Source organism: Curtobacterium sp. VKM Ac-1395, assembly GCF_015350975.1.
Taxonomy (GTDB): domain Bacteria; phylum Actinomycetota; class Actinomycetes; order Actinomycetales; family Microbacteriaceae; genus Curtobacterium.
Genome location: NZ_JADKRX010000007.1, coordinates 57130 through 113367, shown reverse-complemented (window position 1 = coordinate 113367; position 56238 = coordinate 57130). Strand labels below are relative to the sequence as shown.

Sequence of the window (56238 nt, the reverse complement as noted above, 5' to 3'; positions counted from 1 at the left end):
CCAGTACGTCAGCTACGTCCGCCGGAAGCTCGCCACGGCGGACGCGGACGTCGCGATCGTCACCGTCCGCGGCGTCGGGTACCGCCTGGAGGTCCGAGTGCCGCCCGACGAGACAGCCAGCCCGTGAGGACAATGCGGTCGCTGTCCATTCGGACCAGGATCACCCTCGGCAGCCTGCTCATCGGTGCGATCGTGCTCGCGGCCGTCGCGGTCGTGCTCCACCTGCAGATCCGCGCCCAGACCAGGAGCACCGAGGTCTCCCTCGCGACGAGCGACATCGCCCCGTTCCTCGCGGACCTCCGGAACCATCCCGACGAGCAGCCCGACGCACCCTCCGCCGGCGTGCTCGTCGCCGTGCAGAGCCCCGACGGGTCCTTCCTGGTCGACACCCTGCCGCACGACGTACGAAGGGGCCTTCCCGGCTCGTCGGACGTGGACGGGACCAGGACCGGTCCGGGGCAGCACCGTGGCGAGCCCGGCGACGGGCCCGGGACCAGGAACCGGGAGGGCGGCCCCGCGGACGGCGTCCCGGTCGGGCTGTCGACGACCGACGGCCGCACGACGTACCGGACGCAGGCGGACGGCGCCGTCTTCAGCGTCGTCGGCGAACGGCTCTCGACGGCGGACGGCACGTTCCGGGTCTGGGCCGCCAGGAACGGAGCCGCCGGCGAACTAACCCTCGCCGCGGTCGACCGGTCGCTCGTCATCGGCACCGTCCTCGCCCTCGCCGCGTTCGCCGGGACGGCATGGCTCCTGACGTCGCTCGCCCTCCGCCCGGTCGCTCGCATGCGCCGCGCGGCCGAGGACCTCAGCACCGGTGACGCCGACGGCGACCTGCCGGTGGGACGGACCGACGACGAGATCGCGGACCTCGCGACGACGCTCAACGCGTTCCTGCAGCGACAGCGTGCCAGCGCCGAGCACGAGCGCCGTATGGTGTCCGACGCCAGCCACGAGCTGCGGACCCCCCTCGCCGTGCTGACGAACCGGCTCGAACTCGCGCACCGGTCGTTCGGCGACGCCGAGGCGCTCGAGCGGGACGTCCGCAGCATCGAGACCGACGTGCACCGCCTCACGGCCCTGACCGCGACGCTCCTGGAGCTGTCACGGCTCGACGAGACCGCCCCGTCCACAGTGACGGTCGCACCGACGACCGCGTCCGACCTCGTCTCGGAGCTGATGGCCGCCATCGACCGGGGACGCGCCGGCACCGGGGACGCCGCCGTCGGTGTGGACTTCGACCTGGAGGTGTCCGACCCCGAGGCCACGTACGCCGTCTCAGCAGCCGCGTTCGGGCGGGTCCTCGACAACCTGGTGACGAACGCGACGACGTTCAGCCCCGAGGGCGGATCCGTCCGCGTACACCTGGCGCAGCGTGCCGACACCGCGCTCGTCCTGACGGTCACCGACGACGGACCCGGTGTGCCGGCGTCCTTCATCCCGGTCGCGTTCGACCGGTTCACCCGCGCCGACGAATCACGGCGACGGGTGCGCGGCGGGAGCGGGCTCGGACTCTCCCTCGTCCGGGCGATCGCGATGAGTGCCGGTGGGAGCACGGAGCTCGCCAACGCCCCGGGCGGCGGTGCCGTCGCGACGGTGATGCTCCCCCGCACCTGAGCGGTCGCGGCGGGATCGGATCACGTGAGCTCTCGAACGAAACCGCTGCCTCGTTCGAGGCTGTCCCAAAGGGCGGCTGACGATGCTGTGACTTCACTGATCGGGAGCCGAGCGCTCCGGATCTCATCCGAGAGGAGCGCGTGATGACCGACCAGATCACCCGCCCGCTGCATCGACCCCAGTCACCGGCACCGCGCCTCCCGTCCGTCCCCTCCGAGTCGCTCGAGCGCGCCGCCGCGCGCCGGCGACGCGACCACCGACGGCGGTCCGCCGCCTCGGACTCCCTCGGTGTGCTCGCCTGGGCCTCGGCCGCGATGGCGGTGGCCCTCTACCTGGCGTCCCCCGGGTCCCACACCGTCTCCGACATCGCTGGGTGGCTCACCGCCGCGGGGATCGTCGCCGGTCTCGTGGCCACGGACCTCTGCCTCGTGATGATCGTCCTCGCCGCCCGTGTGCCGCTCGTCGACCGGGTGTTCGGCAGCGACAACGCCATCGCCCAGCACCGGTCGCTCGGGAAGCCGGTGCTGTACCTGCTCCTCGCGCACGGTGCCCTCCTGACGCTCGGCTACGGCCTGTCCGACCGGACGAACCCGGTGGCGGAGACGATGTCGCTGTTCATGACCGTGCCCGACATGCCCCTCGCCTACCTGTCGCTCGGACTGTTCCTCGTCGTCGTCGTGACGAGCGTGGTGTCCGTCCGCCGGCACTTCGCCCACGAGGCCTGGCACGTGATCCACCTCCTCAGCTACGTCGCGGTCGGCGTCGCGCTCCCGCACATGCTGAGCGTCGGCAGTGTCCTCGGGGCCGGGACCTGGCAGCGCGGCTACTGGATCGCGCTGTACTCCCTGTCGCTCGGCCTGATCGCCCTGTTCCGGTTCGTGATGCCCGTCGTCGTCACCCTGCGGCACCGCATCCGGGTCCTCGCCGTCGAGCAGATCGCTCCCGGCGTCGTCTCCATCCACCTGGCCGGCACCGACCTCGATCGTCTCGGCGTCCGTGGCGGGCAGTACGGGGTCTGGCGCTTCTGGACCGCGCACACCTGGTACCACGCCCACCCCGTGTCATTCTCCGCGGTCCCGACGAACCGCGGCGCGAGGATCACGGTGCGCGACCTCGGCGCCGGGACCGCACGACTCGGGCGGATCCGCCCGGGCGCGTTCGTCTCGCTCGAGGGCCCCTACGGCTTGTTCACCACGGCGGCCAGGACCGCTCCCCACCTCGCGCTCGTGGCGTCGGGCATCGGCATCACACCGGTCCGGTCGCTCCTCGAGGACACCGACCTCCGTCCCGGTGAGGCGACGGTGCTCCTCCGCGGATCCGACGCCGACCAGCAGTACCTCTGGAACGAGGTCGCCGACCTCGCCGAGGCGACCGGGAGCGCGCTGTTCGCCATGGTCGGTCCGCGGGCACGGAGCCGGGAGAGCTGGATGACCGAGGAGGACCTCCGCCGGGGCGTCTCGCTCCGCACCGCCTTCCCGCACCTCCTCCAGTCCGACCTCTACGTCTGTGGGCCGCGCGCCTGGAGCGACCTCGTCGTCGCCGAAGCCCGCCGCTCCGGTGTCCCGGAGCACCAGATCCACCAGGAACGGTTCGAGTCATGAAGCCACGCGTCGTCGTCGGCGGGGTCCTGTCCTCCGTCGCACTGCTCACCATCGGATGGCAGCTCGGGGTGCAGCCCGCGGTCACCACGCCGTCCACGGGCGCCGGTTCCACCGGCACCTCCGGGACGGGAGGCACGGCGAGCGGTACCGGGTCGACCTCCGGATCCGGGACGTCCGGGTCCGGCACCAGCGGGTCGGCGAGCTCCGGCTCCGGCAGATCCGGGTCGGCTGCGTCCGGCGTCTCCGGGACGTACGACGGTGCCACCACACAGACCCGCTACGGCCCGGTCCAGGTCGAGATCGTGGTGACGAACGGCACGATCACCGACGTGGAGGCGCTCCAGCTCACCGACGACGGCGGACGCTCGGTCGCGATCAGCAACCAGGCGGCCCCGGTCCTCCGCCAGGAGGCGCTCACCGCACAGTCGTCGGACATCCAGGCGGTGAGCGGGGCGACCTACACCAGCGACGGCTACACGACGTCCCTGCAGTCCGCGATCGACACGGCCGGACTGTGACCGTCCACTCGTTCGGCACGATGGGCACCGTCGTCAGCCTCCGGACCCCCGAGGGGATGACCGACGCTCACCTCGGACGACTGCACCGCGTCTTCGACGAGTACGACCGCACGTACAGCCTCTGGGACGACACGAGCCCGCTGAGCGCCGTTGCCCGGGGAGACCTCCACCTGACGGACGCCGACCCCGCGATCCTTGACGTGTACGCGCTCGCGCTCGAGTGGCGGCAACGGACCGACGGCGCCTTCACACCGCACCGCCCGGACGGTGTCGTCGACCTCTCCGGGGTCGTGAAGGCCCTCGCGATGCGCGACGCCGGCGACGTCCTCGACGCGGAGGGCGCGGACTGGCTACTCACCGTGGGTGGTGACGTGCTCGGCCGCGGCTCGCACACCGGCGGCGAGCCGTGGATGGTGGGCGTCGTCGACCCGGACCGACGTGATGCACTCGCAGCGTGGCTCCAGCTCCGATCGGGACGCCGCGCTCTCGCGACCTCCGGGACCGCCGAGCGCGGCGAGCACATCTGGGTCCGTGGTTCGGCGACGTTCGCGCAGGTGACGGTCGCCGCCGACGACATCGTGACGGCCGACGTGCTCGCGACTGCGATCATGGCCGGTGACCAGGCGGATCTCGACCGCATCACCGCCAGGTTCGCGGTCGACGTGCTCGCGTTCCGCCGTGACGGATCGGCCGTGGCGACACCAGGCGCGCGCTTCTGGCTCACCCCGCTCACCCCGCTGATGTCGGTGCACAGCGGGTGATACTCACATCCGGGGGCTCGCGTCTTTTGCGCATTCGTCTGGTAAAAGCGGAAGCCGTTTCGAGCGCAATTGTGTGTGCAACCGCGCTCAGCGTCGCGTTTTGACCTGCGCTTGGTGTCATGTTGCGATTGATCTACGGGCTCGTTGGAGGTCTACCCACGTCCTGAGCACGCGGCGGTTATGCACGCGACAGATTCGGCCCCTCCATTTTGGATCGTGATCCGGTTGCGAGGGCCAACGCAGATCGCAGGCGGCTGGTCATTGCGTTTGTCTTAGCCACGTCGCATACACGCGCTCAAAGCATCATCGGCTGTTGACTTCGTTGAGTTGCGTTGCGCGGTGGTGCTGAGCTGTCCAGGCGACCGCGATGGCGATGGTGAGGACGAGAAGCGCGCTGACCAGGCCGGTGCCGGCGTCGAGGCCGCCACGGACGTGTGGGACGGCGATCCAGTCCGCGAATGACGCACCGACGGGGCGTGTGAGGACGTACGCCGTCCAGAAGGCTGCGATCGGCCCCAGCACGGCCGTCATGCGCAGGACCACGACGAGTGCCATCAGGGCGACGAAGACCAGTCCGGCTGCGAAGTAGCCGAGGTGGAAGGTGCTCGCGAGCAGGTCGCCAGCGGCCGTCCCCATCGCGAAGGTCGCGACAACGGCGGCCCAGTACCAGTACTGTCGACGCCGGCTGGTGACCGCGTGCACGTCGAGCGTGCGTTCAGTGCGACGCCACAGGACGAACACGAGGACCAGGGCGAGCAGGAACACGGGTGCGGACACCAGGTACGGAACTCCGAAGGCGACGTGGGTGACGTCGGCGATCATGGTGCCGAACACACCGACCATCGACACCGCCGTCCAGTACAGCCAGGGGACGTACCGGGTCGCTGCGAGCTGCACGGCGAGGACGGCCGCGAAGAGCGCCGCGGTGACGAGGACGGCTGGTGCCGGGTCGAACCGGGTGACGAGGAAGTCGGAGAGCGCTTCCCCCATCCCGGTGGTAAGCACCTTGATGACCCAGAACGACGGTGTCGGATCGGGCACACGGTTCACCCGGCTGTGCGCGGAGACGTTCACGGCCGCCGTTCCGGCGCCGCACGGCGTTCCTGGGCGGCGTGCTCGTCCTTCGCTGCCGCCCGGTTGTGGCGTCGACGACGGAGTGCGCCGATGAAGATCGGGAGTACCGACACGACGATGATGACGATCATGAGGACGTCGATGTTGTGGGCCACGAACGGGATCCCGCCCAGGAGCACACCGACAGCCGTCAGTCCTGCCGCCCAAGCGACGGCGCCCGTGAGGTTGAACAGCAGGAACCGGCGGTAGTGCATCTGTGCGGTTCCAGCGGCGAGGGGCACGTAGGTGCGGACGACCGGTACGAAGCGGCCGAGGATGAGGGACAGGCCGCCCCAGCGGGTGAAGAACGCTTCCGCTTCTCCGAGTCGGGCGGTGGTGAGCAGCCGTGCGTCATCGCGAAACAGCCGTCGGCCGAAGCGTTTGCCGAGCCAGTAGCCGACCTGGTCGCCGGCGATCGCGGCGAGGGACGCGACGAGGGCGACCTGCCACGGGGTGATGCCGAGTGCGCTGCTGATGATCGCGGCGGTCACGAGGAGTGAGTCGCCGGGCAGGAACGGGAAGAGCACGCCGGATTCGATGAAGATCAGGACGGCGATGCCTGCGAGGACGTATGGGCCGAACGCGTGGAGCACGGATGCGGCGTCGAGCAGGTGCACGGCGAGGGGGACGGTGGTGAGCATGGGGAACCTTTCACGGCGGAGCGCACCGCCACCTCCGGTCCAGGACGTGGCGGTGCGCTGAGCGGGGTCAAACGGTCAGCTGCGTGCGTAGGGCGGTGTCGTTGCGGCGGAGCCGCAGTGTGATCCAGGTGATGATCGCGGTGATAACGGCGAGGAACACGATGCTGGTGGTGATGGTGCCGATGCCGAGGCCGCCGTCCTTGACCGGCGAGGAAAGCAGGTCGCCGGTGGAAGCGCCGAGCGGTCGGGTGAGGATGTAGGCGATCCAGAAGCACACGACCGGGCCGCGGCGGCCAATGAACCACACAGCAGCGGTCAGCACGATCGCGGCAGCGAACAGCAGCAGTGAGGGGAAGTAGCCGAGCCCGGTCTGTTCGGCGATCAGGTCGCCGGCGGCGGTGCCGAGGGCGAAGGTGAACAGGATCGTCAGCCAGTAGAACGCTTCACGGCGGACCGTGTCGATGCTGTGAATCGAGAGGGTCCCTTCGCTGCGGTACCAGATGATGAACACTGCGGCCAGTGCAGCGGCGAAGACGGTAGTGCTGAGGATCAATGGCACACCGAGGCCGTCGGTGAGGTGGTCGGTGATGCAGGTGCCGACGATGCTGATCAGCACCACGGTGATCCAGTAGAGCGGCGGCCGGTAGGCGCGGGCACGGAACTGCAGCACCAGGAACACCACGAGCGCGATCGCCATGATCACCGTCGTCAGGGGCAGTCCGAGGCCGACGGTGTCGCTGAGGAGGTCCGCTGCGGTCTCACCGACGGTGGTGGCGAGGACCTTGATGATCCAGAACGACGCGGTGGGGTCCGGGACCTTATTCGAGCGGGTCCGGGTTCGCAGCAGCGCTGCAGGCGAGTGGGACATGACGTTCTCCTCGTCGGAACGGGCCGTTCCGCGGGACGCGGGATCGGCGATGACACGACGGTAGGAAGACACCGGCAAGACTTCACCAAGAAACAGAACAGACGCTCGATCCACGCTTCTTGGTGTTTTCTGAGTCGTCGTTCCTGATGCTGAATGTGTCGGTGCTGCTCGGGTAGGGCAGGATCGATGCCGAGACGGCGACGCCGGAACGCGTCCCCCCACGTGTTCCGGCGTCGCTTCCGGGAAAGGGGCGCAAGTGTCGTCATCGTGGTGGTCAGCCATCGCTGACACGGTCGCTCGATGGTCGTTCAGATCGAGTAGGGACCGCGACCCCGACCGGTTGGCGTACCGGCGGTCCGTGATCGGGATCGGGTTCCGTGTTGCGGTCGTCTCTGCGGCGTTGGTGATCGCGATCATCCTGCTGGTCGTCGGCTACGTCCTGTGGCAGCTCACGCCGGGGCAACTGCGCGAGACGCCCGGTCCCACTGACGTGCACATCACCCTCGACACCGTCGACCTCAGCATCGCGGTCCTCGGCGTCGGCGGACTCGCCATCGCCTTCGCGGGCATCGCCGCGTGGATGATCGCACGCCGTGCGGTACGGCCGATCGCGGAGGCAGCGCGGATGCAGCGCACCTTTGTCGCTGACGCCAGCCATGAACTCCGCACACCGCTGACGGTGCTGCACGCTCGCGTGCAGCACCTGCGGATGATGACCCCGACAGGCGACCCGCGCCGCGCCGTCGTCGACGAGCTCCAGGGCGACACCCGGGTGTTGATCGACATCGTCAACGACCTCCTCGATGCCGCGGCCGGAGCGGAGGCGACCGGTGGCGTCGCGGACCTCGATGCGGCACTGATCACGCTCCGTCGTGACATGGCTGTCCTCGCCGCTCAACGCCAGGTGCACCTCGAGGTCACATCAACCGGGTCATCACTTGCCGGAACGACCCTGGCCGTATCAGGCACCCAGCTGCAGCGATGCTTAGTCGCTCTGACCGACAACGCAATCGGTCATACCCGCCGCGAAGGGCACGTGTCCGTTGCGGCGGACAAGGACGGCCCCTACGTCAGGATCCGTGTGAGCGACGACGGGCCTGGGATCACCGGCATCGCGCCCAATCGTGTTTTTGACCGGTTCGCTCATGGTGCGCCGAGCGCCACGGCCGGTGAGGCTGGTACGCGAACCGGGTACGGGATCGGACTCGCGTTGGTGCGTGATGTCGCCGTGCGAGCGGGAGGCGACATCATTGTGGAGCGCACCGGCACGGGCGGCACAGTGTTCGCGTTGCGGCTACCGATCGCCCGTCCGAGTGCCGAAGAATGTGACTGGAAGGACGACCGATGATGCTTCGTCTCCTGCTCATTGAAGACGACCCACGGCTTGGCCCCTTGGTCGCCGACGTGTTGGGCCAAGAATGGGACGTCACCCTCTGCGAGGACGGGGAGAGCGCCCTGCAGGTCGCAGCCGAGCAGTACTTCGACGTGATGGTTGTTGACCGGCGGTTGCCCGGCATCGATGGTACGGAGGTGATCGCCACGCTGCGGAAACGTCGCATCAGCACTCCCGTGCTGATGCTCACCGCGCTCGGCGAAGTCCGCGACCGGGTCTCCGGTCTCGACGCGGGCGCGAACGACTACCTGGTGAAGCCATTCGACTTCGATGAGCTCACCGCCCGACTCCGCGCGCTGACGCGTGACTATTCCGGTGTCGGCGCCGGGATCGAGATCGGCGGCTGGGTGTTCTACCCCGAGGACAGCAGCATCACTTCCCCCTACACCGGCCGGGTGATGCTGACGGAGAAGGAGGCAGCGATGCTGCGTCTACTCGCCAGCGAACCTTCCCGCGCCTTTACCCGGCAGCATCTGCTCTCAGCGGTCTTCGAACACGGTGAGCAGCTCGGCACCGTCGACACCTACGTGCACTACATCCGCCGGAAAACCGATCGGGACCTCATCAGCACCATCCGCGGCGTCGGCTACCGTCTCGGCACGCCGGCGTGAAACGGTCACACAGTGGACGGACGGGAAACGGGCGATCGTCGCAGCGACGACGCCTCTGTCAATCCTGACGGACACCGTCGATCAGGATCGGCTGCGTGTCCGCTCCGGCCGTTTCGGCTCGGCGCGGACGGGTAGCCCTGTCGGTGTTGGCTGCTTCCACAACCCGCATGCCACTCATGACGATGACGGTGACGGCCCCCACCCACACGACCGACGCCGCCGTGTCGGATGGGTAATGCACCGCCAGCGTCAAGCGGGAGAGGGCGACCACGATCACGGCGGCCGAACCGAAGATGATCGTCACCGCACGACTGCGCCCCGTCGTGACGAGTACCAGACCGAGCACGACCGCGGTCACCAACGCGACGTGACCGGACGGGAACGACCAACTCTCCGCCGCCGCGTGCACGTTGGGCAGTACCGGCCGCGGGCGGTGCACCAGCAGCTTCACCGGCTCAACCGAGAGCCAGCCGATCGCTGCGACCGCAGCGAACCGAGCCGCTTGCCAGCGGTTCTGTCGCCACCAGATCAGTGCAGCGCACACCAGCATCAGTACCAACCCGCCGGCCGGTTCCAAGACAGCACCGAGAACTTGCGCGCCATGCACGCCGACAGGCGAAACGTGGGCGGCGACTATGAGGTCAAGGCGAAGTTCACCCGCCCCCGCCGCTGGAACCGCTCGAAGCATCAATCCCACCGCAACGACGATCATCGCCAGAACCATCGCCGCGGCAGCGCGAGGAGCCGCCCATGCAAGTTCACTCCGCATCGAGGAGACCCTCCTGTTCCACTTCCGTTGCGACCGCGAGCAATGCCGCAGTCACCGACCCGGCGAACACCATCAGGGCAACTGCTGCACCTGCAACGACGAACCACACGCTCACCGCAACCACCTCCACAACCACCGTCGCGGCAGCCCTCCAAGGAACGACCCAGAACGCAACGACGCTTCGTGAGTGGATTCTGGGAACAACGTGCGGAAGATTGCCCTATGAGCAGCGCGCGGTGGAACAGCGCCCGTCTGGCGGACCTGGTGTTCCTGATCGGGATCGGATTGAAAGCCGTCGACGGGGTCGTCGAGCTCGCGCTCGGCGTGCCGCTGGTGCTCCTCCGGCCAGCGGAAATCTCGGCGATCGCGCACGACGCCACCGCAGGTGAACTGCAGCAGGATCCGCACGACCTCGTCGCGAACCTGATCCTGCACGGCGCAGCGACACTCAGCGCTGAAGCCGCGATCACCACCGCTGTGTTCCTCCTGTTGCACGGCATCGTGAAGGTCGGCATCGTCGCGGCGCTGCTGCGTGGCACACGCCGGCTCTACCCGCTGGCCATCGCCGCGTTGACCGGATTCTTGCTCTGGCAAGGCGTCGACATGGTCTTGCACCCCAGCTTCGGCATCGCCGCACTCATGCTGTTCGACGTCTTCGTCATCGTCCTCACGTGGCGGGAGTGGCGCCACCACAGAACCCTTCGCGATGTCTGGCGGTCAGTGGTTCCCCGACGGCGCGGTGGAGACCAACGCCGGCGCTCAGTCAGCGAAGCATCGTGACCGCTGCCGTTCCGGCACCGTGAGCCCCGGGCGAACCCACTGACACGAAGCCTGCTCAACGCGTCCGATTGCTCGTGGGGCGCACAGATGGCGTCCGAGCTGGGTGTGGAGAGCGACGCCAGGTCGGCGACCACCTCGCTATCTCGTGCTCTCAGCCGATCACACGCACGAACCACCACCCGGATGCGCCGAACGCAGCCGCAGGGCTGAGCTGAGTGAGGTCGCATCGCTCGACCATGGCCTGCTAGGACAGACTTGCTTCGGCATGCCAGAGACAGTCAGCCGTGCTCTGGTCAGGTACGCCGGAACGGAACGGACATGACCATCGCTGCTGGAATCCCAAGCCCACCCGTCAATGGGTTCACCATCGGCCCCGTCGAGGTGCACTACTACGCGCTGTGCATCCTCGTCGGTGTCGTGATCGCCTCCTGGGCCACTGCAGCTCGGCTTCGGGCGGCTGGAATCAGCGGCGGTTCGGTGATCGACGTGGCCATCTGGGCCGTCCCGATCGCAACACCGCGGCGACCTCATCGATCTCGGGCGTGGAAGCCGGTCCACCGGTCATTGCGGCGCACTCGGACTCTCGCGATCGTCTTCGAACTCGTCCTCGTCCTCGGACGCAGAGGAAATCGCGATCTGGCCGCCAGGCCCGATCAGAAGTGTTTCCACGGCGGCTTGCCCGTCTTCGACGAAAGTGAGGACGTCGACAGTGTCGATTTGGCCGCTGGCACCGAGGACGTCGGCGTATTCGATGACGACGTCCCCGAAACCGTGGACCGTCAGCGTCGGCCGTCCGGTGTAGTGGATGTACTTCATGCTGCAACCCAACGTCGCCGCGGATGATGGCCCGTCCAGGGTCGCGAGCCCGCAGCCGGCCATCGTTGCTTGCCACATCAGTCCGACGACTAACGTGCTGGCGCAGGGCGGGCGGGGCTGGAAGGATTGGTGTGGGGCGGCTGGTTACCGCCCAAGCAATGGGGTCTGGAGTTTCTGATCCTCGGCCCCATGCGCCTGCCCACCCCCGCATCGTGAGGGCGGGCAGGTCCCACAGACTCCGGCTCTTGGTCAGCTCCTGGCCCTGCCAATGCATGAATGACGGTCAGGAGGCACGGTGGTATCCGACACCGTGCCTCCCGTCCTTTGTCGCGGCCGTCGCGCCGTTCAGCGCGCGACGCGCTTCACCAGGCCCGAACCTGGTGGAGTTTCTAGAGGCCGTACAGCATGTCCCGCGCCCGGACCGCGAAGTCCCGCAGCAGATCGAGCTCGACACTGTCCTCCCGTCGCGGCGCGGAGTCGAACACGCAGACCGCACCGACGCGAGTGCCGTCCACGCTCTCCAGCGGGTGGCCCGCATAGAAGCGGATCGGTCCGCGGCGCACGAGCTGCGGGCGGTTCTTGTCCCACGCATCTCCGACGACCATCGGGCCCGAGCTCAGCACGGTTGAACGGCAGAAGGAGTCCTGCAGCGCTCCTGTCCCACGTGGAATCCAGATGCTCGCGGCCGACCACTGCCGCCCTTCCGGTAGGAACGTGATCGCCGCTCCCCGCGTGTGGAAGAGCTCGGTCATGTGCTGCACCATCTCATCCAGGGCCGCGTTAGTCGGTGTATCGACGATGCCCAGGCCGCGGATGGTGTCGTACCGCTCTTGGAACGGCTGCCACTTCGAGCGAAGCCACTGTGGGCTACCGGCACGAGCGCGCTGCTGCTCAAGCAGCAGCTGCGACACCTCCAGCAGAAGCGGCGGCGGCGACGCGACCGTGTCGCTGTCGACACTCAACACGACCAAGTCCTTTCGCGCCTCCCGCAGTGACGCCAGGAGCGCCGGCTGCTCCTCCTTGTACGCCAGGGCGACCACGATCTCCGCGGTCGGCGCCAGAAGCGGTCGGAGCTGATCAACCAGCACGAGCGCTTCGTCGGCAGCCCCGGTGACCGCAGTGCTCGTCGTCCGGCTGTGGACGACGCTGCCCGACAGGCAAACCATCACGACGTCGTAGTTGGCGACGTGGATTCCACTGCCCGCCGACAGCAGCGTCTGTCCGGACCAGCTCGACCACGGCACTGCTGTGACGTCGACGCCTCGCCCTGATCGCGCCGCCAGGGCCCGTGCCATCGTTCGTGCAGCGTCGTGTAGCGACTCCTCCGGTGCAAAGACCCCGTCACCGAAAACGAGAACGCGGTCCGGGTCCAAGCCGCTCGCTGACGCGGTCACGGCGCGGGCCGAAAACGGACGGGTGGACCGTTGCGGCGCTTCGAGAACAGTCATCGTTCACATCCCTGCGTGAGGTACTGCTCCTGGTCAGGACTCGGGGGTGTCGATCTCCGTCGCAAGTGCGGCTACGAGGTCCGCTTCCGAGGGCAGGGCGGCGCGGACTGCTGGTGGGAGGAGGTCGTAGCTGGCGACACCGATCGGGGTCTGCTGTCCGGCGAGGGAGTACCGGACGACGGCGTCGTTCTTGTCCGCGACCAGCAACAGGCCGACGGTATCCGCATGCTGAGGTCGGCGGAGCTTGTCGTCGACGAGGGCGACGTAGAAGCCGAGCTGGCCGAGGTACTCGGGCTTGAATTTCCCGGTTTTGAGCTCGATCACGACGTACCGGAGCTGCTCGACGTGGAAGAACAGCAAGTCGACGTAGAAGTCGTCCCCGTCGACGTCGAAGTGCACCTGCCGGCCGACGAACGCGAAGCCCTCCCCGAGCTCGCGGAGGGTGTCGATGATCCGGTCAACGAGTGCCTGCTCGAGGTGGCGTTCCTTCGCGTCACCGCGAGGGCGAGGAAGTCCAGCACGTAGGGGTCCTTCGTGATCTGCTGCGCCAGATCCGACTCCCCCGGCGGGAGCACCTCAGCGAAGTTCGTCGGCGCCGCCTGCAGGCGCGTATGCGCCACCGAGCGGATCTGATGTTCGAGGACGTTCCGCGACCACCCGTGCGCGGACGCTTGACCGGCGTACCAGCCCCGGAGCTCGTGGTCATCGAGCCGGTCGAGGAGGACGGTGATGTGCCCCCAGGGCAGTTGTGCAACAGCCTGTTGCAGAATCTGCTCGTCAGACCACGCTGCCGCGAACGCCCGCATATACGCGAGGTTCCGCGGGGAGAACCCCTTCATCTCCGGGAACTCGGCCCGCAGATCCGTTGCGAGCCGGCCGATGACGTTGCTCCCCCACCCTTCCTCCCCCTGGCGCTGCAGAATCGTTGCTCCGATTCCCCAGTAGAGACGGATCAGTTCCGTGTTCACGCGGCGCTGCGCCGTGAACCGAGCAGCACGTACCTGCTGCTTTAACTCGGTGAGAGCAGCGGCATACCCGGATACGGCCGGCGAGGAATCAGACATCACGATCAGTCTGCCCGACCAGCCGACGACCGGACGACGGACAAAGCGTTCTACGGAACAGTTATGCCAGGGTGGAAGCGAACCCCCGAGCGAAAGGCGACCTCCACCATGGCGCAGAAAGTCACCACGCACCTCGTCGACGACCTCACCGGCGACACCATCGACGACGGCAAGGGCCGTACTGTCATCTTCGGATTCGACGGCACCCACTACGAAATCGACCTCACCGACGACAACGCCGACGCCCTCCGCGAAGCGTTCTCCGACTACATCGCCGCCGCCCGCAAGGTCAGCGGCCGCTCTGGTCGGGCCAGCGGTGGCAGCGCGCCGAAGCGCGGCAACTCGGAAGAGCTCGCGAAGGTCCGCGAATGGGCGAACGCGAACGGCCACGAGGTTTCCTCCCGCGGCCGCATCAGCCAGGCCGTCCGCGACGCGTACGACGCGGCACACTGACGCCGCTCCCCACACAAAACAGCCGGCCACCCTCAGGGTGGCCGGCTGTTCTCGTTCGCGCCGATATGGCGCTCTTATGTCAACGCAAGCGCTTATCTGGGCGCGCGAAGTCCGCCTCGATGACATTCGATCCCGGGCCAACCTTTTTCGCCGCCGGGACAAAATCATTCCTTTGACGAATCTGCGGGGCCAAAGATTGAAGGACCGCACTAGGTAGCGCGAGCTCAGAAACCGCGGACCTACTCATATGGGGCTCCGGGCCGTACCTCTTTTCCAAGAGTTTGCGGAGCAACTTGGGCTGCTCATGTGCGACATCAACCGGCTCATTTTTGCGCCACCCTCGCGCAGAGATCTGACGAAATAGCATTGCAGCGCGATCCTCCGGAAGAGAACCGATAGCCTTGCCTCGCATGATGATTGCTTGCATCGATACGCCCCACCGAGCCTTCGACGCGGCCAAGTTTCGCAGAGTACTACCTCGGCCGATAGTTTCAGCGATTTCCGCATAAGGTAGCAAGATCGCGCTTGCAAGAAGATATGCTTCTTTCTCTCTCATGTCTGGCTCTACATGCGTTCTAAACGTGTGCAGAACGATATGCGCGAGTTCGTGTGCGAGCGTAAACCGATCGCGATCCCCGGAGCTCCCAGGGACGTAGCTTGCAAGCGCAGTCTCGTTGATTCCAGCCCAATGAGACGCTCCGAAATGCTTTGTCTGGTCGCCCGATTCCTTCGCACCAGGAACCACAAGAGGTGCGACCACGATCCCATGGCGCTCGAGTGTTGCAGTCATGTCGGGAATCACCGCGGTTGGATCCAGCCTGAGACGGAGCCGCACTTCTAGGGCAATCTCTTCAATGCGCGCAGTAGAGAGGACCCCATCCCGATCCTGCACGATTGGAAGAGTAGGTCTTGGCACCTCGTCGGCGGATACCAGCTCCGCTGAAACTCGATACGCCTCCTTGAAGAGAGTTTTTGCTCGCTCCGAATCTTTCGCAGAGGCGGTTTTCATCTTTCGCATGTCAACAGACGAGTCGGGAATCCCGGAAGGCGGAATAGAGAAGAACTCTACCGGAAGCGCCATGACCTCTGAGAACTTACTTGCGTACTCCTCGGATAACGTGCGCTCACCTCGTGCCATCATTGATATAAGCGGCTGCTTGACACTAGTCGCCGTGGCGAGCTCAGTCTGCGTAACGCCAGCGATGGCGCGGGCGGCTTCAATCCTTGCCCCGTAGAGCATCAGGAATCGGTGCCAGTCGCGATCTCTAGATCGCCGTAGTCCTCGAGCTGGTCAAGCTCTCGACGATCGAACGAGTAGCCAGAGAAGTCTTCGGACGAGCGCTGCATCACGCAGCTGAAGTCGATTTTCGGGTTGGTGCTGTAAGTCCCGGTGGTCAGCGTGTGCACAAGTCGCAACGGAGCCGTCGGCTTCCAGCGCTGCCACGTCAGAATCAGATTTTGCGCGGCGAGCAGGGCGTCGGGGTCCGCGGCGCCGATCTCACTAGAGAAGTAGTTGACTCGCTGAGTGTTTCGCCCAGCCGCGGGGATCACGTCGTGCTTAGTTGTGTGAAACAGCTTGATCGTCTGGAGACCATTGTGCACCGTGATCGAGTTCTTCTGTATCTGCCGGTTGAGGCGCCAGTCCCCGAGATCAGCTTCATTGGCATCGAGGTGGTTGAAGATAAAGAACCGGTACAGGTCTGTCACCAGCTTTATGTGGTGAGGCTGCTGCAGGGCCTCCATCCGCTTACCCTTCTTCGTCAGGTGGCGGACGTTGTAGTGGGCTTCCTGGATGCCGTCGTAGATGGAGTCGACGACGGGCTGCGCGCTCTCCGCAATCCGCTGGGCGACCGCCGAGTCAGGTGTGCTCATAGGCGTTATATTATCACGCCGAACGCAACTTGCGGTCAGGGACGTGTTCCGGTGCTGTGGAGCGTCGCGTATGTCGCTCTGGGGTATACCTCAACGCATCACGCTTCAGCGGGTCGCTCTGTGTCGCTCTAGGGTGCCGAATCGGACTTCTGCCACAGGTATGCGTCAGGGTCTAGACGTCCCGCCACACGAAGTGGTCAGTCCGACCAGAGGGTCGTGACCTGCTCGGCAGCGCGCAGGAGATCGCCGACCGGCAGGGTGATGCGGTGTTCCGGGACTTGCAGGGCCGGCCATTGCACAACCAACTCGAGTGACCCAGCCGGCGGTAGCGGGTGCAGCCACAGATCGTCGGCGTACCGGTACGACGACGCCCCACCTCCCCCGCTGCCGCCCTGACGCAGAAGCACGGCGCCGTCGTCCACACCGTCTTCGTCGAAGAGGTCGCTGTCAGCGAGGCGCTGCCCATCGGACAGGATCGCGCCGTACTGCAGCCGCGCGCGGCGGCCTTCCTCGGAAACGAAGAAGTGGTCCTCGTGGATCAGCTGCTGAAACTGCCGCTCGGACAGGTCCCTCCGGCGAACTTGGCGCCCGATCTGGAACAGGACACCGTCGGTGAAGACCCGTGCGGACTCCACCACGATGGCCGCGTGCTCGCTTGTCGCCCACCGGAGCCCGTAGCCGATCACCGCGGGGAGTTCATCCTCCGCCGGGCCATGCCGTGGATCCCGGACTGGCTCCTCGACCGCCGCAAGGTCGAGCGGGTCTGGATCATCAGCAAAGAACGTCACTCCCACACCGCATCACGTTCCTCCGTGAAACACCAGCACGACGACTCTGCCGGTGTTCAGGTGGTGCTGTCGCAGAACGTCCACTCATCCCGGTGCAACTCCTGCAACACCCCGTCAACGCACACCAGCAGCCCAATCTCGGTGAACTGCGTCGGGATTCCACGGTTGATCTCCGGCTCCCACTCGCCGCGAATCCGAACCCAGCGGACGAACTCCGCGCGCCGACGCAACGCGAACTCCCGACGGCTGATCTCGATCACGGACGCTCCTTCCCCACGGCCTGCACGGCAGTCGCCTGGTGCCGATACAGGGTCGCCCGGGACCACCCCACCAGGTTCGCTGCATCCGCGGCGGTATGGCCGGCAGCGCGGGCCTCGTTCACGATCGCGAGTTTCCGGCCAATTACCACCGGATCCGACGGCGGCCGCCCGAACCGAGTACCAGCGTCCCGAGCGGCAGCGATGCCGGCGATGACGCGCTCGACGATCAGCTCGCGTTCGTACTCCGCGAGGGTCGCCATCAGATTCAACATCAGCCGCCCCGTCGACGTCGCCGGATCGATCCCATCCGACACACTCCGGACCCCGATGCCCCGCTCTCCCAACATCGTCACCGTGCTCAACACGTCCACCAGTGACCGGCCGAGCCGATCAACCCGCCACACCACCACCGTGTCGCCGGCAGCGGCGTGCTCGAGCAGCCGGCCCATCCCCGGACGAGCGGCGGCCTCCTTCCGACCAGACGTGACATCAGCGAAGATGTCCCGCTCCTGCACCCCCACCGCAACCAACGCATCAACCTGCAATGTCGCATCCTGCGCTCCAGTGCTGATACGCGTATACCCGAGAAGCCTCACCCGCCAAGTGTCTCAGAAAACCCCGCAACCACCCACCGAAGCACCATCAACACCGAGACGACTTTCCGAGACAACCCAGACTCCCGGAACCACTGGACTCACCCGAGCCACCAACCGTCTCACGACTCCGTCTCGAAAACCTATAGTTTTTCGAGGCGGATGAGGTGTTGCGTTTGTCGCCCCTTCACCGGGCAGTTTTGCGCGACACCTGAACGGGGATCCCCCGATCAGGCAGGACACGGGCAGGTTGTCATGGTTGACACGTCCGGACGTGCGCCCGAGGACGACCGGTTATCGGGCACCTCGGCCGAGCGCGACGTGTCACATGCCGTCGGTACTAATCGAGCGAAGGATGTACGGAGTCGCCACGCCCTGCCACCGATAGCGTCGAGCAACGACCGCGTCGAGCCATGTGAAGAGGCCGAGAAGGGTTTCGGGGCCCATGTACGCCCAACCCTCGAAGGTCTCGCCCGTCTCCGGGTTCAGCATCCGTAGCGCGCCCTGCCCGTCCGCGAGGTTCACGAAGTATCCGCGTCCGAGGACAAACAGCGCATCAAGCAGCCCTAGGTTGCCGCGTGCCGGTGCGCCGGCTGGAACTGGTACTTCGGCGTTCAACGCTTCGTTGATCGTTGCGAGGGTCATCGACGTTTCGAGGGCGATGGCGAACGTAGGGAACGACTCCACGAACCGCGACGCGTCGCTGATGTTCGACGAAAGCGGTTCGTTCATTTGGAGCGGCGCCGGCTCCAGTCGACGAACACTCCGCCCCTTCTTCGCTATGTCTCGCAATTCTGTCCGAGTGAGTCGACTCTTCACTTCACCAATCGCAGACACTCCTTCCGCGAGGTAGAAGCCTGCCTGGTCCGGACCATGTCGGAAGGGCTGGTCGTCGTTTGAGATCACGATGTCGAGCTGGTCACTGACAGCACCCCAACGGTCGAAGACCTCACCGGAACCAACATCGAAGCGCCTCGGCAGGTGCCCCAGGATGAAGTCCCGCACCGCGACCTCGACTTGCTGCCCCTTGCTAGGCCGATGCTGTAGCCCTGCACGAGCCTGGCTGAGGCTTGAAGCGAGGCGCTGCTCTTCTGCCCGGAAGATCGCGCTGAGCTTCTCACGGACGACCCCGTCTTCACGTCGAATCTCTGGCATGAGCCGATGCTACGGCGAGGGAAGTCCGTCCTGCGATCGCCAATTGAAGCGGACGACGTTAGATGGGCGATTGCATCAGCGCGACGACCTTCGGCCCCGTTGGACAACCGGCTATTCAGGTGAGATCGGCGTGATCAGTCCTGTTCGGTAGGCGAACGCAATGAGCTCGCTCCTCGAGGACAGTCCGAGCTTCGTCAGGATCTTTCCGACATGGGTCTTGACCGTTGCTTCACTGATGAACGCCGATCGTGCGATGTCAGCGTTTGAACGCCCCTCCGCGACGAGTGCGAAGATCTCGCGTTCTCTTGGCGAAAGCATGCCCACCGACTCCGGCACCGCGACAGGTAGTCCTCGCAACGCCGGTTCGACCCGTCCTGCCCGGCGATCGCGCCCCATCTTCCAGGACCCGGCAGTCGCAGCAAGGCAGACCAGGACCCAAACGAGTGCGTTCACCGTGAGGTCAGCGTCCCACGGTCGCCCGTTGACGAGCCCCCAGCGGCCCGACACAGACAGTGCGGGGATGGTCAAAAGCGCTCCGATCGCGGCGGATGTGGTGAGCAGGAGCGCAAAGGCTGGGGTTCGCGCGCGGGCAGAGCTGGAGCGGGCGACTACTGCGGGCAGGGGCAAAAGGATGAGGTAGCCGACCCAGCTCAACTGGCTGAAACGAGCTGGCCAGAAGAACAGCTGGAGACCAACAAGAACGATGAGCAGCATGACGGATTGGCGGGGGCGGAAACCTGAAACGCCGAGGACGACGGCGTATCCGATCATCACAAGCACGGCATAGGGGTTCGTGAGGAAGGTTTCCTCCCGAGTTGGGACCACGTCGACGATGCCGGCCCGCTGGGTAGCCCACCAGGCGACCAGCAACACAAGCGCAAGCGTAGGTGGGCCGAGCACCAGCAACCGTTTCCACATGGCTTCACGGTACGACTCCGAGAAGTCCTACCAAGGCTCATGGCACCACGTTCCTACTGAAGTCGCGGTCATCCTTTCGTAGGACTCCCTCCTGCTCTCCCCGCTCCGTTCGGTAGACGATCCATTGCCGGACGCCGCGGCGCGGTACGTTACGGTCGTGCAGATCGTCGAAGGCGTTTGTGTTTGGTGGAGCGACGACGACGGCTGGGGTGCCCTTCGTTCGAAGGCGCTCGAGTCCGACGTCTTCGTGCACTTCTCCGTCCTGAGTGGTCCCGGCTTCCTCTCGCTGCGGCCCGGTCAGGGCGTGCGCTTCGAGGTGGAGCCCTACCCCGCCGGACAGGACGGATACTTCTTCCGAGCGCATAACGTCACGGGCACCTGATCGGTAGCCGATCCCCTACCGAACAAAGAGGACGGCGGTCGGAAGCTACTTCCAGGAGCCGTTCTGAGCGAGCAGCTCCTGTTGCTCACCACGACGCGGCTTCTGTCTCGCAACCCAACGCTCGTGACAGCGACGATGGCCAGCACTTGCAACACATGGTTGCAAGACTCGCCGCCCTGCGAACTTCCGCAGCACCGACACCCGCGGTCGCGGCTGCCGATGAGACGTCTCGCAACAGTAGGGTTACAAGTCGTAAACATGCGGAGTGTTTCGTGCGACAGCTATGCCTTGTCTCGCTAGCCGGCTTGGTCCTTGGCCTCTGCCGCCGCCTTCTTGCGTTCGACTGCCTCGATGACCGACGCTGGCACGGTGTTCAGCAATCGTTGTCGGGCGTTGGGCTTAGTAACGAGTTCATCGACGAGATCATTGATCGCAGAGAAGAGCAACTCGACGATGCCCTCATCCTCCTCGTCCAGCACCAGGACGAGAGTGTCGCCAGGGGCGTCTGCGACATGCAGCGCCCTGTTCCCCGCGTGCCTAATGACCGTGAGTGCTGGTTCAAGTGCCGAAGAGACACGTGGAATGACGTGGATTATGCGCTCGTCGAGAGCTGGCCTCGTAATATCCATAGGGTCGAGCTCGATGAGCAAGCGTTCGAGCGTTGCTCGCGCCATCGCCGCTCCGGCGCGACGTGACACCTGCATGACTGCCGCAGCTTCCTCATAGAGTTCTCGCGGGACCTCAGGCATGTCCGGGCTCGGCTGTGGCGCGGTGCGCGCTGCCGGGAACACGATCTGGTTGTCGTGCCACACGGTTCCGCGCTGACATGCGAAGCACCTGCTCACAGCCCAGCTCTGAGAATCGCGCCATTGAGGCGGAGTGCCGGTTGCCTGCTCCCAGGGATCCAGTGCCTCGGCTGCGTGTTCGAAGAGGTCGTAGGTCTGGTTCTGCGCGAGGACCTCGGTTTCCAGAGGCTGGAACCAGGTCTGCCCATCGCCGTCATCAGCCTCAACAACAAGGCCGCTCCACTCTTGCTGGCTGTACACGCCGCACCTTGGGCAGTAGAAGCCAGCACTGAACCGACTGGGTGCACGTGAGGACTCATCAGACATGGACGCAGCTTAAGAGTTCCCGGTGGTGGCGGCCGACATCGAAGATGTTTGTCGAGCTGTCCGGTGTCGTGTTGTCCTCGGCTGTCCCCCGCCGTCATACGCCGTCGTACGCCGTCGTACGCCGATGCGGCGTGGCACCTCACGCGGCACTTCAGCGGTCGTCCTCGCGGCTGTCGCGATGTAGTCAGAGAACGCTTCACGCAGCTTCTCGGCGTTGTCGTCGGAGAGGTCGATCTCGTAGTGGTTACCGTCGAAGGAGAACTCGACGTTCTTGCCGCCGTCCTCGATCGTTTCGCCGGTGAGATCGTCAATGAGCCGGGTGGTGACTTTCTGTGCCATGACCCTTGTGTAGCAGGAAACCGAACGTAACCCCGCCACAAGACGCACTCAGTGAAAGGTTTTTCGCCAGCGTCGAGTTGCGGTGGGCTTGGTCGTGTATCCACTCGCTTGGGAGCAGAGCGCTGCTTCGTATGGACAGACCACTAGGAGCCGGACGGTCTCTAACCACCGGGCGTGATCCACCCGAAACCACTCACCTCACCAGTGATTTTACCCACAGGGGAAGCGTGGGCCCGCCCAGCTCTCCCGGTACGAACAGCAAGAGCGTCCGACCGCAACATGGTCAGACGCTCTTGCTAGCCCATCAATATCGGCCGTTGCCGTCAGAACCGTCCGCCGTCACTCTAGAAATTACCTTCGTCGGATTTGTCATCCGCAATTTCGCCATGAGCCCCTAAACGGAACTGCAATAGAGCTGCAACGAGAGCCAGGAGACCAAGAACGAAACATATGACGGCGGCAATCATGTGTCCGTTAGACAGGATGTAAGCGCCAACCGCAATGAAAGCGATACCGAATACTACGCTAGCACTAACACTCGATCTTGCAAATAACCGCAAAAACCCTTTTACCACTGTCGCTCCTAAAGAGAATATCCACAGATTCCAAGTGTGGCTCCAACCCCAAGCCCATATGCAACAGCACCTGCACCCGAGAAGGCCGCGATCGCGAGTGAAAGTACACATCCGTTCGCCGCACGCTGCTGTGCATCAGTTTCAGCGGGACCAGTTCCCAAGTGGTCAGTGCCGTCCGGCGTGGTGTAGCAACCCACTGATGAGGAGCAGTATGCCAGCCCGCGCGGATCGCTTCCGTTAATGGGGTCGCTTGCTGCGTAGGCGTACCGGTTGCCGTTGCTGGGGTCGAGGGGGCTGTCGAGGGTGTCTTGCTGGGTCCAGGAGCCCCAGTACGGGTCGTACCAGCGCTGCCCGAACTTCACGAGGCCGGTGTGGGTGTCCTCGATGCCAGCTTTGAAGCCGAAGGGGTTGGCTGCGAGTCCGTCGCCGCCGCCGTTGTAGGCGACGGTACTGGTGCCGTACGGGTCGTAGTCGACGTCGAACGCGGCAGTGGCGTCGACGAGGATGCCCCAAATGTTCCCGGAGCCGTCGTACTGGTACTGACCGAGCACGTTCGAGGGGGTCGACAGGGCGATGGGCTGCCCGGTCTTCGCGTCGTTGACGATGTTCGACCGGTGCGCGTTCGTCGTCGAGCTCGTCAGCGTGGGATTGCCGTTCTGGTCCGCACGTCCGTACTGGTAGGTGCGGTTGTCGCCGCCCGGTGTGGCGATGGACAGGACCGACTTCTGGTCGGCGCCGGCGTACGTGTAGTTCGTCGTCGTGGATCCGTTGCGGACGGCCTTGGTCATCTGCTCGGCCGCGTTGTACGTGAACGCGTATTCGGGCAGCGCGGTGAGGTTACCGGCCCCGTCGTAGCCGAACCCGGCGGTGGTGATCTGGTTCGCCGCGTTGTAGGTCAGCGTCTGGTTCGTGGTGACGTCGCCGTTGCTCTTGGTGAACTTCGTGCTGGTGCGGTTGCCGCGGATGTCGTAGCCGAACTCCCACGTTCCCGGAGTCGCTTTCCCGCTGCCGGTGGTGACGGTCTTCGTGATCCGGCCACTGGTGTCGTACGTGTACGCAGTGCTCTGCCCGGAGACACTGTCACCAACCCACTGAATCTTGGACCGGTCGTTCGTGGTCGTGGTCCCGCAGGTGGGCGCGGTGCTACCGGCGTTGTAGCAGTAGTTCAAGTCGTAGAGCCGCTGCCCGGTCGTGCCGATCCACCCCTGGATCTCCTTGACGCGGCCGTTGGTGTCGTAGTCGGTGTGCGTGCGACTTGCCCAGCTGCTGTTATCGGCGTTCGAGTCGACGTAGGTGTCGGTGCGACGGCCGTTGGTGTCGGTGACGAAGTTGATCGTCTCGGTCGGCTTGTTCGGCGCCGGCGTCGTGGTCGAGATCAGCACACCCGAGTCGTCGTAGGCGGATTTGGTGGTGCCGTCTTGGTCGGCGTACGACGTTTGGTTCCCGGCCTTGTCATACGCGTACGTGATGGTGCTGATCCCGGACGGGCTCGCGGTGTTGCCAGTGGTGAGGAGGTTGCCGAGCTGGTCGTAGGTGTTCGTCACCGTGCCCGACCCCGACGCCTGGGTGAGCAGGTGTCCGGCGTTGTCGTACGTGTTCGTCACCGTCGGTGTGGAGTCCGAGAACGAGGTCGTCAGCACCCGGTCGTCGCCGTCGTAGGTGTACGACGTGGTCCGGCCGGCGCCGTCGGACGCGGATGCGATCCGTCCGAGGGCGTCGTACGTGTACGCGCGGGCACCGAGGCTGGTCCCGGTCACGGGGGTGACACCGGTGAGCTGCTTGTTCGTGTAGCTGTAGGTCGTCTTGTTCGTGCCGTTGCCCGGCGCAGTCGCGGTCGCGACCTGCCCAGCCGTGTAGGTCAGCGTCGACGTTGCAGCGGTGGCACCAGTGCCGGTGCTGTTGCTCAGCTGGTTCCCAACACCGTCATATGTGCGGTTCGACGTGTTGCCAGCGTCGTCGGTGGTGGAAGCCGGCGAGTACGCCGTTGCTGCCGGGGACGCGTTGTAGCTCAGCGACTGGGACGCTCCCCCGCTCGAGGCGACCTTCGTCAGCGACTGGCTGCTGTTCGCCCCATACGTCGCAGTTGTCGTCGACGCGGACGATCCCGACCCGACCGTCGAGGTCGTGGGCTGCAGGTTCGCACCGTTGTACGTCTTCGACCGGACTCGGCCGGCAGCGTCGGTGACGCTGTTCACGAGCTTCTGGGACGAGTTGATGCTGTAGGTGGTGTGCGGCACCGACGCCACCGCAGTCGCGGTGTCCGTGTTCGGGCTCGCGACCAGGGTCGACGTCGCCGACGCGTAGCTCAGACGCGTCGTCGACGCGCCGGCAGCGCCCGCCGTGGTGTTGGACTGCGCCACCTGGGACACCTTGTGGGTGGTTCCCGAGTAGCTGATGGTCGTTGTCGCACCGGTCGGGCTGGTGATGCTGGTGAGGTCGTTACCGGAGTAGGCGAACGTGGTGGTCTTCCCAGCGCCGTCGACGTAGGAGGTGAGGTTGCCGTTGGTGTCCTTCACCCACTTCACCGACCGGGCAGCGGAACCGGAGCCCTGCGTCACCGTGTAGGTCCGCGACGTCGAGTCGTACGCACCCGTCGCAGTCTTCGCCGCGGCAGTGCCAGCGGTGCTGACGATCGAGGTCGGCACGTTGAGGCCGTTGGAAATCGCGACCGTGTTCCCGTTCCGGTCCGCGACAGACACGGGAAGCCCATTGACGTTGGAAGTGATGACCTGCCCCGTCGCCGGGTCCGTCATCGTGTACGTCGGGTTAGTGGTCGCTGAAGCGGTCAGCTTCCGGAGGAACCCGGCCGGCGGAGTGAACGTCGTCGACGTCGCCGGCGTGAACGTCCACGTCGCACCATCCGCCGCCGTGTACACAACCGCACCCGACGCGCCAGCCGAGAACGACCCAGCGCCGGCGATACCTGTGGACCACCGGGCCGCCTGCTGGGTGCTCGTGCTCGCGGCCTGCCAACCGAGGGAGTTGTAGGTCTGCGCGATCGCGTTCGTGCCGCTCACACCCGGCAGCGACAGCCCTGCGGTCGTGACCTCGAGGTTGCCCGTTGCGACGTCGACGGCGACGCCGACCTGGTCGGACACGGCGAACGGCAGTGTGGTGGCTGACGGACGGGACCCGGTCAGACCGGTCGTGGTGGGGCCGCCCGGGATCGCGGCGTGCGCGGTCTGCGCGACACCCCCGACAAGCGCGACGCTGACCGCCCCGACGAGTGCGACCTTCCAACCGAAGGATGAATGAGCCGCAGGGCGGCGTGGAGCAAGAAGCACGGGTTCCCCTAGAACGAGTGACAACACAGAAGGTGCGGTGATAGAGCTCGGCGTCCCCCAGGACAGCCGCTCGAAAGACGTGAAACGCCCGCACCGTCCGTCGACTATGACGTCGCCTCAGATGAGGGGCACTCGAAACCTATCGGTCTTCTGTGAATACAGGGCACCCCCGAACGAGGGCATCTATCCCCGTTCAGACAGCCCTCGCCACCCGACGCCGATACAGAGTCGAACACGCTGCCGGCGCGGCCTAGGCGCTACCGGACAGTGGACTCACATCTCGAGGTACCGGTAACCGCCCTGATCCACACGCACGTCGAAGTACTTGCGAACGTTCGCCCCGTGATCATGCGTTAAGAGCAGTCCCTCGAAGACGTCCTGCGGTACGTCGAGGTACAGACGCACGGTCGCTCCAACGAACTCCACCTCAAGGGCGCGCTCAGCATCGTCGTACCCCACCGACACGAGGTCGCCGCTCTGCATCGGCACCCGCCTCACCGAAACACCGCCGTCACGCGCACTGACGGGAACATCGCGACCGGCCGCGCCTGCGATGGCACACGATGATTCCTCTTGACTGCCATGCCATGAGCCTAGTGAAAGACGACAGAGCCATCGTTCCGCGAATCGGCGACGACTGACAGCTCGACAGCTCAGCAGGTCGACGGGAAGCCTCAAGGCACTGCGTGATCAGCCGCAGCCGATCAGCCTGCGCGCACGATCACGGCACGGAGCGCAGCAAAAAGGACGACGCCGAGCGCAGCTACTCACATCCTGGATCCTTGACCCACTCCCCCGCGGTCTCGAACGCGTCCGGGGAGCGACCGTCTGACGGGCATGCAGAAACGATCGTTTGTGATAGGCACCGACCGCTAACGAACGCCAAAGGGCGTGGCTCGACATCAGTGCTCACCGGGACAGCCCAGGAGTCGGTTCCACGCTCGCACGATGAGACCATCAGCGCGGAAGGTGGCTGGCGAAGAACGCGGTGATCTCGGTGAGGACGCTCTCGACACGGGCGGCGGGCTTGCTGGCGTAGAAGTCGTGGTCCGCTCCGGGGTACTCGATGTACCTGCTTTCCACCCCGCCGATCCGCAGCGTCTCCGCGAGCTCCTTACCCTCCACACAGAGTGTGTCGTGTTTCCCCGTCTGGATCAGAGTGGGCGGCATCTTCGCCGGGAGGTTTCCGTCGAAGCGCGGAGCTGCAAGCGCCTCTCGTCGGCGGTCCTCGTCCGGGAAGTACGCCCAACTCACCAATCGTTGGATGAACGGGCTGATCGCCGGCCGTGGGATCTCCGATCGTCGATCGGTGCGGCTCATGTCGGTTACGGGGACAACGAGCGACACGGCCAGCGGTCGCGTTCCCCCGGTGGCGTGGAGTTGCTGGCACACGTTCATCGATAGCTTCGAGCCCGCGCTGATGCCTGACAGGAACAGTCGTCGACCGTCCCAGCCGTGCCGATACCCGGAGTCCTGCACCCACCGGACGACGTCGAACGCCTCCTCCTCGGCGACCGGGTAGCGCACTTTCGGCGCTATCGAATAGTCGGGCATGACGACGACCGCGCCGAGCTTCGCGGCCAGGAACCGTGCGAGGTGACGGTCTTGCTCCGGGTATCGGTTGAGGAACCCGCCGCCGTGGAACTGCACGATGACAGGCGGTGCTGGCTCTGCAGAAGCGGTCGGTGTGCCGGGGCTGATGACGACCGCGTTGAGTGTGCCGTGCCGTGTCGGCACCTGCAGTCGTCGTTCTGGAGGGAGCTCGGCGGTCGTGAAGGGAGCAGCGACCTTTGGAACGTATCGGGCTCGTGATCCGACGTTGGCAAGTGCCCAGAAGACCGGGTTAAACGGGCGGCGCATCGGGGGCATCAGTTCGTTCCGTCGAGGATGTCGGAGTGGGTGCGGTAGTTGATCTCGATCTCGAGTCCGTCTCCGAGGGGGCAGTAGAACGCCGTCCATGTGGCGCCGAGGACCTCGAAGCCGTCGGCGACGTCATGCGGTGTGAACCCGGCCTCGATGAGTTCGGCGTGCTTGGCGTACGCGGCTTCCTTGGTGTCCTGGATCAGGCCGAAGTGGAACTGCGGAGGGTACGCGGACTCACCCTCGGGCACGGGGTCGATCTGCGTGATGACGATGTCGGAGACGTCTTCGCCGACGAGGATTGCGTAAGCGCTTCCTGGGTTGGTGGCCCACGGCAGGTCGGGCACTGTGCCGAGCTCGAGCGTGCGGTAGCCGAAGTGGGTGTCCAGCGTGTGGGCCAAGGTGGCGACATCGCTGGCGCAGAGGTTGACGTGGTTGAGCTTCATGAGGTCACTCCGTGGGTGGTGTCGAGCGTTGGGTGAGGTGTGAATCTGGCAGTCAGGGTTTGGCTGTGGCGCCGGCGCGCCCGGTGTTGCGGATGAGGATGCTGGTGGTCACGCTGAGTGCGACGATGATGCCGACGGCAGCGAGGTACGCCGTCTGGTAGCTGGCGAGCTGGGCGAGCTGCTGAGCGGTGGCGCCTGTTCCGTGGTCGGCGAGGTACCGGGAGACGGTGGTGGTGGCGATGACGGACAGCAGAGCTGTGCCGATCGCGCCGCCGACCTGCTGGGTGGTGTTCACCATCGCTGAGCCGACGCCGAGGTCTCCGGGATCGAGGTTGGAGGTGGCGATGTTCGGAGACGCTGAGAAGACGTGACCCATACCGAGACCGAGGACGACCAGTGCCGGCACGATGGTGAACCAGTAGTTGCTGTGGAGAGAGATCGTGCTGAGGATCAGCAGCGCTGCCGCGGCCAGCAGAGGCCCCGTGACGAGGAGGACCTTCGGTCCAAAGCGGGCGAGCGAGCGGGGGGCGATGACGATGGACGTGACGGCGATCGAGATCGGCAGCGGCAGGAACGCGACCCCGGTCAGGAGCGGCGTGTACCCGCGAAGCGCCTGCAGGTAGTAGGTCAGGAAGAGGAACACGCTGAAGAGGGCCAGCGACACGATGCCGGTCGTCAGGAACGCGCCGCCGCGGCTGCGATCGAGCACCACCCGGAGCGGCAGCAAGGGTTGACGCGTCCGGGACTCGACGATGACGAAGGCAACGAGGAAGACGATGCCTCCGGCGATGCTGCTGATTGTGATAGGGCTGGTCCAGCCGGTGCTCTCCGCCGAAGACAGTCCATAGACGAGACCGGCGAGACCGACGGAGACCAGGACCGCGCCCGGCACGTCGATCGATGGTCGTGGCGCTCGTGAGGTCGATGCGGGGATCGTCAGCAGGGCGCCGATGACGGCCGCGGCGGCGAAGAACAAGTTGATGAACAGGGTCCATCTCCAGGAGGTGTACTCGGTCAGTAGGCCGCCCAGCACCAGGCCGATCGCTGCACCACCGCCCGCGACGGCGCCAAAGACCCCGAACGCCTTCGCGCGCTGCTTAGGTGCGGTGAACAGCGCGGCCAGCAGAGACAACGCGGCCGGAGCGAGGAGCGCGCCGAACGCGCCCTGAGCTGCCCGGCCGGCAACGAGGGTCCCGAAGTTCGGTGCCGCGCCACCGATGACGGACGACAGAGCGAATCCGACGAGGCCGACGATGAACAGCCGTCGGCGCCCGAGGACATCGGTGAGCCGCCCGCCGAGAAGGAGGAGCGCGCCGAAGGCGAGCGCATAGGCGGTCACGACCCACTGGCGTTGATCTGATGCGAAGCCGAGGTCGCGCTGCGCGGTCGGAAGCGCGACGTTCACGATCGTGCCGTCCAGCACGATCATGAGCTGGGAGACGGCAAGGACAAACAGCGCCCAGCCTGGCCGCGGGGTGGTGGTCGCATCGGATGGTGCCGGCGCTCGGGTGTCGGTCATGTGGGCCTCGCTGCAGAGTGTTGTCACCGGGCAGTAGAGCCGGTTCGCTAGACCATACTACCTTTGAATCAAAGTGGCTTTGATTCAAAGTTACTAGAAGCGTCTAAGGTAGAAGTGGAGGTCAAGCCCCATGAGCACGACAGATCGACACGACGAGACTCCGTCGCGCATCCTGGCGGACCTTCTCGCGTTCAGTGCAGAACAGAGCGACCTGGGGCGGGCCTTTGCACGTCACATGCACATGCGACCCACCGACGCAACCGCGATCGTCGAGATCCTTCGCGCAGAGGACGCAGGTCGGCCGCTCACTCCTGCGCGCCTCGGGGAGCGCATCAGCATGACGAGCGGGGCGACGACGATCCTTCTCAACCGCCTCGAAGACGCGGGACACATCACCCGCGTGCGCGGGCACGCTGATCGCCGCGTCGTGACGCTGCATTCTGTGGACCACATACACGCCGAAGCAGAGGCGTTCTTCGAGCCCGAGCGGCGCCGGCTCCTTGCACGGATCCATGCTTTCGGGGCTAGCGAGCAGGAAATCGTCCGGCAGTTTACAAGCGGCTTATCCTCCAACACGTCCGACGCCGTAGTGCCCGAAGAGACGGCGTCCGGTCCGGACGCGCGCTCCTAGACGTTGCCGATCGGCTGCCGCACGGCCCGGCGCCAGTGTCGGTGCCCTTGGAAGTCCGCGGACGCAGGTGTCGCAGCTGACCCGCCCGGTGAGGTGCCCGGCTGTGGAGCGCTACGCGAGACTCAGCGACCATGGTCGACCAGGTCATCAGGCACAGCAGCCTCCTCAACGGCGCCCTGAACTTCGCTGCAGAGCAGAATTCCCCCGTCGAGCTGGCTGCCGAGGGGCGCACACCGTCGCGTGGCCGCCCTTGGGATCATCGAAACCTGCAAGAACCACAGCGACCCACGTTCAAGCACGCCAGCCGTAGCGTGAACCCGTGGACGAGATCCGATCTGACAGCTACCCGCTGCATCCAACCTTCGACCCTAACCTCGCGGCATGGCTCACTTCGCTGGAGGAACTCACCTCATCCGAGTTCACGATCCGGCAGGCAACAGCAGATTCCGGGGACGCTCGTTGGATGAGATACATGCAGGTCGCCTGCGAACCACTCACGGTCCAATCAGCGGCCAGCAACGACAAAACGATCGCTGAACAGCGGGTGCTCTTCGCGATGATCGGGGAGACACCTGTCGGGTTCTGCGTGTCAATGTCCGGAACCACCGAATTGGATCCGGTATTCATCCAGCTCGTGGGGGTGGTCGGGCCAGTACGTGGACGTGGCATCGGCACTGCGCTGATGCACGCCGTGGCAGAGCAGACTAGGCGCCGCACCATTGCCTTCGCAACCCTGGATGACAATCCGGCAGCGCGCGCATGAGCGAGCGTTTTGCAGCATCGATCGGCGCTGAGTTCCAACGAGTGAACCTCGGCACGTACAAGACCGAGAACCTCGGGATCAGACGCGGTCTCGGCTACCGTTCCTGGGCGATCGAGCGGTCTCACCCCTTCCGCCACCGATGCGTGCAAGGGTCTAGACCCGGTGCTGCACCCGGAGCGGCTCGGCGGGGACTGAAGATGTGTGCACGTCAGTCGTCCCAGAGCGAGGTCGCTTCGTCAGCAGCGCGGACCAGGTCGGTGGCTGAGACGGTGAGTCGTGTCTCGGCGATGTCGAGCGCGAGCCATTGCAGCACCAGCGTCAGCTGCCCTTCCGATGGCAGCGGGTGCAGCCACAGCTCGTCGCTGTGCCGATACCGCCACGCACCGCCACCACCACTTCCCCCGCGGCGGACAAGGACGGACCGGGTTGCACCCCTTTCAGCGCCGGGACGGTGACTGTCGTTGATTTCTTCCCCGTCGGGCAGCACTGCCCCGACCCGGAGACGGCGTCCACGATCGTCGCTGCTGCCGTACCGCTCTTCGTGCGTGAGCTGCTGGAACTCACGTACGGTCAAGTCCCCCCGACGCACGTACCGACTAACTTCGAACAGCACCCCATCGGAGAACACCCGAGCGGACTCCAACACGACCACCGCATGCGTACTGACCGCCCATCGCATCCCCAGCGACACGACCGCCGGTAACTCATCCTCAGCGGGCCCGTGCCGAGGATCCCGCTCCGGCTCCTCGGCGACATGATCCCCCGGGTCTTCATCATCGGTGAAGAAACTCATGGGGCTAGCGCACCACGACCACCTCGACGACACAACCCCGCCACCCGGCAGGCACCTGCCACGCTCATTCGAGCCGGTGGAGTGAACCTGATTCTGCCCACCCTTTGGGCCTTCCACACGGCGACGTATGTGTTTGGCTGTTCATCGTGGCTTAGATCACCACACACGCGGCTTCGGGTGCCGCGACGGCGAAGCCGGTCTCGCCGCGTTCGGGTCGCGAGCGAGCCGGCCCGCCATCCACCACAACTCACCGTCACCGCGGCTCCGATCTATGCACACGTCACCCGACTAGCTACTCCCAGCCGCGGCTTCAGGGGCCGCCTGGTGTCGATACAACGTCGCACGTGACCAACCCACGAGGTTCGCCGCATCCGCCGCAGTATGGCCGGCGGCACGGGCCTCAGCAACAATCGCGAGCTTCCGCGCGATCACGTCCGGGTTCACTGGCGGCCGCCCGAACCGGGTCCTTGCAGCCCGGGCGACGGCGATGCCAGCGTTGACGCGCTCGACGATGAGCTCACGCTCGTACTCCGCCAGTGTCACCATCAGGTTCAGCATCAGCCGACCCGTCGACGTCGCCGGATCAATCCCGTCCGACACGCTCCGGACACCGATACCCCGCTCCCCCAGCATCGTCACCGTCGTCAATACGTCGACTAGTGATCGGCCGAGCCGGTCCACCCGCCATACGACCACCGTGTCGCCGGCGCCGGCGTACTCGAGCAACCGTGCCATCCCTGCGTGACGGTCATCCCGAGGGGACGGAGGGCGGCTTCCATAGCTGCGCGCAGCGCACTCACGGTGGTCGACGCAGTTGTCGTCACTGTGCACTATGGCCGGGGTTCTTGCCACGGCTTCATAGGCTCATACAGTCCTTCGAACGAGGCGTCAACCCCTTGTCGCGGACACCGTGAGTTGGTTCCATTCTCGGACAGCTCGTTCTGGTTTGGTATACAAGTCCGCTTCCAACCTTTCGGGTTGATACCAGCCAGTCCCGTGCTTGCGCCTCGCTCGTGCGGACCAAAATCTCGTTCGAGGGCTCCATGATCAGGAAGTTGCAGCAGGCGCTGCTCCGCGCCGGCCGCTGGCGGGTGCGTCCCGCTGTACCAACCCCCGTGTTCCCCGACGACGCCCCAGCGGCGCATGCATCAGGGCCAGACGCACTGCATGTGCTGCTCGTCGGAGGAGCCATCCTCCGTGGATGGGGGGTGCGCACGCATGACCTTGCGCTGCCCGGTCACCTTGCTCGTGCCCTTGCGGACCGAACTGGTCGGGGAGTCGACGTCGCACTGAGTTTGACGGAGTCGGACGATATTGAGAGCACCCTGGGCGGCCTCGCTGCCCGTAACCTGTCCGACATCGACATCGTCGTACTTCATGTTGGGGTCGATAGAGCCCGCAGCCGCCGTGGCCTCGCCGAGTGGCAAACCGATCTCGATCGAGTACTTCTTCACGTGCGTGATCACGCCCCGACCGCTACGCCGATCGCCATCGGAGAGATTCCGCTCCCGAGCGGGCTCCCTGCTCTGCACGCTCGGATCGGCGGGATCGGGGACGTCCGCGCTACCCGCCTGAACGACGTAACCGAGACGATTTGCGCCGCTCAGGAAGAAGTCTTCTTTCTTCCAATGCCGCTATACGACAAAGAGCCCACCGCAGCCCAGGGACGAGGCCGACCCGACCACTATCGATTCTGGGCGGCCCACGAGGCCGACGTGCTCGTAGGCCTCCTCAAGTTGCGGACGGCCGCTCCCCAACCAGACCACTCGAAGCACTCCGAGATTGATGCCTCTCGGCGAGCGGATGCGCTACAGGGCGTCCTGCAACTCCTTGACACAACCAAGCAACGTCGGATCGATAACATACTGAGACGCGCCAGTACCATGTTTGGGGTCGACTCGATCTTGTTTACCACCGCAGGGACGTCCGAATTGACCGTTCGTGCAGCATCCGACAGGACGACCGGTACCACGGCGTTCGCCGGCTCGTTCTGTGCAGTCACTCTCACACAACGAGGAACGGTGATCATCTCTGACACATCCGGGGATTCACGCATCGACCCGAGGCTTCCTGGCCGGTTCTATGCCGGACACCCGATCGTTGCACTCGACGGAACCCGTATCGGCGCTGTCTGTGTGGTTGCATCCGATCACCCTGGGCCTGATATCGATCCAGTAGCACTTCGAGATCTCGCGCTTCAAGTACAGGATGTTCTACACGGTCCGTGACAACGTTGCTGGTTCGCCGGAAGGTCTGTCATACGTCACACTCCCGCAAGAGTCGGGGGCATTTCCTCTTCGATGAGCAGTAGCCGACGGTCAGGTATCCGGCCTCGCAGAAGTTGGCGTCGTACCCGGCCGGACCACCGGCCGATAGCCAGTCCTTCTGAGTCGAGCTCCCGTTCTACAGGCAGAAGACCATCGTGCTCCCGCACCCACCGTGTTGACGCGATTAGCATCGCCCGAAAGTGCGCGTCCTCACGTGCCTCGCGCGCCACGGTGTCCGTCACGATCCGCAGGGACCACTGAACCCCCTGCGCCTCCAGGGCCGCGATGCGTTCCGCGTCGAGCCCTCCGGCTCGGTACTCGGTGCGGCGGGTGTCGAGCCACTTGCCGAGGTGGATGCCGTCGGTGGTTTCGAACCAGTGCGGCACTCGTGTGTCGCCGTAGTCTCGGCGATACTGCTCAAGGGCCGCCAGTCCCTGGTCCCAGAGGTCGGTCCGCTGCTGCCACTCGAAGGGCAGTGCCGCAAGCTCGGGCCAGAGACGTAGGGTTCGGTTGAGGTCACGCTTGTACTCCGCGCGTCTCGACTGCACCCAGGAGCCCAGCAGCAGCAGCAGCAGCAGCAGGCTACGACGAAAGGACTCCGCCGGGCTCCCGGAAGGGAATGAGGTGGGGTCTCGTCTTACTGCGGCGGTGTCACCGGACCACCCTGGCACGCCAGGGTGGGGCAAGAACGACCGCGAGCTCGACGAGCGTGTCGACTCGAGCGTGGCTGCCTTTGTGCATGGTGCTGGGGCAAGTCGAGCACGGCTGTTCGAGGTCGAGCCGGTCGACGCGTTCATGGAGCAGTGACGTTCCTCGGCGCATTCAACCCAGACGCTGACTGAAAGCAGCGGACCTCGGCTCAAGAAATGCCCGTCTACGGCGACAGTCGGCGGCACCCTGTACACATGAAGTAGCGAGGACACCCGTTCTCAGCTCGGGTCTGGAACGGGTGTCCTCGTGCTACGACGTCGTCGGGTCGACGCTGAAACTGACGAACCCCATCCACCGCGGGTGGACGGACGCGACTAGGGACCGCGCTGTAGCAAAGCGCACGATACGCCGCGAAATCGATCTAGCACTCAGCAGTAGCCATCCGGCGCTCACCCCGGTCTGGTGTGCTCGCGGAGCATGTTCTACCCTCGCTGTGAGGCCGGTTCGAGCAAGCTCCTGACCTCGTCAGGGCGGTCCGACAGGGCTTGCCTAGAGCGGACGGGGTCAACGCTCAGACCCCGTCCGCTCCCTCGTTTGAGTCCGGACCACGCATCCCGAACCGATTCTTGCGAAGCAAGGCTGACGAGTCTCGAGACGGGAAAACGTTCGCTTCGGACAGCATCTCGAACAGGTCGGGCATACGACTTTCCGCCGACGCCGGTGCTTTATCGCCCCGGCGGAACTCGCGACGGAGTCCCGCCATCGTCTCGATCGTTGCGGGCGTAACTGATGGCTCTCGCTCGTACCGTGATGTGTTCATGCCGACCTCCTACAGCTGGCTCCGATACTGCCTTGACCGGTCCGACCCGGTCGCCGCGGAGCGCAGAACGGCGCTTGCAGGGTCATCTGCCGCGTAGTGTCTGATTCGCCCCGTTGGCGATCGCATGGTCGGCGCGGAACTCCGGAAGCCCTCGCACTGCGTGCAAATCGCGCGTCGCGGGGGCTTCTGCATCGAAGGAGAGGTGCGACGCGATGCGTCACACCTCTCCGAGCGGTATCTCCCACCGATCAGGAAGGGGGCCGCTCTGACCGGTAACCAACCGGCTGCTCGAAGTGTCGCCGGTTCATCCAGATCGTGCAACACGTGTCGCCTCGCAGCGCTCGGTGTCTACCGTGACACCCACTACCCCAAGCGCGGAGGTCACCTGCGATGAAGAACCTGATGTGTGGCGCTATGCCGATCCTCGTCACGGACGACGTTGCACATGCTGTCCTGCAGTACACGGCACTCCTCGCACAGATCGAGGCAAGCGACATCGTCATCATCCCGACGGTTGACAACATTGGCTTCGCATCGGAAACGACGGTACTGCTGGCGGTTGGCGTACCGGTCGCCGCGGAAGCGGCTGTATGGGATGAACTCGAGGAGAAAAACCCAACCTTCGTACAGGAGCTAGCGGAACGCACCCCTCCAAGGTAAGCGCGTCCGCAGGCGCTCATTCCAGTTGACTCGCTCGGCGTGATCCTGCGTAGCGCCGGCGATGGAGACGCGTATATAGACGGGATCCAGTTTCGGTGCCTGTTTCGCTATGCAACCTGAAGTGTGGGGCGCATACTGCATCCACGTGCGTCAGGGTGGTGGCCTACGGAGAGCGATCAGACCCGACTGGTCGCTCCGGGCGTGAGTCGTCCTTCCAGACTCACGCCCGTCCCTCGGCGCTGGACTTCGTACGCAGACTTCTTCGCCGCAGCGTGACACTGCTCGCGGACCTTCAAGAGCGCACTGAGCCGCATCCTCCTGTGTGGGACCGCTTGGTGTTCCTACCGACCGTGGATCTGATCACGCCGATGCGTCCGGCAGACAAGCCGTTGCGCCGTCATGTCCCCCGGACCCTGACCGGGACTGTGGGAATGCAAACCTTCGCCGCGTAGCGTCAGCGACGATCACCGACACATATATGACTCTTTCAGTGCTCACCACTGCACCATCCTCGGCCCACTCCGCGGTCTACGAGGCAATTGTGGTGAGCGCGGATGCGCTGTTCACCGCCGAGGGCGTCCCCACGGTTCCGCTCGAGCGCGTGGCGGCGGGTGCGGACGTCAGCGTCGCAGCCGTCGAAGAAGCGTTCCCGACATGGCATCAGCTGGTGGTCGCCGCGCTCCAGTACCGACACCAGGACTGGATGGCGGCGCTGCTTCGAGCGGAATCTGCCGTTGAGCATCCATGCGACAAGATCTTGACGGTGTTCAGCTACCTCGAGCAGTGCTTCGCTGACCACAGCTACCGCGGATGTGCGTTCATCAACGGGTACGGCGAACTCGGTCGCATCGATCCCCTCGTCGCTCGCCTCGCTGACGAGCACCTGCAACAGTGCGAGCAGCACATCGCGATGCTCTGCGACGCCGCAGAGCTCCCGACTCACCTCGCTCCGGCACTCACCCTGCTCCTGCAGGGCGCGCAGGTCGAAGCTGCGGTCCACAGGGCTGTCCAACCAGCTCGAACTGCCCGCAGAGCAGCGGCGATGCTGATCGCCGTGTACGACCAGACGTACTCCGCCAAGGTGGCGTAAAGGGGACAGCCGGCAAACTGAGATAGGTCAGAATGTGACACTGTTTTCGGTGTTCCGTGACTGACTCGCAGCCGCCCCAGATCCGCGTCGACGAACGGGGCACCGACCTCGTGCAGGCGCGCGACGTCCTCGCAGCTGCGTATGACGGCCTCTCCTGGGCAGCCGACACCACGGACGCCGAGTTCGCGTACCGGTACGCATCCGCCGGTGACGCGTCGATGACGCTGCGAGCCGTCCAGTTCGACGGCCGCCTCGTCGGTGAGATGCCAGCCGGGGACGACTTCGTGGTGCAGGGGATCAGCCGCGGCACCGGAGTCCTGGACCTCGGACGGCACGAGATCCACTTGCAGCCGGGCCGCCTGCAGATGTGGCCCAACGAAGCCTTCGAGTTCGCGTTCGAGAACTACGACCAGCGCCTCGTCCAAGTCAACCGGCACGCCGTCGACGAGATCGCCGCTGAACGCAGCACCACCATCACCCCTGCCCGGTTCGATCACACAGCGCAACCCAACGACGCAGCCATGCGTCGCTGGCGGCACACCGTGAAGCTGATCTCCGCCACCACACTGGACAGGAACGCGTCACCGCTGCTTCAGGCGGAGATGAGCCGCCTCGCGGCCGTGTCGTTCCTCGAGCTGTACCCACAGGCCACCATCGACCTGCCCCCGCAGCTGCTGCTCCCCCGCAACGCCCAGCTGCGTCACGAGTACGTCAACGAACACGCGCACCTCCCAATGACGAGCACCGACCTTGCCACCCTCGCGAATCTGAGCCTCCGCACCCTGCAGGCAGCCTTCGTCCGCGTCCTCGGAATTTCCCCGAACTCCTACATCCGCCAGGTCCGCCTTGAGCGCGTCCACACCGAGCTGCTGAACGCAGACCCGACAACGACCAACGTCGCCGACGTCGCCCGCCGGTGGGGATTCGCCCACGCAGGACGGTTCTCCTCGACCTACGCCACCCACTACGGCGAATACCCAAGCGTCACCCTCCGCCGGCCCTAACCGGCGTACTGCCCGGAGGAGCGGGCGGGAAGCGGTGACGCGGCTACTCGACGCGAGGGGGCGTGAGCCCGCACTCAGCCGCAGCGCCGTCTGACTCCGACGATTTTGCGGGGCTCGGTCTGCGGCCCGAGGGCCGGTGCGTCGCACCGGCCCTCGTCTCCCACGACGTCGACGGAGGCATCTGCGTGGCGGTACACCCTCCGAGGTTTTCATCGACGTACCGCCCTGTGGTCATTCAGTCAGAGGCCGTGTCTCACATCACGGTGAGTCGCGTGAACTGTGCTGTCGAGAGCTGCTGCGCGGCGCCGCCGCCGGCAGGGATCCGCCACAGCCCGGTTGTCGCTCCGTCGGCGATGTTGACGTACACGTCCCCGTCCTCGGCTGCAGCACCCGGGAACGGGAACCGTGTTGTCAGTTGGACGCCGGACACTGGGACGGCTCGGGTCGTCTCGTCGGCATCACGGACGAGCATGTCGTGCGCTGCCCGGTCGATGTTGCATCCGGTCGGGGATCCCTCGGAGATCGCTGCGCACCACTGAGCAGAACGCAGCAGGAAAAAGGACGTGGAGTTCGCTGCGACCAGCTCGAACGCGAAACGGTCATCCACTGGCGTGGTCGTTGTCGCACCAGCGGGGAGTTCGTTCCAGGCTTGGTAGCCAGCCCCACCGCCGGAGGTGTCGGTGAAGTACAGGTCGCCCTGGGGTCCGACAATCAGCTGAGTGATTCGGTTGAACGGGGTCCCGTCCGCTGCCGGCGTGAGCGACCGAGTCGTGACGGACCCGCTCGGGGAGATCCTCGTGGCGGTGCGTGCGGTCGTCGTGCCCTCAAGTGTTGCCACGGTGCCGTCTCGCCCGAAGGCGATGGCTCCTCGTGCCGGTGTCCCGGTCCCAGCGGCTGCTGGGCGGGCTGGCCCGCCCGTGACCGGGAGCTTCATCGGGATCGATGTCGTCGAGTCGATCCAGTACAGGTTCCCCGCGACGTCCGCGGAGAGCCCGCCACGGATGTGCAGCCCCGTAGCGATAGTCGTCACTGCCCCACCACCGACGGGGTACATCGTGATCGAGGTCAAGTCCGGCGTCGGGACAAACACGTCGCCGCGGTCATCGACCGCGTACCCGGCCCCATTCTGCGCGACCGTGGCCGCCAAGCCGGTTCCGCTCGACGGGAAGCGCACCACCGCTCCGGACGCGTCGAGCGCGTACAACGACTGCGTCGTCGGGTCGCTCGTAGCACCGGTTGCCGTGTACCGGACGGTCACCGCGGGTCCGGTGCCTCGGGAGCCGGTTGCCTGGACGGTGAAGGAGTAGGTGGTGCGTGCGGTCAAGGCGCCGAAGTGATCGGAAAGGGCGGAGGCCCGGAGCCGATCGACCCCTTGGTCCGGTTGCTGTTTAGCGGGAGTGATCCGCACCCTCCATCCCGTCACCTTCGCACCGGACGCCGGTGCCCGCCACGTGACGTCGGCGTCACCGCCGGTCCCGGTGACACGGACGGCAGTCGGCGCACCCGGCGTCGAAGAACGGTCAAGGGCCTGCGCGGGCAGGGCCCCTCCGACGGTGATCAGCACGGCAGCCACGGCTGCGGTGAGTACGGCTTTGTACACGGTGTCCCCTGCCCTCTCCGTGGCTCCTGCGCCTCGGCTGAGCACATGCTGACACTTCAGAACCGGGCACAGATCGCTCAAGACGCTGGATGCGGGATCGCGCAACCGCACATCTGGTTGAGCGTGACGGTGACGCCGTGCCGCTCACGCCACCCGAATCCACACCGACAATCGACTCCCTGTCCTCAAGCTCGACCCGAGTTCATAGTCCGACGACGGCCGGTGCGACTGGTGGCTCTTCCCGCAGCTGCGCCGGGTTCCTCAGGCGTCCGTTGCTGTGGTGCCTGTCAGGTCGAAGCGTGTGTCGGCGTGGATGGGTTTGCTGTGGCCGAAGCTTGCTGCGGCTGCGTGGAGGCGGGCGACGAATTCGTCGTTCTCCATCTCCAAAGCGCGGTGCTGAGGTGACCGACCTTGCACCGTTTCACGGACCCGCAACCCGTCATCTCGGCGGACGATGGCGGAGCGGTCAGGCGGCGCCGCGAAGGACGTGTTCTGCGTGGTCGGCGATCCGATCGCTGACCTCTGACGCGGCGTCGCTGTTCGACGCAACGAGGCGCTGCTGCATTGCGCGCATCAACCAGAGGACCGTGGCGTCGGCGTTCAGTGCTGCGTGCGCCTGGTCAGTGCAGTGCCTTGCATTCGCCCGCTCAGCGATTGCCTCGGAGCGGTGCCGATGAGCGTCAGCACGTCCGACGTCGAGAACTTCCTGCCAGTCCACCAGTGGTCTCCGATCGGCCTGCATCGCCGAGAGGGCGCGCACCAAGGATGCGCGTCTCACCGGACGTCCTCCACTACAACTGCGATCTCGCTCTTCAGCGACGGGCACCGCGGCGGCAGAGAAGGAGCGCGTGGAGCGCTGCGCTGGTTAGGTGTGCGGGAGGCGGAGTGTCTCGTGTGGGTACTCGCCGTACCGCGCCCGGTACGTCGAAGCGAACCTGCCGAGGTGCGAGAACCCCCACCGGCGCGCGATCGTTGCGACGGCTTCGTCGCGGGGCGCTGCTGCCTGGAGCTCGCTTCGCACCATCTCAAGGCGTACCTCGCGTACGTATGCCAGCGGAGTCGTTTGCACTTCGCGTCGAAACGCCTCCTGAAGACCACGCACGCTCAGGCCCGCCACGCGAGCGAGGTCGACGACAGTCAGCGGTTCCTTCGCATGGGCGTGCACGTAGCGGACAGCTGCAGCCACACGCCCATCTGCGCTGCTCCCTACCGGTGCCGGGGTCGCTTCACGCAGCGGGTAGAGCTGCAGCAGGGCACGAGCAACGTCCCGGCGAGCCGCAAGCCAGCTGACGGATTGCGGACCGTCGCTTCGGAACGCTTCGACCGCGCGGCGGAGCGACTGGTGCCACCTCCCAACATCGTGGGAGCTTGGCGCGACGCTGGTGTCGAAGATGAGCGCCCCGTCGACGGCGACGTCGTCTTCCGCTGCGACATCGAGAAGAAAGTCATGTCGCACGTGGATCAGACGCTGATCCCAGTCCTCGTACTCGATCCGGAACTGCCGACCAACCGGCAACACCGTCGGCGTCGCTGCCGCCTGCGAAGGAATCCGATCTCCGCCGACGGTGACGCGGCCTCGTCCGTGTTCCAGCCAGTGCACGACGATGTCCTCGCCTGTTGACGCGGTACCACTGAGGAAGCCGTGCATCTGGAGCCGACGCAGACTTACCAGGTCATCACCGATGGCGACGTACTTGAACCAGAACTGCTCATCCACCGGCCGGCAGTACCAACCCACACCCGAATACAACGGCGCCAACTCTCGGACCGCCCCCTGAGGGTCGCGTCCCGACAGGGCGATCATCGGTTCAACGGGGCGCTGGCCCAGCAAGTCGTACACGCGTTCAGCATGCCGACCGATGGCGCAGTACGCGACTTCGCGGCGGTCTCGCGACGTATCCCGTATAGACCGTTCCCTGATCGGGAGAGCGGACACATTCTGCCCAGTCCGTTCTCATCGCCCAAGCGCCCACACCACGAAGTCCGGCGGGTGCAGCAAGCGCTCGAGTATCGGGAGCAGCGCGCCGGTCAGCGTGTTTGCTGCTGCAGTGGGGTGATGTTGAGGTAGAAGTCCTCGTAGAGCCGCGGCTCGTCACCGAGGACCTCCCCGTGCTTGTGACGCTTGCGCATCTGCCGGAACGTGTCGATCCGGACTGGCTGGACGTTCGGCGCCGTCTCATACGCACTCATCGCGACTCCCACCTCTGCTGCACGTAGCTGCCGCTCGATTCGGAACGAACAGGGGTGACGCTACCCCCGAACGGGGCGCCGAGATGGGCCAGCTCCGCCAGAGGCCGCACCAGGTTGCGGGTTCTGGCTGTGCAGACGGGCGCCCGGACGCATCAGGCTATATCCGCATCGAGCATCGGCGCGTCACTGCGGTGCAGAAGAGGATGGTCGGTCCGTATTCGGGTCACGGACCGGCCCTCGCTCGGCGTGGACGAGGTGGCGCGGCTGAATCAGGGAACCGCGCGACATCACCGCCGTAAACAACACCTGTTATTCGGTGCGCATTCCCTCGACCCCGAGCAGGCGCTCGTAGGCTCCCGCACATGATCGGCGCACCACTACGGGGCTAGTGCCGGGTTCCGGTGCGCACGGCCTGGGCGCGAGCGGTGAGGTCATCGACGAAGTCCTGGTCCGATGGCTCAAGGACATCATCGGCGGCTTCCTCAGCCAAAACCGGGATCCCGGGACCGAGGATCAGCTCGACGCTCGTCTGCGTCCCGGCCAGGCTGACGGCGGGCACGGTGACGACGTCGGTGCGTGCACTCTGACCGAGCGCGGCCGCGTAGTGCAGGACAGCCGTTGCTGCCGCGCTGCTGGCGAGGATGGAAGTAAGTCCGTACACGAGGTGCTTCATGATCAATCCACTTCGGACCTGCGTCCTCAGCTGCGATGCGGCCGACGACTGGTCGCACCTGGTGAGGGTGCTGCTGGTCGTCAAGGTCGGAGCACCCGCGACCAGGTCAAGAGGGAAGCGATCGTGTGCAGAAAGGAGCACGTGATCAGGAAGACCCGTACAAGCCAAACGGTACGTCCCACTCGAGTCGACCTGTCCCGCGCCTGCGTATTCTGTACCGAATGAGCTCAGATACCGCGACTGCGGAGACTTCGCGTCGAGGTGTCGGATACGTCCGGACCAGTGCAGGTCTGGCAGTCGACGTGGCGCGAAGCGAAACCGCGGCGGGGCTCACCTGAGTCAGAGGGTGCAAGCAGGGTCGGTGCTCGTTCGGGTCGGGTACCGGCCCTGCCATTCAGACTTTCGTGCGCACCGGAGCGGGCCAAACGACAGATTGAAAGCTGTCACGGTCAGTGCCAAGCGGGGAACGTATGGTCCCTGGTGCGCAACCTACCAGGGGGACTCGAATGGACGGAAGCTCTGGTTCCCGGCGCACTGCCCTCATCCGCTTCACTTCCACCTGCCCCGATCCTTCGAGCACAGAGGAGCTGGCGCTCGATGCGAATTCGACCACACAGCAGTACCGGCACCCATCCCTGAGCGGATGAAACTGCCCGCCAGGCCGAGCTGCACCTGATCTAGCCGCCACAACGGCCGTACTAGCTGTCGAGGTCTCGTTTGATGCGCTGAACGGTGACGGCGTCGTTCTGTCGGGCGAGCGCCCGGTAGATGGTGGTTCTGCTGACGCCGAGAACGTCGCCGATCTGCGCCACGGTCATGTCCTGCTGCTCATACAGCCGACGCGCTGTCCGCACCTGGTCAACCGACAACCGCGGCGGTCGGCCCCCGGTTCGCCCACGCGCCCGAGCCGCAGCGAGCCCAGCGTTGGTCCGCTCCTTGATCAGGTCGCGTTCGAACTCCGCGAGGGCGGCGAACACGTGGAACACGAGTCGGCCTCCGGGTGAGGTGGTGTCGATCGTCTCCTGCAATGAGCGGAACCCGACACCCCGCTCCCCGAAAGCCTGCAGCTGGTCAATGAGGTGCCGAATCGACCGGCCAAGCCGATCAAGTCGCCACACCACAAGCGTGTCCCCCGGCCTGAGCTGATCAAGAAGCTTCGTGAGCTCCGGCCGGTGCTCGAGCGACCCGGACATCGTGTCGACCCACACGCGATAGCAGCCGGCGGCGCTCAAGGCGTCGAGCTGCAACGACGCATCCTGATCAGTCGTTGACACCCGCGCGTACCCAAGGAGATGACCCACGCTCGGACTGTATCGGAACTCGATCTCTGGTACTGGTATCGGCGCATAGTTTTCGACACTGAGTTCCGGCACAGGACGCGCCGCGTCGTTGTCAGCTCGATGCAGTGCTCAAACCCGTGTCCCAAAATCGGTCGTTTCCGAACAGGGAGAAGTCGATGAAGCGGTCGAGAGTGTCATCGCTGCCAGCTCGGCTGAACCGGCCTCCAAGGGGGACCTCCTCGCTGCGGTCAATCGGGGGTACTACTGCAACCTCGAGGATGCAACCGGACCCGATTCGGTCTCTGCGTCGCAGCACGAACTCGCGGTAGTTCAGCGTCTGCCGATGAGCGTCGTGAAGCGAGAACACGAAGTCTCTGCTGAACAGCCCTGTCAGAGCCAGTGCGCTTCGTTCGGCCGCGGCGGCTGCCGAGATCAGCTCGAATGCCGGGAACAGCTCGTGGATTCGCTCCACTTGCTCCCGGTCCCCCTCCAGCACGGCGTCTACGAGTGCGATGCCGATGCCAGTTCCGATTGCGGTGTCCGTCGTGATGATCCCCCGTTGCGCGGCCTCACTGATCTGGACCGGCACGTGGCACTATGCGGCGGAGGGACACATCGGTGGCCGTCTCAGGCGTTCTGGTAATCCTGGCGCCGCTGGCAGTCATGGCGTGCCTGGCAGTCCTGGCGAGTATGGCTTACGTTGCCCCAAACGTGTTCCAGTGAGGAAGGCCTTCCCAGAGGCGCTGTGCGCCCCCCTGCGGCACGACACCCCTGTTTGCTGGTTCGTACACACGGAAGCCCTCGTTCGCCCGGTAGCGAGCGAAACGTGCTACCTGGCAGAGATGGCGGTCCTGGCTTACGCGCGACGCCCGGAAACTCGGCTAGCTCGGACCCTGGGAGACGGATGCCGGCCGTCTAGCTCTATGCCAGGTCCGCCAGTCGAACCGGCGGTGCCATATGTCCTGGCCTACGCCTAGCCATCTCATCTGGCGAAACCAGCAGTACTGGCTCGGCCAGCGGTTCTGGCTTACGCGTATGCCAGTCGACCTGGCGTCGCCAGATTACCTGGCCGCGGCATCTAAGCTAGTGTGAGCAGGACGTTGTTCGAAAGGCTCCCGCACGCATGTGGGGGAGCGTCATCCCCGTAAGCCATGTCCGCCAGGCGCGCCAGGTCCGGGGGGAGGAGTCCTCGTGGCAGTGACCGTTGACCGCTCGTACTTGCAGCGAGTCGTCGCAGTGATCAACAACAAGGGCGGCGTGGGGAAGACGACGCTCGTGTCGAACATCGGCGGTCTCCTTGCCCGCAGCGGATGGCGTGTACTCATCGTCGACCTGGACCCGCAGGGGAACGTCGGCGACGACCTCGGCTACGTCGACACCGAGGGCGATGACAGCGGCGCCGGCCTGTCAAAGGCACTGTTGTTCGGCGACGACCCGCACCCGCTGATTGCCGTCCGCGAGAACCTCGACGTGATTCCGGGCGGTCAGCGCATCAACGACATCAGCGATGCGCTCGGGCAGAAGATGGGCAGGGGAGGGGACGAAACCCTCTACGCACGGCTCAGCCTCGCCCTGATGCTGGCGAAGGTGTCGGCGAACTACGACCTCATTCTGCTCGACTGCCCCCCAAACAACGACACCATTCAGTCCATCGCCGCCGCCGCGTCGCGGTACATGCTGATCCCGGGTCGCCCCGAGAAGGCGAGCAAGAAGGGTCTGAAGTTCACCGCCGAGCGACAAGACCGAGTGCTGGACCTCAACCCGGACCTCGACCTTCTCGGAGTCGTCATCTTCGACTCCAGCAAGAGCGCGTCCCGAGTACGAAGCGACTGGACCGAAGCCGTCGTCGCAGACCTCGGGGGAGAGGGCGCGGAAGGCATCGTCTTCGACAACTACATCCGCCACGCGGAGGGTGTCGCCAAGGCAGCACGGGACAAGGGGATGCTCGTCCACGAGCTCGACGAGTTCGTCCAGTCCGCGCCGAAGTGGTACGAGCGGCTCAAGAAGGGTGAGGCACCGGAAGTCGCCGGCCCGAAGTCTTCCGGGTCAGTGGCGGACAGTCTCGTCGCTGTGACGGAGGAGTTCATCAACCGTCTCATCGACAAGGAACAGTCCGAGGCGGCCGCTGCAGGGGAGGCAGAACGTGTCTGACAGCAAGCGCGTGCTCGCGGGGCCACCGCCGACACCTCGTCCAGTCGGCGCACAGGCGCAGCGGGAGACCCCGGCGCCGGCCAGCTCTCTGATCAGGAAGAATCGCGTCTCCGGCCCGCCACCCGCTCCGATTGGCGCTCCGACATCACCCGAGGTCGCTGCGGCGGCACAAGCGGTTACAGACGACGAGCAGCAGCAGCCGTCTGGGGGAGCTGCAAGGGCCACGGACGCCGAAGCGTCAGCGGTGGCGGCCAGCGACAGTGCACCGATCCAGCCTGAACGCGCTGTCGTCCCATCCGTCATTGACGCCTCGCCGCCGGACGTTCAAACTCCCGCAGCAGCGGCGCACGTGGACTCCAACCCCGTGCGTCCGCTGCCGGAACACGACACACTCGAGGCGCAGGGTTTCGCACCTTCCAGCGGGCCCGCCCCGAGCGTCCGATTCGAGGAGACGCGCACTGCTGCAGCGGCGCCGTCCTTCCGAAGCTCACCTGATGCGGCTCCGGCGGCCGAGATGGGGGATGGGACGGCTGCGCCGGCGCAGAAGCCTCGTCGCAACGCGGATCCGAAGGGGCAGAACCCTGACGACCTTTTGAAGGTGACCTTCGACGTTCGCCGGGAGGATCGTGACGCGTTCAACGCAGCGGTGAAGGCCGCGGTGCTCTTCGAGGGGCACAAGAACGCAGGCTCGTTCCTCGCGTACATCTACAACCGTGAGCGTGAACGTCTCGAGCAGGACTACAACCAGGGGCGACCGTTCGAACGACGGGACAAGCCGCTGCCGCGGGGCGGGTCCTTCCAGAAGCAGTCGTAGGCGCGAGTAGCCCCCCGGTCCCGCGCGAGTTGACCATCGAAACTGTCGGCGGATGCCTGTAGAACCGGGGACTGGGGCGCGAGTTGGTCACGGACGTGCGCGACAAGAGTCCCAACACGCCGGTGAGTCTCCCTGACGAGGGCCCTTCGCCACGGGATAGTGACGGCACGCCATTTCTGTCGAGGACCTGGGAGGTTCCGGATGACGAGCGACGCAGCGGCCGCCGGGGCCAGCGGTGATGACTGGTACGTCGAAGGCGACGAACCGAACACGGGGAGCTCGCTTGGCGACCTCGAGCCACGGGTTGAGGCGGCGATCCCGGCGAACTTCCCGAACATCTCGCACCCGTTGGACCTCCCCAAGGACCGCGTCCGACTGCTGAACTACCGGGACGCCCTCGACCGGAACAATGGCCAGCCGGAGGAGATCGCGTTCTCCGCTCGTGTGTGGGCACAGGTGTCGCTTCCATACAAGGACCCGGGGGAGGTGCCGTTCTGGGTCCGCCGGAACGGCGACATCACTCTGCGGGTGCAGCCAGCGGCGATCACTGTCGACGGCGTCGACCAGGTTGCGTACCCGTTCGGCATCCTCCCGCGGCATATCATGACGTGGATGGCGACCGAGGCAGTTAAGACGGGGAACCAGGAACTCATCCTCGGCGACACGATGCAGGAGTTCATGGAGAAGCTCCAGGTCGAAGTCGGCGGGAACAGCCGCAAGCGGCTCGCGAACCAGATGGACCGTGTGTTCGGCTCCCGTCTCAGCGTGGAAGGACTGGTCATCGGCGCTGACGGATCCGGCTACGGGCAGGCGAAGGAGTACTTCCCCATCGCCGAGAGCACGCAGCTGTGGTTCAACGCACGTGGCGAGATCAGCTCCCGGTCTCAGGAGCAACCGGGACTGTGGGACTCGAAGATCGTGCTGTCGAAGCGGTTCTTCGACTCCATCATCGAACGTCCCGTTCCGGTGGATCCCGGAGCCCTGCAGGTACTCGGTTCGAAGCCCTTAACGTTCGACATATACGTGTGGGTGTCGTACCGCCTCTACGACGTCCACTACCCGACACGGATCGGCTGGTCGGACTTGCACCGTCAGTTCGGTTCGCAGACGAAGCGACTCCGCGACTTCCGCAAAGCATTCGAGACGGCGATGCGCGACATCGCCATCATCATGCCCCCGCAGTTCCGGTACGAGCTCGAGCCGGACTATTTCGTGCTGTACCCGGGGCCGACACCTATCGAGCAGACCTCGAAGCGACGTACCGTCCGCACTCCGAGGTCACAGCGAAAGCTGCGCGCTGTCGAGCCGACCGACGAACATGACGCCGGCGCGGGGGAGTAGCCCCCGCCCCGACACAGCAACAGAACGAAGCCCAGCCGCGAACAGAATCCCGCGGCTGGGTTTCGTGATGTCAGGCGCGACCAGAGTCCCGTACTTTCGGCGCGGAGCAAGAGCTGCCCGAGTGCCACAGTCCAGGCAGCGACGAACGCCGGGAGCGGGGGACTCTTGTCGCGCATTGTGGAGCAGCACGTGGTTCCCCCTGGGATTCTTGTCGCGCATCAGGCAGGGACTCTTGTAGCGCCGAACCAGCTGAGACAGTTACTCTCCGCCGCGGTCGCGGCTACACGCCTATCTGGACCTTTCAGCGCGGACTCTTGTCGCGCACGCCCATGCGGGACTCTTGTCGCGCATCCGTGCCAGCTGTCGGTGGAGACGGCTGCTGCTAGCCCTGGGCCGCGACAAGAATCCCTTGGGCAACATGCGGTCCTGTGCCGAGGATCTGAACCTGGGGACTCTTGTCGCGCAATCACGCCTGGCCAGCAACCTTCGGGAGTCGCGCTCAGCTGGCGCGACAAGAATCCCTCGTGAAACCTGCCATCCCAAGCGGGGGACTCTTGTCGCGGCCAGTCGCTCGGTTGTCAGCGGTCGGGTATCGAGCCCGCATAGCGCGACAAGAGTCCCTCAACGCGAACAGAAGCCCTCAAGATGACCGCGCGAATAGAGTCCCTCGAAGCTCTCGCTGCTGTGCGCCTGCCTGCGACGTCCAGCGTGCTCGACTCGTTCAGCGATACCCGGTGAGGGGTCATCGTCAGCGAGAACAGCCGCGTAGCGGCTCCCACAACCACCTGGCGGTCGCTCCCACCCTCGTTAGTGCGGGCCCTGCTCATCATCCCTGCTGCTCTGAACTCAGCCGTCTTGCGAGACGGTCCCGTCTCTGTACTTACGTTGATACGGACCGGTTCTACAGGTGATGTCTACAGGTGGGAACTACATGCAGGGTTATCCACAGGCCGGTGGATCGCTGACTGGGGGCGGATGGGAGGTGCTTTTCGACGGGTCCGGGCGCGACAAGAGTCCCCTCGATGCGCGAGCAGAGTCCCGTGAAGCCGCGAACAGAGTCCCGCGCGAGGGGCCTTGCACCCCCAAAAACCGTAGGGACTCTTGTCGCGCCCGAGAAACGGGCCCAGAACCTGTGGATAACTCGGTCAGCTGGCTGTTGCGGGGGACTCTTGTCGCGCCCCCGATCCGGGCTTGGTCGGCTTTACCTGGGACGGGGGCGGAGGGACTCTACTCGCGGATGCGCGGATCCGCGCATCCGCGCATCCGCGCATCCGCGGGTTGAAGGGGTGTCTGGGCGACAGACCATTAGCGGGCGTGCGTCGCTTGTGCTTCGTCTTCACTTTCGGGGGTACCGTCTGCGCCTTCGATGCGTGGTGCGGCACCGAGGTCAGGGAGGGGACACGTCGCCTCACGGCGAAGGTCTTATCCGTGTTCCCGAAGCCGGTTTCGACGACGTCGACGGTGGAGTGCTTCCGGGCGTCGCGGAGGAACGCACGGCGCTCATCGCCGTCGGGGCCTCGAAGGTCGGCCTCTGTGAAGACCACGGGGTCCGTGCCGACGACGCCGGCGAGACGCAGGTGGGGTTGCACGTCCGGGTCGATGATGAGTCGCGGGGAGTGGTTGTCGTGTGCATGTCGCCCCTCTATGCGCGGGAAGCGTCGAGCCGATGCTCGAACTCCCACGCGGCGACGTCGTCCCGCCACTGCTCAAGAGCGTCGCGGCAGTAAGCGAGGTCACGCAGCCACTCGAAGGCGCCCCACGCAATCAGGCCCAGCGGCCCTACCGACATCGTGAGAAAGCCGCCGACGCCGTAGCCGACGAAGACGAACAGGGCGGCGTTGAGCGCGAGCCAGACGAGACCGACCGGCGTCACGATGCCGTCGAGTAGACGCAGGCGCCGCGGTCGCCGTTCGCCGCCGCGACCGGGGGAGTGGTTGGCTCACACTGCGGCTTCGAGAGATCAACAGGTGCGTCAGAGTTCAAATCGCTCACGACTACGCCTATGCGATCGGAACGGGGTCGGGGGTAGCCAGGCCGGCAGAAACGCCCTGTGTTGGGCCGGGGAGGGCCGGCACAGGGCGTTTGGGCGAGAGGTGGGGGAGAGCTGAGAAACGTGCTCCCTACGCTCCTACCTTGGGTGGACTCCCACCAGTCGACCTCCTCGAGGACGCTCTCCGACGTCATCGGGAACGTACAGCTGCTGACGGGATACCGCGAGCAGCAGTGGATACCGTCGGAGCCGAAACCGACCCGGTTCGACGAAATGCTCAAAGACGAGTTCGACGACGCCATGGAGGACTTCGACCGGCGCATGGCCGAAGCGCTTGCCCGGTCCGCAGAGGTCCTCGCTGACGCGCAACGCACCTCGGACGAAATGTACGGGCTGATGCACCCGACGGCGGGCTAGGCCTGGTCGAGCCCGTCTGCTGCGACGACCTTCGGCGACCGCTCACCGTCGAAGAGGACGTACCGAAGTCCCGACGGCAGAGTCTGGCGGTTTTCGTCTGGCACGACGACGCCGTAGTGCCCGATGAGATGCTTGACCTTGCCGCGGTTGTACTGCACGCGGTCGTGGGCATTGGGTGTGAAGTTCGTCTGGGTCATCGGTTCTCCTGAGGTGGGCTCGAGGAGGGAATGAGCGGACAAGCTGTCAATGCTGCCGCTCACACGTCAGTCCTCGACGGTCCCTTGCTCAAGCTCGGCACGCACCGCTGCACGGACATCCCTGTCAGCCTTCCACAGAGCAGCCACGACGGGTGGGCCGACAGTGAGCGCCACTTCGCAGCCCATCGCGAAGCCGCAACCAGCAAGGGCCAGCCTCGCCGCGGACCATTCAGCCTTCCGAAGCACGGCGTCCGCGCCGGCTTCACCGGGGCCGCCGTTCGCCTTCGTGCCACCGGCGATAGACGCCCGCATGGCCTTCATCTTCGGCTCCCCGTAGATCTCAGGAATGGGGCGGCCGGTACCGGCTGTTGCTCGGCTGGCCGCAGCCCACTCCGCGTCCTGTGCACCCCGATAGGCACCCACCGGACTGGTCCGGTGGGCTCTCGGCCTGATACCAGCCAGAAAGCGCGAGAGTGGTCCCCGTGCCGACCGATCGTTCCACGCTGACCGCGGATCCAACCCAACCCAGCGCTGCCGAGCAACCCGTGAGAGCACGAGGCGGACGAGCGTGGGTCTGGGTGATCTTCGCCGGGGCGGTGGCGGTTGGAGTCATCAACGTGGTTGCCATCGCTCTGGCAAGGTAGGCGGTGGAGCAATGGGCACGGTTGCAAATTAGCAACCCTGCTGTACCTTTGCAAGAAGCGTACTGAACCGTCGCCTGCTAGCGTTTTTGAGTGGACCCAATGAGCGAATCCTCCGCACAAGCTCTGCACGGAGCGCTTGCAGCTGAGCTGCGCGCTGCGCAGGGCGTCGCGCACGTGAACGTGCGTGCGTGGGCCGAGCGGTCGGAGATCACGCACGACACCATCTACCGCGTCCTCAACGGCAAACGACCGGTCACCGTAGTGGAATTGGTCAATCTCTGCCGGGCGATCGGGGATGACCCGCTCGAACTGGTGGCCCGTGCAGCAAAGCGCGCTGGGCTTGATCTGGGCGACGGCGCCGACGAGATTGTCCGTTCTGACCGCGCCCGGCTCGCGCTCGAAGCGTCCGGGCTCTGGGACAACCAGGACGCGGCGTACACGAAGGCGCGGTCGGCGCTGAGCAAGACCGGCCACCTGCTGTCACTTCGAGAGTGGCGTGCGTTCGTCGACGGTGCTGGATCGCACTCGTTGGTGATCGCTCTGGCTGACTTCCTCGAGGTGCCGGCGGACTACCTCCTGGGAAAGACGCCGGAAGACGAAGCGCAGCGGATCGACGCACAGCTTGGCCTCGCCCGATCGATGCGATCGCTTGGGGTGACGAAGATCGCCGCGCGCTCGCTCGACGAACTAGAACCCGAGGAGATGGCCACGGTGGAGTCCGCCATCCGTGCGCTGATCGACAAAGAAGAGGGTCCCCGATCCTAGGGAAGTGAGTGCTCACCGAAGGGGGAGCACTGGACGGGAGACATCATGCGAGGACGTCGCCAGGGGCAGGCCGCTCACGAACCTGTCGCGGCGATCGCCGCTGCGCTCGTCTGGAGGACGCCGCTGCCCGACATGGCGGAGTTCGAGGACCTGTGCAGCGCAGTGTCGGCGCTCTACGGGCGCCGGCTGGTCTTCGACGAGATCAAGGACGCCTCGCTCCGCGCAACCACTGGGATCCTGTTCGAGGCGGAGACATTCACCGGGATTCTCGTGCCGGCGGACGACAGCAACTACTACAGCTTCTTGAGTCGGACGCATGAGCTCTGCCATCTGATCGTGCGGAGTGCGCCCGATGACTGGTTCCCGCCGGGTACCGCGCGGCCGCATCAGCCGGCGCCCGACTCGCGTCTGTTCCTTCGCCTCTGTCCCCGGAACAGCTCCGAGTCGAACGACGCTGAGTCAGTGCGAGAAGAGCTGATCGTCGAGGAGATGGCGCGCATGTTCACCCGCAGGCTCTCGGCCTACGCCGACACGACGGAAGAGGAGCACTTCGGGTGATCCAGAGCGCATGTCTTCTGATCCTCATTGTCGCCGTCGCGTTCCGTACTCGGAGGTCGTACCGGAAGCCCGCATGGTGGGCGACCGTGTTCGGCATGGTGTCGCTGGCGACCTACGGCGTGATCGCGGCCCCTCCCGCAGTCCTCGACGGGCTGCTGGGCGACCGGAACCTCCTCACGCTCGTACGCGATGCTTCCGCCGTTGCGGCGATGTGGTCGTTCCACAACGCCGTTGCGGCCGAGCGAGGTTTCGAACGTCGGCGGCTGCCGTGGGGGTCGGTCGTCGCCGCCATCATCGCCTTCACGATTCCGTTCCTGCTCATCGCTGACCCAGGGCATACCTCCCCGCGGTTCGTGCTCGATCGCCTCGATCAGCCAGCCGTGTGGCTGTTCGCGACCCTCTACACAGCGGTCATGGGGATCATCACCGCGCTCACCATCCGAATGCTGGCGGAGCGCCGCACAATGCCGACAATGTTCTGGGTGACGGGGCTATCCCTGATGCTCGTCAGCGACGTCGTCGAAGTGCTCTACCTCCTCCTCGCACACTTCGGACCAGTCTCAGCGGCGTTCCGAGAGCACTACTACTACGTCGCCGAGGTGCCCTTCTTCTCGGGCATCTTCATCGCCGTCGCCGGGTTCATCTGGATCCTCGGCGCACGCACGTTCTGGTGGGCCGCCGCCCGCTGGACCGTCAGCGTCGACGCCCGCGGCCACGGCCCCGACTACCGAGCGAACCGCGTTGCCCTGGCGACAGCGCGCCGCTGGTCCAACCGGCAGCTCGCGTTCGACTCCGCCGCCAACATCCGCGACCGCGTCAAGGTCGGCCTGCAAGAGCTCTCCACCGCCGAACGAATCACGTTCGCGGTCGTTGAACACACGCTGTCCAACAAGCTCGGAGAGGTCACCCCCTGATGCTCGCGCTCATCATCGTGGCCATCGCAGTGGTCGTGCTCGCCGCCGCCTACTGCGCCGCCATGCTCCTGCTCGCGCGCGCCGTGGTGTTCCCACAGCGCGCCCGGCCCGCCAAGATCTTCCACGTCAGCCCCAGCGGGGACGTAGAGCTCACCAGCAACCCGCTGACGCGTTTCGGCGGGATCATCGGGCTCCTCTACGACGACGAGACAAAGCTGGCCGTGCTCACTTCCGCCGTCGACGAGGAAGACGCGGACGGCACCGTGGTGCGTCACCTCGCGGAGCCTGCAGCGCTAGAGGCGGGCACCGACGGGCGAGCGGCGGGGAACGTGTTCACTCCGACGAACGTCACAACGACGCCGCCAGCAAGCGTCGAGATCCACACGGACCACGCTTCCCAGCCCGCGTGGCTGTACGCCGGCACCGGCGCCGCGTCATCCACGTGGGTCATCCACGTGCACGGGATGCTCGCCGGTCGCGACTCAGCGCTACGGAGCGTCCAAGCAGTAGCCGGGGCCGGATACACGTCGCTGGTAATCTCCTACCGAGGCGACCGCGAGGCTGCCGGCGAGACACGCGAACCCTCAGCACTCGGACAAGCAGAGTGGCAGGACCTCGACGCAGCAATCGCGTACGCCAGGTCGCAGGGTGCAGCACGCATCGTCGTCGTCGGTTGGTCGCTCGGCGCAACGGTGGCCCTCGAGGAGACAACACGTGGTCTGCAGGGCGCCTCGATCGACGCGTTGGTGCTCGTTTCGCCCGTCGTGAGCTGGGCACGCACCATCCACTACGGGATGGCCCGTCAACACGTCCCGCGGTGGCTCGCGTCGTCAGCCATCGCCCTGCTGTCATCACGGCTCGGTGCGCGCGTGCTGGGCCTGCCACTGACGCTGAGCCTGACGGAGGCGCTACCGACGGTGTCTATCCCCACCTTGGTCATCCACTCGACGGGTGACCTGACCACGCCGTTCGCAGCATCTGAGGCATTCGCCGCTAGCTCGGACCGCGTCGTTCTTGAACAGTTCCCGGCAAGCCCGCACGCGATGGAATGGAACGCAGCACCGAAGCTTTTCGCCGCCCACGTCGACGACTGGATCGTTGCGAATCTGCGACAAAGTGATGCCGAGGATGTTAAGTAACCTGGACTAAGGCCAGCTCGTTGCGATGATCTTGCAAATCTGCAACACTCATGGACATGAGTGGAGCAGAGGAGATGCGTTCGAGCCAGGGCTCGCCCGATGCTCCGCGCGCGTGCCTGGTCTGCGGCAGCCAGAAGCTCGGCCCTCGGTTCTGCACCGAGTGCGGCACCCAGCTCGTCCCGCCGGTCATCGTCACGCACGCGGTCGGCCCGATGTGGGCAGTAAACGGCCACGTCCTCACCGTGGCGACGGGGGAGGACCTCCGCCGAACGATCCTTGATACCGCCGCCGGCATCGCTCAAGCGGCCGCACCGGTTCGCGTGGTCATCACGGATGGGGCGCGAGTGACCAGGGTCGTTCTACGGCTCGATGGCAGCTCGGTGGCCGAGGGCGACGACGCTGCGGCCTGGGCAGGCCCGGGCGTACAGCCAGTGACCCCGACACGGTCGCGGCCGCCGCTGGTCGGCGTGCACGCCGGCGCCGGTGCCAGCACATGGGCCCTCCTGCTCGACCTCCCGGAGGTGCAGCTCACTGATGAGCCCACCGGTCCGGTCGTGCTCGTCTGCCGCTCGACACCCGCCGGCATCAACGCGACCAAGGCCGCGATCCACGCGCTCGGCACAGGCGCCGTTGACGCCGTTCTGGTCGTTGCCGATGCACCCGGCAAGCCCGTCCCGGCCGCGGCACGCGAACAACGCGTGCTTGCCGGCGCCGTACCGGTCGTGTCGGTGCCGTGGCTTCCCCGCCTCCGGGCGGTGGCAGAAATCTCCCCTGCATTGGCCGGGCAGCTCGCCCGACCCGCGCAACGGGTCACCAAGGCGCTCCTGGGGGCGCAGTCAAACAAGGAGAAGGCCGAATGATCAGCAACGCCATCTACGCCGTCGTAGCCAAGTCACCCAAGCTCGTCGACGCCAGCAGCCGTGCAGGCATGGTCGTCGCACAGGCGTACTGCCTGCCGGGTAAGGCGCAGGACGCCCTCGACACCGCCACCCTCTGGACCCGCATCGTCGCGATCGCGCTCGGGATCATCGCGCTCATCATCCTCGGCATCGGCATGTTCTTCTCCGGCAAGCGCCACGATGGCGGGGAGACCCTCAAGGGTCTCGGCTGGTGGATCGGCGGTGCAGCCCTGATCGGCGCCGCCGCGGGGGTGGCTTCGATCTTCCTCGGGTCGGTGTCGGCAAACTGCAAGCAGATCCCCGGCGCGTAACCGACACCAACTCCGGGAGGCCGTCATGGCACAACGCAACCGCAACAACAAGGGCATCGGCGACACCGTCAGGCGCGGCTGGAACTCCAAGCCCGCCGCAGTGGGCGCGATCATCGTCCT

General features: G+C 65.6%; 60 protein-coding genes and 3 pseudogenes (2 of these 63 cut by a window edge). 26 read left to right on the top strand and 37 right to left on the bottom strand.

Going from position 1 to position 56238, the window contains the following annotated elements:
- The 5 genes from ITJ68_RS16875 to ITJ68_RS16855 all read left to right on the top strand — a co-directional run.
- Positions 1–127, top strand: the 3' portion of a protein-coding gene (locus ITJ68_RS16875; protein ID WP_194662977.1) for a response regulator transcription factor. 575 nt of this gene lie to the left of the window's left edge; 127 of the gene's 702 nt are visible here — the last part of the coding sequence; its start codon lies off the left edge, out of view; the stop codon is at positions 125–127.
- Between the two features lie 5 nt (positions 128–132).
- A complete protein-coding gene (locus tag ITJ68_RS16870) occupies positions 133–1617 on the top strand; it encodes a sensor histidine kinase (RefSeq protein WP_228505971.1) in 1485 nt (494 codons plus the stop codon).
- A 143-nt stretch (positions 1618–1760) separates the two neighbouring features.
- Entirely contained in the window at positions 1761–3218 is a 1458-nt protein-coding gene (locus ITJ68_RS16865; protein ID WP_194662973.1) for a ferric reductase-like transmembrane domain-containing protein, read from the top strand.
- Positions 3215–3736, top strand: coding sequence for an FMN-binding protein (locus ITJ68_RS16860; RefSeq protein ID WP_194662971.1), 522 nt, complete (start codon positions 3215–3217; stop codon positions 3734–3736). The genes ITJ68_RS16865 and ITJ68_RS16860 overlap by 4 nt, the downstream gene beginning before the upstream one ends.
- The gene (locus ITJ68_RS16855; protein WP_268095385.1) at positions 3733–4497 is read left to right on the top strand and encodes an FAD:protein FMN transferase; all 765 of its coding nucleotides are present in this window, start codon (positions 3733–3735) and stop codon (positions 4495–4497) included. Before ITJ68_RS16860 ends, ITJ68_RS16855 begins: the two co-directional genes overlap by 4 nt.
- Before the next feature lie 303 nt (positions 4498–4800).
- On the opposite strand, the gene ITJ68_RS19670 is transcribed toward ITJ68_RS16855, so the two are convergent.
- The 3 genes from ITJ68_RS19670 to ITJ68_RS16840 form a co-directional block, all read right to left on the bottom strand.
- Entirely contained in the window at positions 4801–5571 is a 771-nt protein-coding gene (locus ITJ68_RS19670; RefSeq protein WP_268095387.1) for a hypothetical protein, read from the bottom strand.
- Entirely contained in the window at positions 5568–6251 is a 684-nt protein-coding gene (locus tag ITJ68_RS16845; RefSeq protein WP_194662970.1) for a DedA family protein, read from the bottom strand. The genes ITJ68_RS19670 and ITJ68_RS16845 overlap by 4 nt, the downstream gene beginning before the upstream one ends.
- 67 nt (positions 6252–6318) lie before the next feature.
- Positions 6319–7401 carry a hypothetical protein gene (locus tag ITJ68_RS16840; protein WP_228505935.1) on the bottom strand — a complete coding sequence of 361 codons (1083 nt, stop codon included), beginning with the start codon at positions 7399–7401 and terminating at the stop codon, positions 6319–6321.
- A gap of 76 nt (positions 7402–7477) precedes the next feature.
- Here ITJ68_RS16840 and ITJ68_RS16835 point away from each other — a divergent pair, with 76 nt between their 5' ends.
- Both ITJ68_RS16835 and ITJ68_RS16830 read left to right on the top strand, forming a co-directional pair.
- Entirely contained in the window at positions 7478–8467 is a 990-nt protein-coding gene (locus tag ITJ68_RS16835; RefSeq protein ID WP_194662968.1) for a sensor histidine kinase, read from the top strand.
- Entirely contained in the window at positions 8464–9123 is a 660-nt protein-coding gene (locus ITJ68_RS16830) for a response regulator transcription factor (RefSeq protein WP_194662966.1), read from the top strand. The genes ITJ68_RS16835 and ITJ68_RS16830 overlap by 4 nt, the downstream gene beginning before the upstream one ends.
- 58 nt (positions 9124–9181) lie before the next feature.
- On the opposite strand, the gene ITJ68_RS16825 is transcribed toward ITJ68_RS16830, so the two are convergent.
- The gene (locus ITJ68_RS16825) at positions 9182–9835 is read right to left on the bottom strand and encodes a phosphatase PAP2 family protein (RefSeq protein ID WP_194662965.1); all 654 of its coding nucleotides are present in this window, start codon (positions 9833–9835) and stop codon (positions 9182–9184) included.
- A gap of 46 nt (positions 9836–9881) precedes the next feature.
- On the bottom strand, positions 9882–10007 hold the full coding sequence (locus ITJ68_RS19400) for a hypothetical protein (protein WP_267238489.1): 126 nt from the start codon (positions 10005–10007) through the stop codon (positions 9882–9884).
- A 107-nt stretch (positions 10008–10114) separates the two neighbouring features.
- Between ITJ68_RS19400 and ITJ68_RS16820 the strand changes: the two genes are divergently transcribed.
- On the top strand, positions 10115–10672 hold the full coding sequence (locus ITJ68_RS16820) for a DUF2127 domain-containing protein (protein WP_194662964.1): 558 nt from the start codon (positions 10115–10117) through the stop codon (positions 10670–10672).
- A gap of 318 nt (positions 10673–10990) precedes the next feature.
- A pseudogene (locus ITJ68_RS19735) lies at positions 10991–11176 on the top strand (prolipoprotein diacylglyceryl transferase family protein); the annotation flags it as partial.
- Positions 11177–11233: 57 nt separating this feature from the next.
- Here the strand turns inward: ITJ68_RS19735 and ITJ68_RS19230 are convergent.
- From ITJ68_RS19230 to ITJ68_RS16805, 3 genes and pseudogenes are all read right to left on the bottom strand, one after another.
- Positions 11234–11488: a hypothetical protein gene (locus tag ITJ68_RS19230; RefSeq protein WP_228505933.1), complete on the bottom strand. Its 255-nt coding sequence runs from the start codon at positions 11486–11488 to the stop codon at positions 11234–11236.
- Between the two features lie 389 nt (positions 11489–11877).
- Positions 11878–12936 carry a GAF domain-containing protein gene (locus tag ITJ68_RS16810; RefSeq protein WP_194662962.1) on the bottom strand — a complete coding sequence of 353 codons (1059 nt, stop codon included), beginning with the start codon at positions 12934–12936 and terminating at the stop codon, positions 11878–11880.
- Positions 12937–12969: 33 nt separating this feature from the next.
- Positions 12970–14000: pseudogene (locus ITJ68_RS16805) on the bottom strand (PDDEXK nuclease domain-containing protein).
- 108 nt (positions 14001–14108) lie between these two features.
- On the opposite strand from ITJ68_RS16805, the gene ITJ68_RS16800 reads away from it, so the two are divergent.
- Positions 14109–14453 (top strand): histone-like nucleoid-structuring protein Lsr2, encoded by a 345-nt coding sequence (locus ITJ68_RS16800; RefSeq protein ID WP_194662961.1) that lies wholly within the window; start codon positions 14109–14111, stop codon positions 14451–14453.
- A gap of 79 nt (positions 14454–14532) precedes the next feature.
- On the opposite strand, the gene ITJ68_RS16795 is transcribed toward ITJ68_RS16800, so the two are convergent.
- From ITJ68_RS16795 to ITJ68_RS16765, 7 genes are all read right to left on the bottom strand, one after another.
- Positions 14533–15693 carry an ImmA/IrrE family metallo-endopeptidase gene (locus ITJ68_RS16795; RefSeq protein WP_194662960.1) on the bottom strand — a complete coding sequence of 387 codons (1161 nt, stop codon included), beginning with the start codon at positions 15691–15693 and terminating at the stop codon, positions 14533–14535.
- Positions 15693–16325 carry a hypothetical protein gene (locus ITJ68_RS16790; RefSeq protein WP_194662952.1) on the bottom strand — a complete coding sequence of 211 codons (633 nt, stop codon included), beginning with the start codon at positions 16323–16325 and terminating at the stop codon, positions 15693–15695. The genes ITJ68_RS16795 and ITJ68_RS16790 overlap by 1 nt, the downstream gene beginning before the upstream one ends.
- A 197-nt stretch (positions 16326–16522) precedes the next feature.
- The gene (locus ITJ68_RS16785; RefSeq protein ID WP_194662950.1) at positions 16523–17119 is read right to left on the bottom strand and encodes a hypothetical protein; all 597 of its coding nucleotides are present in this window, start codon (positions 17117–17119) and stop codon (positions 16523–16525) included.
- A 50-nt stretch (positions 17120–17169) separates the two neighbouring features.
- On the bottom strand, positions 17170–17373 hold the full coding sequence (locus ITJ68_RS16780; RefSeq protein ID WP_194662948.1) for a hypothetical protein: 204 nt from the start codon (positions 17371–17373) through the stop codon (positions 17170–17172).
- Complete coding sequence (locus ITJ68_RS16775; RefSeq protein WP_194662946.1) at positions 17370–17969, bottom strand: recombinase family protein; 600 nt, start codon at positions 17967–17969, stop codon at positions 17370–17372. The genes ITJ68_RS16780 and ITJ68_RS16775 overlap by 4 nt, the downstream gene beginning before the upstream one ends.
- Before the next feature lie 321 nt (positions 17970–18290).
- The gene (locus ITJ68_RS16770; RefSeq protein WP_194662944.1) at positions 18291–19121 is read right to left on the bottom strand and encodes a DUF6602 domain-containing protein; all 831 of its coding nucleotides are present in this window, start codon (positions 19119–19121) and stop codon (positions 18291–18293) included.
- Positions 19122–19232: 111 nt separating this feature from the next.
- Positions 19233–20039: a helix-turn-helix transcriptional regulator gene (locus ITJ68_RS16765; RefSeq protein ID WP_228505931.1), complete on the bottom strand. Its 807-nt coding sequence runs from the start codon at positions 20037–20039 to the stop codon at positions 19233–19235.
- 157 nt (positions 20040–20196) lie between these two features.
- Here ITJ68_RS16765 and ITJ68_RS16760 point away from each other — a divergent pair, with 157 nt between their 5' ends.
- Positions 20197–20421: a cold-shock protein gene (locus ITJ68_RS16760; protein WP_194662942.1), complete on the top strand. Its 225-nt coding sequence runs from the start codon at positions 20197–20199 to the stop codon at positions 20419–20421.
- A gap of 296 nt (positions 20422–20717) precedes the next feature.
- Here the strand turns inward: ITJ68_RS16760 and ITJ68_RS16755 are convergent, their stop codons facing one another.
- The 7 genes from ITJ68_RS16755 to ITJ68_RS16725 all read right to left on the bottom strand — a co-directional run bounded on the left by ITJ68_RS16755 (position 20718) and on the right by ITJ68_RS16725 (position 29556).
- Positions 20718–21533, bottom strand: a complete 816-nt coding sequence (locus ITJ68_RS16755) for a DUF4145 domain-containing protein (RefSeq protein ID WP_194662941.1) — start codon at positions 21531–21533, stop codon at positions 20718–20720.
- Positions 21534–21542: 9 nt separating this feature from the next.
- On the bottom strand, positions 21543–21872 hold the full coding sequence (locus ITJ68_RS16750) for an Lsr2 dimerization domain-containing protein (protein ID WP_194662940.1): 330 nt from the start codon (positions 21870–21872) through the stop codon (positions 21543–21545).
- A 583-nt stretch (positions 21873–22455) separates the two neighbouring features.
- A complete protein-coding gene (locus ITJ68_RS16745; protein WP_194662939.1) occupies positions 22456–25731 on the bottom strand; it encodes an RHS repeat domain-containing protein in 3276 nt (1091 codons plus the stop codon).
- A gap of 273 nt (positions 25732–26004) precedes the next feature.
- Positions 26005–26214 carry a KTSC domain-containing protein gene (locus ITJ68_RS16740; RefSeq protein WP_228505964.1) on the bottom strand — a complete coding sequence of 70 codons (210 nt, stop codon included), beginning with the start codon at positions 26212–26214 and terminating at the stop codon, positions 26005–26007.
- Positions 26215–26688: 474 nt separating this feature from the next.
- Complete coding sequence (locus ITJ68_RS16735) at positions 26689–27600, bottom strand: alpha/beta hydrolase (protein ID WP_194662937.1); 912 nt, start codon at positions 27598–27600, stop codon at positions 26689–26691.
- Positions 27600–28037, bottom strand: a complete 438-nt coding sequence (locus tag ITJ68_RS16730; RefSeq protein ID WP_194662936.1) for a hypothetical protein — start codon at positions 28035–28037, stop codon at positions 27600–27602. Before ITJ68_RS16730 ends, ITJ68_RS16735 begins: the two co-directional genes overlap by 1 nt.
- 52 nt (positions 28038–28089) lie before the next feature.
- Positions 28090–29556 (bottom strand): DHA2 family efflux MFS transporter permease subunit, encoded by a 1467-nt coding sequence (locus tag ITJ68_RS16725; RefSeq protein ID WP_194662935.1) that lies wholly within the window; start codon positions 29554–29556, stop codon positions 28090–28092.
- A 130-nt stretch (positions 29557–29686) separates the two neighbouring features.
- On the opposite strand from ITJ68_RS16725, the gene ITJ68_RS16720 reads away from it, so the two are divergent.
- A complete protein-coding gene (locus tag ITJ68_RS16720) occupies positions 29687–30187 on the top strand; it encodes a MarR family winged helix-turn-helix transcriptional regulator (RefSeq protein ID WP_194662934.1) in 501 nt (166 codons plus the stop codon).
- A 319-nt stretch (positions 30188–30506) separates the two neighbouring features.
- Positions 30507–30950: a GNAT family N-acetyltransferase gene (locus ITJ68_RS16715; protein WP_194662932.1), complete on the top strand. Its 444-nt coding sequence runs from the start codon at positions 30507–30509 to the stop codon at positions 30948–30950.
- A 208-nt stretch (positions 30951–31158) separates the two neighbouring features.
- On the opposite strand, the gene ITJ68_RS16710 is transcribed toward ITJ68_RS16715, so the two are convergent.
- From ITJ68_RS16710 to ITJ68_RS19730, 4 genes and pseudogenes are all read right to left on the bottom strand, one after another.
- Complete coding sequence (locus ITJ68_RS16710; RefSeq protein ID WP_194662930.1) at positions 31159–31743, bottom strand: hypothetical protein; 585 nt, start codon at positions 31741–31743, stop codon at positions 31159–31161.
- Positions 31744–32031: 288 nt separating this feature from the next.
- Positions 32032–32481: pseudogene (locus ITJ68_RS16705) on the bottom strand (recombinase family protein); the annotation flags it as partial.
- A gap of 410 nt (positions 32482–32891) precedes the next feature.
- Complete coding sequence (locus ITJ68_RS16700) at positions 32892–33209, bottom strand: hypothetical protein (protein ID WP_194662928.1); 318 nt, start codon at positions 33207–33209, stop codon at positions 32892–32894.
- A gap of 797 nt (positions 33210–34006) precedes the next feature.
- Complete coding sequence (locus ITJ68_RS19730) at positions 34007–34807, bottom strand: helicase associated domain-containing protein (RefSeq protein ID WP_416354657.1); 801 nt, start codon at positions 34805–34807, stop codon at positions 34007–34009.
- Between the two features lie 1064 nt (positions 34808–35871).
- Between ITJ68_RS19730 and ITJ68_RS16690 the strand changes: the two genes are divergently transcribed.
- A complete protein-coding gene (locus ITJ68_RS16690) occupies positions 35872–36141 on the top strand; it encodes a hypothetical protein (protein ID WP_194662926.1) in 270 nt (89 codons plus the stop codon).
- A gap of 487 nt (positions 36142–36628) precedes the next feature.
- On the opposite strand, the gene ITJ68_RS16685 is transcribed toward ITJ68_RS16690, so the two are convergent.
- Complete coding sequence (locus ITJ68_RS16685) at positions 36629–37141, bottom strand: hypothetical protein (RefSeq protein ID WP_194662925.1); 513 nt, start codon at positions 37139–37141, stop codon at positions 36629–36631.
- A 308-nt stretch (positions 37142–37449) separates the two neighbouring features.
- On the opposite strand from ITJ68_RS16685, the gene ITJ68_RS16680 reads away from it, so the two are divergent.
- Positions 37450–38235, top strand: a complete 786-nt coding sequence (locus tag ITJ68_RS16680; protein ID WP_194662924.1) for an AraC family transcriptional regulator — start codon at positions 37450–37452, stop codon at positions 38233–38235.
- Positions 38236–38488: 253 nt separating this feature from the next.
- Here ITJ68_RS16680 and ITJ68_RS16675 read toward each other — a convergent pair whose 3' ends face one another.
- From ITJ68_RS16675 to ITJ68_RS16645, 7 genes are all read right to left on the bottom strand, one after another.
- Positions 38489–39799, bottom strand: a complete 1311-nt coding sequence (locus ITJ68_RS16675) for a fibronectin type III domain-containing protein (RefSeq protein WP_194662923.1) — start codon at positions 39797–39799, stop codon at positions 38489–38491.
- Positions 39800–40301: 502 nt separating this feature from the next.
- The gene (locus ITJ68_RS16670; RefSeq protein WP_194662921.1) at positions 40302–40553 is read right to left on the bottom strand and encodes a hypothetical protein; all 252 of its coding nucleotides are present in this window, start codon (positions 40551–40553) and stop codon (positions 40302–40304) included.
- 147 nt (positions 40554–40700) lie between these two features.
- Positions 40701–41675 carry a helix-turn-helix transcriptional regulator gene (locus ITJ68_RS16665; RefSeq protein WP_194662919.1) on the bottom strand — a complete coding sequence of 325 codons (975 nt, stop codon included), beginning with the start codon at positions 41673–41675 and terminating at the stop codon, positions 40701–40703.
- Positions 41676–41863: 188 nt separating this feature from the next.
- On the bottom strand, positions 41864–42025 hold the full coding sequence (locus ITJ68_RS16660) for a hypothetical protein (RefSeq protein WP_194662917.1): 162 nt from the start codon (positions 42023–42025) through the stop codon (positions 41864–41866).
- Between the two features lie 385 nt (positions 42026–42410).
- Positions 42411–42698, bottom strand: coding sequence for a hypothetical protein (locus tag ITJ68_RS16655; RefSeq protein ID WP_194662914.1), 288 nt, complete (start codon positions 42696–42698; stop codon positions 42411–42413).
- A gap of 698 nt (positions 42699–43396) precedes the next feature.
- On the bottom strand, positions 43397–43999 hold the full coding sequence (locus ITJ68_RS16650) for a recombinase family protein (RefSeq protein ID WP_194662912.1): 603 nt from the start codon (positions 43997–43999) through the stop codon (positions 43397–43399).
- Between the two features lie 91 nt (positions 44000–44090).
- On the bottom strand, positions 44091–44567 hold the full coding sequence (locus ITJ68_RS16645) for a hypothetical protein (RefSeq protein ID WP_194662911.1): 477 nt from the start codon (positions 44565–44567) through the stop codon (positions 44091–44093).
- Positions 44568–45169: 602 nt separating this feature from the next.
- Here ITJ68_RS16645 and ITJ68_RS16640 point away from each other — a divergent pair.
- From ITJ68_RS16640 to ITJ68_RS16630, 3 genes are all read left to right on the top strand, one after another.
- Positions 45170–46129: a ParA family protein gene (locus tag ITJ68_RS16640; RefSeq protein ID WP_194662910.1), complete on the top strand. Its 960-nt coding sequence runs from the start codon at positions 45170–45172 to the stop codon at positions 46127–46129.
- Between the two features lie 349 nt (positions 46130–46478).
- Complete coding sequence (locus tag ITJ68_RS16635; protein ID WP_194662909.1) at positions 46479–46943, top strand: hypothetical protein; 465 nt, start codon at positions 46479–46481, stop codon at positions 46941–46943.
- 201 nt (positions 46944–47144) lie between these two features.
- A complete protein-coding gene (locus tag ITJ68_RS16630) occupies positions 47145–48284 on the top strand; it encodes a replication protein RepA (protein WP_194662907.1) in 1140 nt (379 codons plus the stop codon).
- Between the two features lie 1642 nt (positions 48285–49926).
- Here the strand turns inward: ITJ68_RS16630 and ITJ68_RS16625 are convergent.
- Positions 49927–50157: a hypothetical protein gene (locus tag ITJ68_RS16625; protein ID WP_194662902.1), complete on the bottom strand. Its 231-nt coding sequence runs from the start codon at positions 50155–50157 to the stop codon at positions 49927–49929.
- A 264-nt stretch (positions 50158–50421) separates the two neighbouring features.
- Here ITJ68_RS16625 and ITJ68_RS16620 point away from each other — a divergent pair, with 264 nt between their 5' ends.
- Entirely contained in the window at positions 50422–50691 is a 270-nt protein-coding gene (locus tag ITJ68_RS16620; RefSeq protein ID WP_194662901.1) for a hypothetical protein, read from the top strand.
- Here the strand turns inward: ITJ68_RS16620 and ITJ68_RS16615 are convergent.
- Both ITJ68_RS16615 and ITJ68_RS16610 read right to left on the bottom strand, forming a co-directional pair.
- A complete protein-coding gene (locus ITJ68_RS16615) occupies positions 50688–50888 on the bottom strand; it encodes a hypothetical protein (protein WP_194662900.1) in 201 nt (66 codons plus the stop codon). The two genes, ITJ68_RS16620 and ITJ68_RS16615, sit on opposite strands and share 4 nt — an antisense overlap.
- Before the next feature lie 66 nt (positions 50889–50954).
- Entirely contained in the window at positions 50955–51209 is a 255-nt protein-coding gene (locus ITJ68_RS16610; RefSeq protein ID WP_194662899.1) for a hypothetical protein, read from the bottom strand.
- Between the two features lie 422 nt (positions 51210–51631).
- Between ITJ68_RS16610 and ITJ68_RS16605 the strand changes: the two genes are divergently transcribed.
- The 7 genes in view from ITJ68_RS16605 to ITJ68_RS16575 are tightly spaced (at most 56 nt apart) and all read left to right on the top strand, a layout consistent with a single transcriptional unit that may run on beyond the window.
- A complete protein-coding gene (locus ITJ68_RS16605; protein ID WP_194662898.1) occupies positions 51632–52297 on the top strand; it encodes a helix-turn-helix domain-containing protein in 666 nt (221 codons plus the stop codon).
- Positions 52298–52342: 45 nt separating this feature from the next.
- A complete protein-coding gene (locus ITJ68_RS16600; RefSeq protein ID WP_194662897.1) occupies positions 52343–52855 on the top strand; it encodes a hypothetical protein in 513 nt (170 codons plus the stop codon).
- Positions 52852–53769 carry a hypothetical protein gene (locus ITJ68_RS16595; protein WP_194662896.1) on the top strand — a complete coding sequence of 306 codons (918 nt, stop codon included), beginning with the start codon at positions 52852–52854 and terminating at the stop codon, positions 53767–53769. Before ITJ68_RS16600 ends, ITJ68_RS16595 begins: the two co-directional genes overlap by 4 nt.
- Positions 53769–54908, top strand: a complete 1140-nt coding sequence (locus ITJ68_RS16590; RefSeq protein WP_194662895.1) for an alpha/beta hydrolase family protein — start codon at positions 53769–53771, stop codon at positions 54906–54908. Before ITJ68_RS16595 ends, ITJ68_RS16590 begins: the two co-directional genes overlap by 1 nt.
- Positions 54909–54964: 56 nt before the next feature.
- Positions 54965–55768, top strand: a complete 804-nt coding sequence (locus ITJ68_RS16585; protein ID WP_228505925.1) for a hypothetical protein — start codon at positions 54965–54967, stop codon at positions 55766–55768.
- Positions 55765–56118, top strand: coding sequence for a TrbC/VirB2 family protein (locus ITJ68_RS16580; RefSeq protein ID WP_194662893.1), 354 nt, complete (start codon positions 55765–55767; stop codon positions 56116–56118). Before ITJ68_RS16585 ends, ITJ68_RS16580 begins: the two co-directional genes overlap by 4 nt.
- Positions 56119–56143: 25 nt before the next feature.
- A protein-coding gene (locus ITJ68_RS16575; RefSeq protein WP_194662892.1) for a hypothetical protein crosses the window boundary here: on the top strand, positions 56144–56238 show its start. It continues 676 nt past the right edge of the window; 95 of the gene's 771 nt are visible here — the first part of the coding sequence; the start codon lies at positions 56144–56146; its stop codon lies beyond the right edge, outside the window.

Coding starts and splice junctions, on each gene's coding strand:
- ITJ68_RS16870 (WP_228505971.1), top strand. CDS start 133: ATGCGGTCGCTGTCCATTCGGACCAGGATCACCCTCGGCAGCCTGCTC.
- ITJ68_RS16865 (WP_194662973.1), top strand. CDS start 1,761: ATGACCGACCAGATCACCCGCCCGCTGCATCGACCCCAGTCACCGGCA.
- ITJ68_RS16860 (WP_194662971.1), top strand. CDS start 3,215: ATGAAGCCACGCGTCGTCGTCGGCGGGGTCCTGTCCTCCGTCGCACTG.
- ITJ68_RS16845 (WP_194662970.1), bottom strand. CDS start 6,251: ATGCTCACCACCGTCCCCCTCGCCGTGCACCTGCTCGACGCCGCATCC.
- ITJ68_RS16840 (WP_228505935.1), bottom strand. CDS start 7,401: ATGGCTGACCACCACGATGACGACACTTGCGCCCCTTTCCCGGAAGCG.
- ITJ68_RS16830 (WP_194662966.1), top strand. CDS start 8,464: ATGATGCTTCGTCTCCTGCTCATTGAAGACGACCCACGGCTTGGCCCC.
- ITJ68_RS16825 (WP_194662965.1), bottom strand. CDS start 9,835: ATGATCGTCGTTGCGGTGGGATTGATGCTTCGAGCGGTTCCAGCGGCG.
- ITJ68_RS16820 (WP_194662964.1), top strand. CDS start 10,115: ATGAGCAGCGCGCGGTGGAACAGCGCCCGTCTGGCGGACCTGGTGTTC.
- ITJ68_RS19230 (WP_228505933.1), bottom strand. CDS start 11,488: ATGAAGTACATCCACTACACCGGACGGCCGACGCTGACGGTCCACGGT.
- ITJ68_RS16810 (WP_194662962.1), bottom strand. CDS start 12,936: ATGACTGTTCTCGAAGCGCCGCAACGGTCCACCCGTCCGTTTTCGGCC.
- ITJ68_RS16800 (WP_194662961.1), top strand. CDS start 14,109: ATGGCGCAGAAAGTCACCACGCACCTCGTCGACGACCTCACCGGCGAC.
- ITJ68_RS16795 (WP_194662960.1), bottom strand. CDS start 15,693: ATGCTCTACGGGGCAAGGATTGAAGCCGCCCGCGCCATCGCTGGCGTT.
- ITJ68_RS16790 (WP_194662952.1), bottom strand. CDS start 16,325: ATGAGCACACCTGACTCGGCGGTCGCCCAGCGGATTGCGGAGAGCGCG.
- ITJ68_RS16770 (WP_194662944.1), bottom strand. CDS start 19,121: ATGCCAGAGATTCGACGTGAAGACGGGGTCGTCCGTGAGAAGCTCAGC.
- ITJ68_RS16765 (WP_228505931.1), bottom strand. CDS start 20,039: ATGTGGAAACGGTTGCTGGTGCTCGGCCCACCTACGCTTGCGCTTGTG.
- ITJ68_RS16755 (WP_194662941.1), bottom strand. CDS start 21,533: ATGTCTGATGAGTCCTCACGTGCACCCAGTCGGTTCAGTGCTGGCTTC.
- ITJ68_RS16750 (WP_194662940.1), bottom strand. CDS start 21,872: ATGGCACAGAAAGTCACCACCCGGCTCATTGACGATCTCACCGGCGAA.
- ITJ68_RS16740 (WP_228505964.1), bottom strand. CDS start 26,214: ATGCAGAGCGGCGACCTCGTGTCGGTGGGGTACGACGATGCTGAGCGC.
- ITJ68_RS16735 (WP_194662937.1), bottom strand. CDS start 27,600: ATGCCCCCGATGCGCCGCCCGTTTAACCCGGTCTTCTGGGCACTTGCC.
- ITJ68_RS16730 (WP_194662936.1), bottom strand. CDS start 28,037: ATGAAGCTCAACCACGTCAACCTCTGCGCCAGCGATGTCGCCACCTTG.
- ITJ68_RS16725 (WP_194662935.1), bottom strand. CDS start 29,556: ATGACCGACACCCGAGCGCCGGCACCATCCGATGCGACCACCACCCCG.
- ITJ68_RS16720 (WP_194662934.1), top strand. CDS start 29,687: ATGAGCACGACAGATCGACACGACGAGACTCCGTCGCGCATCCTGGCG.
- ITJ68_RS16710 (WP_194662930.1), bottom strand. CDS start 31,743: ATGAGTTTCTTCACCGATGATGAAGACCCGGGGGATCATGTCGCCGAG.
- ITJ68_RS19730 (WP_416354657.1), bottom strand. CDS start 34,807: ATGAACGCGTCGACCGGCTCGACCTCGAACAGCCGTGCTCGACTTGCC.
- ITJ68_RS16690 (WP_194662926.1), top strand. CDS start 35,872: ATGAAGAACCTGATGTGTGGCGCTATGCCGATCCTCGTCACGGACGAC.
- ITJ68_RS16680 (WP_194662924.1), top strand. CDS start 37,450: ATGACGCTGCGAGCCGTCCAGTTCGACGGCCGCCTCGTCGGTGAGATG.
- ITJ68_RS16660 (WP_194662917.1), bottom strand. CDS start 42,025: ATGAGTGCGTATGAGACGGCGCCGAACGTCCAGCCAGTCCGGATCGAC.
- ITJ68_RS16655 (WP_194662914.1), bottom strand. CDS start 42,698: ATGAAGCACCTCGTGTACGGACTTACTTCCATCCTCGCCAGCAGCGCG.
- ITJ68_RS16630 (WP_194662907.1), top strand. CDS start 47,145: ATGACGAGCGACGCAGCGGCCGCCGGGGCCAGCGGTGATGACTGGTAC.
- ITJ68_RS16615 (WP_194662900.1), bottom strand. CDS start 50,888: ATGACCCAGACGAACTTCACACCCAATGCCCACGACCGCGTGCAGTAC.
- ITJ68_RS16610 (WP_194662899.1), bottom strand. CDS start 51,209: ATGAAGGCCATGCGGGCGTCTATCGCCGGTGGCACGAAGGCGAACGGC.
- ITJ68_RS16605 (WP_194662898.1), top strand. CDS start 51,632: ATGAGCGAATCCTCCGCACAAGCTCTGCACGGAGCGCTTGCAGCTGAG.
- ITJ68_RS16600 (WP_194662897.1), top strand. CDS start 52,343: ATGCGAGGACGTCGCCAGGGGCAGGCCGCTCACGAACCTGTCGCGGCG.
- ITJ68_RS16590 (WP_194662895.1), top strand. CDS start 53,769: ATGCTCGCGCTCATCATCGTGGCCATCGCAGTGGTCGTGCTCGCCGCC.
- ITJ68_RS16585 (WP_228505925.1), top strand. CDS start 54,965: ATGAGTGGAGCAGAGGAGATGCGTTCGAGCCAGGGCTCGCCCGATGCT.
- ITJ68_RS16580 (WP_194662893.1), top strand. CDS start 55,765: ATGATCAGCAACGCCATCTACGCCGTCGTAGCCAAGTCACCCAAGCTC.